Origin of the sequence: Dyadobacter sp. 676 (assembly GCF_040448675.1) — a bacterium.
Classification (GTDB): Bacteria; Bacteroidota; Bacteroidia; order Cytophagales; family Spirosomataceae; genus Dyadobacter.
This window is the reverse complement of sequence record NZ_CP159289.1, coordinates 1,784,701-1,842,371: the sequence shown is the minus strand read 5'-3', so window position 1 is coordinate 1,842,371 and position 57,671 is coordinate 1,784,701. Positions and strand designations below refer to the sequence as shown.

General features: G+C 50.3%; 47 protein-coding genes and 5 pseudogenes (2 of these 52 only partly in view). 32 read left to right on the top strand and 20 right to left on the bottom strand.

All coding sequences use genetic code 11. The features are described from left to right. The 4 genes and pseudogenes from ABV298_RS08350 to fmt all read right to left on the bottom strand — a co-directional run. Positions 1 to 350: the 5' end (the start) of an alpha/beta hydrolase-fold protein gene (locus ABV298_RS08350; protein ID WP_353721691.1), read on the bottom strand. It extends 742 nt beyond the left edge of the window; 350 of the gene's 1,092 nt are visible here — the first part of the coding sequence; the start codon lies at positions 348 to 350; its stop codon lies beyond the left edge, outside the window. Positions 351 to 489: 139 nt separating this feature from the next. Further along, positions 490 to 906 carry a dihydrofolate reductase gene (locus ABV298_RS08345; RefSeq protein ID WP_353721690.1) on the bottom strand — a complete coding sequence of 139 codons (417 nt, stop codon included), beginning with the start codon at positions 904 to 906 and terminating at the stop codon, positions 490 to 492. A gap of 463 nt (positions 907 to 1,369) precedes the next feature. Further along, positions 1,370 to 1,624, bottom strand: coding sequence for a transposase (locus tag ABV298_RS08340; RefSeq protein WP_353721689.1), 255 nt, complete (start codon positions 1,622 to 1,624; stop codon positions 1,370 to 1,372). 58 nt (positions 1,625 to 1,682) lie between these two features. Continuing rightward, positions 1,683 to 2,571 (bottom strand): annotated as a pseudogene (fmt, locus tag ABV298_RS08335) (methionyl-tRNA formyltransferase). A gap of 256 nt (positions 2,572 to 2,827) precedes the next feature. Between fmt and greA the strand changes: the two are divergent. From greA to ABV298_RS08310, 5 genes and pseudogenes are all read left to right on the top strand, one after another. Next, complete coding sequence (gene greA, locus ABV298_RS08330) at positions 2,828 to 3,313, top strand: transcription elongation factor GreA (protein WP_353721688.1); 486 nt, start codon at positions 2,828 to 2,830, stop codon at positions 3,311 to 3,313. A 15-nt stretch (positions 3,314 to 3,328) separates the two neighbouring features. Continuing rightward, entirely contained in the window at positions 3,329 to 3,784 is a 456-nt protein-coding gene (locus tag ABV298_RS08325) for a hypothetical protein (RefSeq protein ID WP_353721687.1), read from the top strand. A 35-nt stretch (positions 3,785 to 3,819) separates the two neighbouring features. After that, on the top strand, positions 3,820 to 4,890 hold the full coding sequence (locus ABV298_RS08320) for a M42 family metallopeptidase (RefSeq protein ID WP_353721686.1): 1,071 nt from the start codon (positions 3,820 to 3,822) through the stop codon (positions 4,888 to 4,890). A gap of 162 nt (positions 4,891 to 5,052) precedes the next feature. Next, positions 5,053 to 6,106, top strand: a pseudogene (locus ABV298_RS08315) (PA0069 family radical SAM protein). Positions 6,107 to 6,196: 90 nt separating this feature from the next. Continuing rightward, positions 6,197 to 7,459, top strand: a complete 1,263-nt coding sequence (locus ABV298_RS08310) for a DUF1343 domain-containing protein (RefSeq protein ID WP_353721685.1) — start codon at positions 6,197 to 6,199, stop codon at positions 7,457 to 7,459. A 418-nt stretch (positions 7,460 to 7,877) separates the two neighbouring features. Here ABV298_RS08310 and ABV298_RS08305 read toward each other — a convergent pair whose 3' ends face one another. From ABV298_RS08305 to ABV298_RS08285, 5 genes are all read right to left on the bottom strand, one after another. Further along, the gene (locus ABV298_RS08305; RefSeq protein ID WP_353721684.1) at positions 7,878 to 8,051 is read right to left on the bottom strand and encodes a LytTR family DNA-binding domain-containing protein; all 174 of its coding nucleotides are present in this window, start codon (positions 8,049 to 8,051) and stop codon (positions 7,878 to 7,880) included. Between the two features lie 4 nt (positions 8,052 to 8,055). Beyond that, positions 8,056 to 8,613 (bottom strand): response regulator, encoded by a 558-nt coding sequence (locus ABV298_RS08300; protein WP_353721683.1) that lies wholly within the window; start codon positions 8,611 to 8,613, stop codon positions 8,056 to 8,058. A 329-nt stretch (positions 8,614 to 8,942) separates the two neighbouring features. Then, entirely contained in the window at positions 8,943 to 9,245 is a 303-nt protein-coding gene (locus tag ABV298_RS08295) for a hypothetical protein (RefSeq protein WP_353721682.1), read from the bottom strand. A gap of 4 nt (positions 9,246 to 9,249) precedes the next feature. Next, complete coding sequence (gene eat, locus ABV298_RS08290) at positions 9,250 to 10,281, bottom strand: ethanolamine permease (RefSeq protein WP_353721681.1); 1,032 nt, start codon at positions 10,279 to 10,281, stop codon at positions 9,250 to 9,252. 108 nt (positions 10,282 to 10,389) lie between these two features. Continuing rightward, the gene (locus ABV298_RS08285; RefSeq protein WP_353721680.1) at positions 10,390 to 11,172 is read right to left on the bottom strand and encodes a phosphatidylinositol-specific phospholipase C/glycerophosphodiester phosphodiesterase family protein; all 783 of its coding nucleotides are present in this window, start codon (positions 11,170 to 11,172) and stop codon (positions 10,390 to 10,392) included. Between the two features lie 198 nt (positions 11,173 to 11,370). On the opposite strand from ABV298_RS08285, the gene ABV298_RS08280 reads away from it, so the two are divergent. Next, on the top strand, positions 11,371 to 13,062 hold the full coding sequence (locus ABV298_RS08280) for an amino acid permease (RefSeq protein ID WP_353721679.1): 1,692 nt from the start codon (positions 11,371 to 11,373) through the stop codon (positions 13,060 to 13,062). A 45-nt stretch (positions 13,063 to 13,107) separates the two neighbouring features. Here the strand turns inward: ABV298_RS08280 and ABV298_RS08275 are convergent, their stop codons facing one another. The 3 genes from ABV298_RS08275 to hxpB form a co-directional block, all read right to left on the bottom strand. Continuing rightward, positions 13,108 to 13,536, bottom strand: a complete 429-nt coding sequence (locus ABV298_RS08275) for a hypothetical protein (RefSeq protein WP_353721678.1) — start codon at positions 13,534 to 13,536, stop codon at positions 13,108 to 13,110. An 88-nt stretch (positions 13,537 to 13,624) separates the two neighbouring features. Next, positions 13,625 to 14,965 carry an ATP-binding protein gene (locus tag ABV298_RS08270; protein WP_353721677.1) on the bottom strand — a complete coding sequence of 447 codons (1,341 nt, stop codon included), beginning with the start codon at positions 14,963 to 14,965 and terminating at the stop codon, positions 13,625 to 13,627. Positions 14,966 to 14,991: 26 nt separating this feature from the next. After that, entirely contained in the window at positions 14,992 to 15,666 is a 675-nt protein-coding gene (gene hxpB / locus ABV298_RS08265) for a hexitol phosphatase HxpB (RefSeq protein WP_353721676.1), read from the bottom strand. A 33-nt stretch (positions 15,667 to 15,699) separates the two neighbouring features. Between hxpB and ABV298_RS08260 the strand changes: the two genes are divergently transcribed. The 7 genes from ABV298_RS08260 (at position 15,700) to ABV298_RS08230 (ending at position 22,227) form a co-directional block, all read left to right on the top strand. After that, positions 15,700 to 15,822 (top strand): hypothetical protein, encoded by a 123-nt coding sequence (locus ABV298_RS08260; RefSeq protein WP_353721675.1) that lies wholly within the window; start codon positions 15,700 to 15,702, stop codon positions 15,820 to 15,822. Between the two features lie 58 nt (positions 15,823 to 15,880). After that, positions 15,881 to 16,678 carry a hydroxyethylthiazole kinase gene (gene thiM, locus ABV298_RS08255; RefSeq protein WP_353721674.1) on the top strand — a complete coding sequence of 266 codons (798 nt, stop codon included), beginning with the start codon at positions 15,881 to 15,883 and terminating at the stop codon, positions 16,676 to 16,678. A 194-nt stretch (positions 16,679 to 16,872) separates the two neighbouring features. After that, positions 16,873 to 17,532 carry a thiamine phosphate synthase gene (thiE, locus tag ABV298_RS08250; protein ID WP_353721673.1) on the top strand — a complete coding sequence of 220 codons (660 nt, stop codon included), beginning with the start codon at positions 16,873 to 16,875 and terminating at the stop codon, positions 17,530 to 17,532. A gap of 54 nt (positions 17,533 to 17,586) precedes the next feature. Beyond that, positions 17,587 to 18,408, top strand: coding sequence for a bifunctional hydroxymethylpyrimidine kinase/phosphomethylpyrimidine kinase (thiD, locus tag ABV298_RS08245; protein WP_353721672.1), 822 nt, complete (start codon positions 17,587 to 17,589; stop codon positions 18,406 to 18,408). After that, the gene (gene tenA, locus ABV298_RS08240) at positions 18,405 to 19,055 is read left to right on the top strand and encodes a thiaminase II (protein ID WP_353721671.1); all 651 of its coding nucleotides are present in this window, start codon (positions 18,405 to 18,407) and stop codon (positions 19,053 to 19,055) included. Before thiD ends, tenA begins: the two co-directional genes overlap by 4 nt. Before the next feature lie 153 nt (positions 19,056 to 19,208). After that, on the top strand, positions 19,209 to 21,524 hold the full coding sequence (locus ABV298_RS08235; RefSeq protein ID WP_353721670.1) for a carboxypeptidase-like regulatory domain-containing protein: 2,316 nt from the start codon (positions 19,209 to 19,211) through the stop codon (positions 21,522 to 21,524). A 202-nt stretch (positions 21,525 to 21,726) separates the two neighbouring features. Then, complete coding sequence (locus ABV298_RS08230) at positions 21,727 to 22,227, top strand: pyridoxamine 5'-phosphate oxidase family protein (RefSeq protein WP_353721669.1); 501 nt, start codon at positions 21,727 to 21,729, stop codon at positions 22,225 to 22,227. 73 nt (positions 22,228 to 22,300) lie between these two features. On the opposite strand, the gene ABV298_RS08225 is transcribed toward ABV298_RS08230, so the two are convergent. Further along, positions 22,301 to 22,843, bottom strand: a complete 543-nt coding sequence (locus ABV298_RS08225) for a ferritin-like domain-containing protein (RefSeq protein ID WP_353721668.1) — start codon at positions 22,841 to 22,843, stop codon at positions 22,301 to 22,303. Between the two features lie 220 nt (positions 22,844 to 23,063). On the opposite strand from ABV298_RS08225, the gene ABV298_RS08220 reads away from it, so the two are divergent. Further along, positions 23,064 to 23,981 carry an LEA type 2 family protein gene (locus ABV298_RS08220; RefSeq protein ID WP_353721667.1) on the top strand — a complete coding sequence of 306 codons (918 nt, stop codon included), beginning with the start codon at positions 23,064 to 23,066 and terminating at the stop codon, positions 23,979 to 23,981. A gap of 43 nt (positions 23,982 to 24,024) precedes the next feature. On the opposite strand, the gene ABV298_RS08215 is transcribed toward ABV298_RS08220, so the two are convergent. Next, entirely contained in the window at positions 24,025 to 25,971 is a 1,947-nt protein-coding gene (locus ABV298_RS08215) for a beta-L-arabinofuranosidase domain-containing protein (protein WP_353721666.1), read from the bottom strand. A gap of 104 nt (positions 25,972 to 26,075) precedes the next feature. Beyond that, positions 26,076 to 27,446 carry a sigma-54 dependent transcriptional regulator gene (locus ABV298_RS08210; RefSeq protein WP_353721665.1) on the bottom strand — a complete coding sequence of 457 codons (1,371 nt, stop codon included), beginning with the start codon at positions 27,444 to 27,446 and terminating at the stop codon, positions 26,076 to 26,078. Positions 27,447 to 27,817: 371 nt separating this feature from the next. Here ABV298_RS08210 and ABV298_RS08205 point away from each other — a divergent pair, with 371 nt between their 5' ends. The 11 genes and pseudogenes from ABV298_RS08205 (at position 27,818) to ABV298_RS08155 (ending at position 46,185) form a co-directional block, all read left to right on the top strand. Then, positions 27,818 to 29,065, top strand: a complete 1,248-nt coding sequence (locus ABV298_RS08205) for an efflux RND transporter periplasmic adaptor subunit (protein WP_353723155.1) — start codon at positions 27,818 to 27,820, stop codon at positions 29,063 to 29,065. Positions 29,066 to 29,265: 200 nt separating this feature from the next. Further along, positions 29,266 to 29,943 carry an ABC transporter ATP-binding protein gene (locus ABV298_RS08200; RefSeq protein ID WP_353721664.1) on the top strand — a complete coding sequence of 226 codons (678 nt, stop codon included), beginning with the start codon at positions 29,266 to 29,268 and terminating at the stop codon, positions 29,941 to 29,943. Between the two features lie 136 nt (positions 29,944 to 30,079). Continuing rightward, the gene (locus ABV298_RS08195; protein ID WP_353721663.1) at positions 30,080 to 30,694 is read left to right on the top strand and encodes a hypothetical protein; all 615 of its coding nucleotides are present in this window, start codon (positions 30,080 to 30,082) and stop codon (positions 30,692 to 30,694) included. A gap of 12 nt (positions 30,695 to 30,706) precedes the next feature. Continuing rightward, positions 30,707 to 33,139 (top strand): ABC transporter permease, encoded by a 2,433-nt coding sequence (locus tag ABV298_RS08190; protein ID WP_353721662.1) that lies wholly within the window; start codon positions 30,707 to 30,709, stop codon positions 33,137 to 33,139. An 86-nt stretch (positions 33,140 to 33,225) separates the two neighbouring features. After that, positions 33,226 to 35,587, top strand: a pseudogene (locus tag ABV298_RS08185) (ABC transporter permease). 50 nt (positions 35,588 to 35,637) lie between these two features. Beyond that, positions 35,638 to 38,022 (top strand): ABC transporter permease, encoded by a 2,385-nt coding sequence (locus tag ABV298_RS08180; RefSeq protein WP_353721661.1) that lies wholly within the window; start codon positions 35,638 to 35,640, stop codon positions 38,020 to 38,022. 88 nt (positions 38,023 to 38,110) lie between these two features. Then, entirely contained in the window at positions 38,111 to 40,423 is a 2,313-nt protein-coding gene (locus ABV298_RS08175) for an ABC transporter permease (protein ID WP_353721660.1), read from the top strand. A gap of 49 nt (positions 40,424 to 40,472) precedes the next feature. After that, complete coding sequence (locus tag ABV298_RS08170) at positions 40,473 to 40,700, top strand: DUF433 domain-containing protein (protein ID WP_353721659.1); 228 nt, start codon at positions 40,473 to 40,475, stop codon at positions 40,698 to 40,700. Beyond that, positions 40,697 to 41,017, top strand: coding sequence for a DUF5615 family PIN-like protein (locus ABV298_RS08165; RefSeq protein WP_353721658.1), 321 nt, complete (start codon positions 40,697 to 40,699; stop codon positions 41,015 to 41,017). The genes ABV298_RS08170 and ABV298_RS08165 overlap by 4 nt, the downstream gene beginning before the upstream one ends. Before the next feature lie 194 nt (positions 41,018 to 41,211). Next, entirely contained in the window at positions 41,212 to 43,668 is a 2,457-nt protein-coding gene (locus ABV298_RS08160) for an ABC transporter permease (protein ID WP_353721657.1), read from the top strand. A 102-nt stretch (positions 43,669 to 43,770) separates the two neighbouring features. Further along, positions 43,771 to 46,185 carry an ABC transporter permease gene (locus tag ABV298_RS08155; protein WP_353721656.1) on the top strand — a complete coding sequence of 805 codons (2,415 nt, stop codon included), beginning with the start codon at positions 43,771 to 43,773 and terminating at the stop codon, positions 46,183 to 46,185. A 2-nt stretch (positions 46,186 to 46,187) separates the two neighbouring features. Here the strand turns inward: ABV298_RS08155 and ABV298_RS08150 are convergent, their stop codons facing one another. Next, positions 46,188 to 46,589, bottom strand: a complete 402-nt coding sequence (locus ABV298_RS08150; protein ID WP_353721655.1) for a type II toxin-antitoxin system VapC family toxin — start codon at positions 46,587 to 46,589, stop codon at positions 46,188 to 46,190. Next, complete coding sequence (locus ABV298_RS08145; RefSeq protein WP_353721654.1) at positions 46,589 to 46,804, bottom strand: hypothetical protein; 216 nt, start codon at positions 46,802 to 46,804, stop codon at positions 46,589 to 46,591. Before ABV298_RS08145 ends, ABV298_RS08150 begins: the two co-directional genes overlap by 1 nt. 44 nt (positions 46,805 to 46,848) lie before the next feature. Here ABV298_RS08145 and ABV298_RS08140 point away from each other — a divergent pair. The 5 genes and pseudogenes from ABV298_RS08140 to ABV298_RS08120 all read left to right on the top strand — a co-directional run. Next, a pseudogene (locus ABV298_RS08140) lies at positions 46,849 to 47,529 on the top strand (ABC transporter permease); the annotation flags it as partial. Between the two features lie 298 nt (positions 47,530 to 47,827). Then, positions 47,828 to 48,025: pseudogene (locus ABV298_RS08135) on the top strand (FtsX-like permease family protein); the annotation flags it as partial. A 198-nt stretch (positions 48,026 to 48,223) separates the two neighbouring features. Continuing rightward, complete coding sequence (locus tag ABV298_RS08130; RefSeq protein WP_353723154.1) at positions 48,224 to 49,264, top strand: FtsX-like permease family protein; 1,041 nt, start codon at positions 48,224 to 48,226, stop codon at positions 49,262 to 49,264. 75 nt (positions 49,265 to 49,339) lie between these two features. After that, positions 49,340 to 51,715 carry an ABC transporter permease gene (locus ABV298_RS08125; protein WP_353721653.1) on the top strand — a complete coding sequence of 792 codons (2,376 nt, stop codon included), beginning with the start codon at positions 49,340 to 49,342 and terminating at the stop codon, positions 51,713 to 51,715. 145 nt (positions 51,716 to 51,860) lie between these two features. Further along, positions 51,861 to 52,232: a hypothetical protein gene (locus ABV298_RS08120; protein ID WP_353721652.1), complete on the top strand. Its 372-nt coding sequence runs from the start codon at positions 51,861 to 51,863 to the stop codon at positions 52,230 to 52,232. A gap of 37 nt (positions 52,233 to 52,269) precedes the next feature. Here ABV298_RS08120 and ABV298_RS08115 read toward each other — a convergent pair whose 3' ends face one another. After that, a complete protein-coding gene (locus tag ABV298_RS08115) occupies positions 52,270 to 52,767 on the bottom strand; it encodes a hypothetical protein (RefSeq protein WP_353721651.1) in 498 nt (165 codons plus the stop codon). 10 nt (positions 52,768 to 52,777) lie between these two features. After that, on the bottom strand, positions 52,778 to 53,353 hold the full coding sequence (locus ABV298_RS08110) for an RNA polymerase sigma factor (RefSeq protein WP_353721650.1): 576 nt from the start codon (positions 53,351 to 53,353) through the stop codon (positions 52,778 to 52,780). 135 nt (positions 53,354 to 53,488) lie between these two features. On the opposite strand from ABV298_RS08110, the gene ABV298_RS08105 reads away from it, so the two are divergent. Together ABV298_RS08105 and ABV298_RS08100 are read left to right on the top strand one after the other, a co-directional pair. Further along, entirely contained in the window at positions 53,489 to 53,830 is a 342-nt protein-coding gene (locus ABV298_RS08105; protein WP_353721649.1) for a DUF6249 domain-containing protein, read from the top strand. Between the two features lie 256 nt (positions 53,831 to 54,086). Continuing rightward, entirely contained in the window at positions 54,087 to 56,531 is a 2,445-nt protein-coding gene (locus ABV298_RS08100; RefSeq protein ID WP_353721648.1) for an outer membrane beta-barrel family protein, read from the top strand. Positions 56,532 to 56,563: 32 nt separating this feature from the next. Here the strand turns inward: ABV298_RS08100 and ABV298_RS08095 are convergent, their stop codons facing one another. After that, a protein-coding gene (locus tag ABV298_RS08095) for an ATP-binding protein (RefSeq protein WP_353721647.1) crosses the window boundary here: on the bottom strand, positions 56,564 to 57,671 show its 3' portion. The gene runs 101 nt beyond the window's last position; the window shows 1,108 of its 1,209 coding nt (coding positions 102-1,209); its start codon lies off the right edge, out of view — the gene reads right to left on this strand; it ends in the stop codon at positions 56,564 to 56,566.

Genomic DNA, 57,671 nt, shown 5'->3' with positions numbered 1-57,671 from the left:
TCGACGATGGGAGACACGTCGGCTTTTGTGGAAACGTCCGTTTGCCAACGAATTACGCTGTCTTTAATGAGCGTTTCGCCTGCTTCGACGATGCGGTTGCCATAAGGCCGGCCGGCACGGTCGAGTTCCACCTGGTCCCAGCCGCCACGTGTGTATTTATATTCGATCGGATTCGGTAATTCCAGGTCTTCGGGAAATTGGTAACGGTAATTACCCGGGCTCACCATTGTCATGCGGTATTCTTCCAGGTCGGGTAGCCACTTGCAAAAATTGCCGGTGAGATAGACGGGGCGGTTATCGAATGGAACTGTGCTTAATTCAATGGTAAGGGTGTCAACTTCTACTTGCATTCTACTCTTGTACTTTCATTGAGTCACTATGGGTTACGAGGATACAAAAGTACTTATTTGTCAGCTTTTTTTAATATAATTTATGAATTCAAATGGAAAAATATGCCGCTCGTCCGGCCCGTGGTAAACCCGCTCGGTTTCAGTCCAGGCTCCGGGGGGTTTCGATTTCAAAGAATGTGTCGCCATCCATTTCGGTATGAACCAGGGTCAGGTAAATGTGCGTTGCAACGGCTTGTGACTGGTTATAGATATCTCCCCCGCCAACAATGCTAACTTCTTCGCCGTCAATTTCTCCGGCCACTCTCAGGGCCTCTTCGAGCGAATTCGCCACAATTACACCTTCGAATGCGAAATCCGCGTTCCTGGTAACCACAATGGAAGTCCGGCCCGGTAGCGGTTTTCCGATCGACTCGAACGTTTTTCGGCCCATGATCATGGGATGGCCGAGAGTGAGTCGTTTAAATCGTTTCAGGTCGTCGGGCAGTCGCCAGAGGAGTTGATTGTCCTTGCCGATTGCCCCGTTTTCGGCGGCTGCCACAATGATCGAAATGTTCATGGGATGATTTATGTTTATGCAAAGATGGCGGAAATGTGGTTTTAGTCTGTCTGTAGTAGGGCGTTTTGTTGCATTCACATCAAAACAATGCCGTCAACCATGTGATATGGGTAGCAAAACGGAGACCGACGTTGCGGGAATGCCCGTGGGCATGTAGCGACAATGCATTGGCCTTAGCATTGTTGTTGCATTCCTGGCGGGATTTCCGGAATGATATACTCTCCTTCGTGCCATTAATGTTCCATCGCTAACGCAACTTTTACTCCGGCAATTTGAAAATGTGCTTTCGTCATATTGCACTTCAAATTTTTCCAAAAACAGACGATATTCTTCCCGGAACGTTGATTTGCGATGATGCTCCTTTTGCCTTTGGATGTAACGGACGACATCCGGCACCTGAGATTTGGAATACGAAAACGCACCATAACCTGCCTGCCATTCAAACCGACCGTTACAAAACCGGTTAACATTGATCCATTGCGATGTCTGCCTTGACATCCCGCATCAAATCGGCAATCGACTGTGTAGTACGAAATCCGACCAGCATATGCACATGATCGCTCATGCCGTTGATCGCGATCATTTTATGTTGCCGGGCTTCAACGATACCCGTCATGTATTTATACAAGGAGGCTTTCCAGTCGCCACCGATCAGCGCCTGTCGGTGTTTAGGCGCAAATATGGAGTGCAAATGAACCTGTGAGTAGGTGTTAGCCATGGATAGTGTGTGTAATAGTGTGTAAGAATGCGCAGATAAAACACAGAGGTTTTACAATTTATACCCCCCTCAAAAAATCCCCGACGCCCATTCGCTTCTTCCCTTCGATTTGTAGGTCGTCTACGGCCAGCCAGCCTTCGCCGGTGCGGAAATAGAGGTAGGATTTGTTGTCGGTGCTGTATTCACCCGGCTGCGCGTCGCTGGTGAAATCAACGGGTCTTGTTTTGAAAATCTTGCATGAAAGTCCATTCAATGTAGTCCAGGCAGCAGGATAGGGCGAAAGCCCGCGCACGAAATTGTGAATCTCGGTCGCGGATTTGTTCCAGTGGATCTCACAGGTCTCGCGAAAGATTTTGGGCGCGGTTTTGATGTTATCAGGTTCTCCTTGCGGCTCCTGGGGATAGTTACCCTGCGCAATCGCTTCGACGGTTTTCACGACCAGTTTCGCTCCCTTGTGCATAAGGCGTTCGTACAATGTGCCCGCGTTGTCTTCGGGAAAAATGGGTTCTTTGTCCTGAAAAATAATTTTTCCGGTATCGATGTCCTTCTCTATAAAGAAAGTGGTAACGCCGGTCTCCGTTTCGCCGTTGATGACGGCCCAGTTGATCGGAGCAGCACCCCTGTATTGGGGAAGGAGCGAGCTATGGAGGTTAAATGTTCCTTTTAGCCGGCATACTCCAGACCACCTCGGGCAGCATCCGGAATGCGACCACCACCTGCAAATCGGCATTATAGGACCTCAGCTCTTCGAGAAACGCCGGATTCTTCAATTTTTCCGGTTGCAAAACAGGTATTCCATTCGATTCTGCGTATATTTTAACCGGCGACGCGGTTTGTTTCCGGCCCCGGCCCGCCGGCTTGTCGGGAACTGTTACGACAGCCACAACATTAGATTTGTTCTCGACGAGGCTTTGTAAACTCGGGACTGCAAATTCGGGCGTCCCCATAAAAATAATTCTCAGCGGATTTGACATATCAGATGGTGCTTTTGGATAAAAATGGTGCTACCATTCACAAATATTGTTATTTTTGTCGTTCCTAACAGAAAATTATGGTGAACACAAAATCATATATCAACCGAAAAGAAAAGGTCTTCTAGCCTTCTACGAGAGTGTCGTTAACTCTGTAGAGCGGTCTTTGAGCCGTTCTTTTTTTTTATGTAGAATTTCAAAAATTAAAAGACTTATAAACTAAATAAAGGTCATGGCTAAAATTTCATACTACACGGAAGAAGGACTAAACAAGCTGAGGAACGAGCTGAATGAGATGAAAACCAAAGGCCGCACGGAGATTGCACGACAAATTGCAGAAGCGCGGGATAAAGGTGACTTAAGTGAAAATGCGGAATACGACGCGGCTAAGGACGCCCAGGGTATGCATGAAATGAAAATCGCCAAGCTGGAAGAAATCCTGTCCAATGCACGCGTGATCGACGAGTCGTCGATGGATACTTCCCAGGTTTCGGTCCTATCGAAGGTTAAGATCAAAAACCGTAAGAATGGAATGGAAGTTACCTATACATTGGTTTCGGAAGAAGAGGCCGACCTGAAAGCAGGTAAAATTTCGGTAGGATCGCCGATCGGCAAGGGACTGCTGGGTAAAAAAGTGGGAGAAACCACGGAAATAAAGGTCCCTGCGGGTTTGATGGAGTTTGAAGTGCTCGATATCAGCCGTTTCACCGGGGAGTAACCTTTTACGGATATAATGGATTGGGTTGCGGAACTGGCTGTTTCGCAACCCAACTTTTTTGTGGAGATTTGTAATGACCGCCGGCCATCTGCTGCTGTCGAGCATCCTGTAAAATCCTACCCAACGCCGCAAAACGTCGCACATACTATGCGCATCAAAGGCTTCCTGCTTAACATCCCGTCTCTCTGGGTCGATGGAATGGCGCTTTTCCCGTTCATTCTGTCGAAGCGTAAGGTCCCGTCGCGCTATTTTCTCAATCATGAACGCATTCATTTGAGACAACAGCTTGAACTCGGGCTGGTTATCTTTTATGTATGGTATTTCATCGAATATTTAATCCGATTTGTCCAATACAGGAACCATTATTTAGCCTATCTTCATATTTCGTTTGAAAAGGAAGCTTACGCCCACGAGCGCGATCTTCGTTACTTGCGGAAGCGACGTTTCTGTGCGTGGTGGAAGTACCTTTGAGCAATGCATTTTTAGTGGTTATTTAAATTAAAAGTATGTCAGATCAGAGCACAGAGTTTCTTTATAAGTACCTGAATAATGCGTCCCCGACCGGCTTCGAATCGACCGGCCAGCAGATATGGCTCGACTATATCAAGCCATATATTGAAGAACAGATTATCGACGTGTACGGGACGGCCGTCGGCGTTATAGGGCCAGGGCAGGATTACAAAGTGGTGATCGAGGCACATTCCGATGAAATTTCGTGGTTTGTGAACTATATTTCGGAGGATGGCTACATTCATGTGCGCCGTAACGGCGGTTCCGATGCGGCCATCGCGCCTTCCATGCGGGTGAACCTGCATACGGCCAAGGGCGTGGTAAAAGGCGTTTTCGGCTGGCCGGCGATCCACGTACGCGACGTCGCCAAAGACCAGGTACCCAAGGTGCACGAGCTGTTCATCGATGTGGGCGCTTCCAAAAAGGATGAGGTGCATGAAATGGGTATCCACGTCGGAACGGTGGTAACCTTCGCGGACGGCCTGGATGAGCTCAATGGCAAATACTGGCTCGGCCGCGCGCTCGACAACCGCATGGGCGGATATATGATCGCGGAGGTGGCGCGTATGCTGCACGAGAATAATGTGAAGCTGCCGTTTACATTGTATGTGGTGAATGCGGTGCAGGAGGAAATCGGGCTCCGCGGGGCGGAAATGATTTCGCGCCGCCTGAAACCGGATCTGGCCATTTGCACGGACGTAACCCACGACACCCAGTCGCCGATGTACAACAAGAAAGAGCAGGGCGATCTGAAATGCGGAAGCGGGCCAGTGATTTGCTACGGACCGGCGGTACAAAACAATGTGCGCGACCTGCTGATCCGCGTAGCCGAGGAGAAAAACATCCCGTTCCAGCGCCAGGCGGTAAGCCGCTCGACGGGTACCGATACGGATTCGTTTGCTTATTCGGCGGAAGGTATCGCGTCCGCATTGATCTCATTACCATTGAAATACATGCATACCACCGTGGAAATGGTTTCCAAAGAGGATGTGCAGAATGTGATACAACTGATGTACGACGTGCTGCTTTCGCTGAAAGGCGGGGAGGATTTTCGGTACATTAAGTAATTGTCGCGCTGAGCGCTTTGTCACCGTGAGCACAGTCAAAGTGAATACGTTATCGCAAGTATGCTTAGATTGCGCTCGGGATGACTTACCGCTCAGCCTGACATCACGCCACACACACTTTCGTTAGCATACTTCATAACTTCATCAACTTGCTGAAAAACAATGGATAACAGGGCGCGCGGGCGCGGGGCTGCTATCAACACGCCCAACAAATTTTTCAAACTCGAGACCGAGTATACCTCCGAGGACTGGCAGCAGTGGGAAGACCAGGAGGTGAATCCCAAAACGCAATTCATAGAAGAGGAATCCAAAACCCTCATGAGCGTTTCGGACAGTCCCGACTTACCTAATTTTCATTCCATCAATCCTTACCGCGGCTGTGAACATGGCTGCATTTACTGCTATGCCCGCAATTCGCATGAGTATTGGGGGGTTCTCGGCGGGACTGGATTTCGAGACGAAGATTATTGTCAAAAAGAATGCCCCGCAGTTGCTGGAAAAACTCTTCAATTCCAAAAAATGGGTCCCGCATCAGATTCATATTTCGGGAAATACGGATTGTTACCAGCCGGGAGAGAAGAAATACCGGCTCACGCGGCAATTGCTCGAAATATGTTTGCGCTACCGCAACCCGGTGAGCATTCTTACCAAAAATGCATTGATCCTTCGCGACCTCGATGTGCTGGAAAAAATGGCGAAACTGAATCTGGTGCATGCGGCGCTGTCGATCACGTCACTCAATGAAGAGCTCCGAAGTGCTTTGGAACCCCGGACGGTTACCGGCAAAAGACGTTTACAAGTATTGAAAACACTGAGCGAGGCAGGCGTGCCCACGGGCGTCATGACGGCCCCCATTATTCCGGGGTTGAACGACCAGGAAATTCCGTCGCTCATTCAGGCAATTGCCGAAAACGGCGCATTATGGTCGCATTACACGGTCGTGCGGCTGAATGGCGCGATTGCCACCCTGTTTGAAGAGTGGATCCACCACCATTTCCCGGATCGCGCGGCCAAGGTTTTGAACCAGATCAAAGAATGCCACGGTGGCGTGGTGAACGATTCGCGTTTCGGGATACGGATGGTGGGAGAGGGGAACTTCGCGGAGCATATCCGGCAATTGCACGACCATTCCTGCCGCAAATACCTCGCAGGCCGAGAGCTACCGCTTTTGGATACGTCACAGTTTATGCGGGCAGGGCAGATGCGTTTGTTTTAATAGCCAGCCACGAAGGCACACGAAATTCGTGTATAATTTGTGCCTTCATGGTATAAAAATCCTATTTTAGTCGGTCCTAAATCTGAACCTATGAAAACCCTGGCACTTGCATTAAGCCTCACAACGGCGCTCGGACTGAATAGCAACTGCGTCAATTTCTCATCCCAGAAAAGCCCGGCCATGGCCGATTCGCTTTCTGCGGCCCCTGAAGACTTGACGAAAGCCAAAGGCCCGACCACCGGCGCCGACCAGACCTCGCAATATATCGACTACCTGAAAGGTAAAAAGATCGGTATCGTCGTTAACCAAACGTCCATTATCGGCACGAAACCGATTGTCGATAGCCTGGTCGCATTAGGCGTGAACATCGTCACCATCTTCGGTCCGGAGCACGGTTTCCGTGGCACGGCGAGCAATGGCGACAAGGTGAACGACAGCGTTGACCCGAAAACCGGAATTCCAGCCATTTCACTCTACGGGAAACTTAAAAAGCCGACGAAAGAACAAATGGCGGCCATCGACCTGATGGTTTTCGATATCCAGGACGTGGGCGCGCGCTTCTATACGTACATCAACACGCTCGGACATGTGATGGAGGCCTGTGCCGAGACCAATAAGGAAATGCTCATTCTCGACAGGCCCAATCCGAACGGGTTCCTCGTCGACGGCCCGGTGCTCGAAGATCACCTGCATTCCGGCATCGGGATGTACAAAATCCCCATCTCCCATGGCCTTACAATAGCCGAATTCGCTCGGATGATCAATGGTGAAGGCTGGTTGCCCAACAAAATGCAGTGCAAGTTGAAGGTCATCAAGGTGGCCGATTACAATCATAATATGCCGTATGTACTGCCGGTTATGCCTTCTCCCAATCTCAACACGCAGCAGGCGGTTATGTTGTATCCGCATATTTGTATGTTCGAAGGGACGATTTTGAGCCAGGGGCGCGGCACTTACATGCCTTTTACAGTACTGGGGGCACCTCTGCTGAAAGGGAAATACGATTTTTCATTTACCCCTCACAGCATCAAAGGCATGAGCGAAACGCCGCTTCACCAGGACAAGGAATGCTATGGTCTCGACTTGCGCAAGTACGACATGAAAGACATTCAAAAGTCGGGAAAACTGAACCTGAAATGGCTTATAGAGCTGTATAACGCCTATCCCGACAAAGAGAAGTTTTTCGATATGAGCCAGAGCAAACAAATGGGCAACTTCGACAAGCTGGCGGGTACGGAAAACCTTAAAAAGCAAATCATCGCGGGCGTCCCGGAGGATGAAATCCGCAAAAGCTGGGAGCCGGCCCTGGGGCAATTCAAGGAAATGCGGAAGAAGTACCTGCTTTATCCCTAGGGGTTGTTCCCCCGCGTAAACAAAACATCCCAGGGATAATTCCCGGGGATGTTCAATTATTCTCAACGATATTTAATTAAAAACTGGTAGGCGATTTAGTTTAGGTTTAATAGGCAAGTATTATGTCTGTTTGAGCATAAACGTCTGGCATTATGCCAAATGCTCAATCGACAGTAACTACGTTTTTTGTGGTAAAACAGATGCCTGGGCCTCGGAAAATTTTTAAAATTTATGAAGCCCAAGCTTTCTGTCGGGGTAAAATATATATATATATGTATTAATAGAAGAGGGTGTTTACGTGCTATAAAATTACTTCGTACGTAAATCCTCCCCAAATGAAAGGGGTGAAGTGCACCTTTCTTGGGGTGAAGCAAGGGAAACTGTAAGTAACCGTTTTTCCTGTGGCAGGTCCGGGTTATCAGGAGAAAGTTTTGATACGACTGAGCAGTTCCGTACGGTTGTCGTTTGTAATGGGTATTTCGATGTCGTTGATCATCACATGCACGTAATCAATGGCCGTAATGGCATTGAGATTGATAATAAACGATTTATGTACCCGGAAAAAGTAGTTGCCCGGCAGTTGCTGAAGCATGTTTTTAAGCGTTTCGCGGATCGTATATTTCTTTTTTGGTGGTATGCAGTTCGAGATAGTTGTCGTCGCTCCGGATGTATAAAATGTCGGTCAGCAGGATTTTGGTGAACATATGCTTTTCCTTGATAAACAGCGCATCCTTGATCACCGTCGTATCCTCTTTTTCCTCCGAAGTAGTTTCACCCGCAAGTGCCGCCAGGCGATAGTTTTTTAGCGCGAGCTTTACCGCCGTGTAAACGGTAATTTTTTGAAAAGGCTTTTGCAAAAACGCATGCGGGGCAGCTTGCAAGGCTGCATTCACCACTGCAATGTCCTCATGGGCCGACAGGAAGAGAAAAGGGATCCGGAAGTTTTCACGTATGTAATCAGCCAGGTCGATGCCGGTCTGGTAGCCGTTGAGGTTGATGTCCAGCACGGCCAGATGGAAAACTTTGCTCTGGAGAATTTCTATGGCAGTCGTGTAGTCAGTCGCAATATCGTTCGCCTCGTAGCCAAAGCCATTCAACAAAAATTGGAGATGTTTTGCAATGATAAAGTCGTCCTCAACGATTAGAATATTCATTTTCGGTATAAAGTAGTTGGCCTTTTTGCCCGCCCTGAATGTGGACCTAAAATGGTTTACGCCTCACAGCAATTCCGGCACCTGACGCGAATAGTATACAAATAATAAGGATAATATACGAATTAATTGAATATCCGGATTTACAGATTCTATCGAATTATTTATGTTTTGGAGGCTGTTGAAGTAACCTGGGAATAAAATAAGGAGAAAATATACTCTCGCACAACACATTAGGTATGCGTAGCATTAATTTTACCCTGGAATCTGCCGTTGGGTAAACGGCTTGCCCGGAAATTCATTTCGCGTTTGGCCGGCCTTTCGGAGATAAACTAAACCTGGTGCTGCTCTTCCGGCCGCTGCAACGTTTCCACACTTTTATGGCGGCCGGTAAGGCCGAAAATCAGTGCGACGAACCCTAAACCGGTAAAGAACCAAAGGCTGAGCGTGAAGTTGTAGTAAATGATCGCGACAAGGCAAAGAACCGAAAGTACCAGCGCAATAGCCGGAAAATAAGGGAATGCGGGAACGGTGAACGGCCGTTCGAGCTGCGGCGCTTTGCTCCTTAATGCGAACAGTGCGATCATACTGATAATATACATCACCACGGCACCCAGCGCGGCAAGGATAATCACCTGGTCAGTGGTGCCGAGCGATAATGCGAGGCAGCCCGCGATCCCCCCCGGCGACGAGCGCCCAATGGGGAGTTTGAAACCGTGCATTCACATTTCCCAGAAAAGCAGGGAGATACCCCTCGCGTGCGAGGGCGAAGATTTGCCTCGAGTAACCGATTACAGTTCCATGGAATGAAGCGATAAGCCCGAAAAGGCCCAGACTGGCGAATAATTGGGTAAGCCCGCTATCACGGCCGAGCACAATGCCGAGCGCTGCGGGTAACGGGTAATCGATGTCGGCCAGCTGTTGCCAGGGCGCAATGCCGCCGGTAAAGACCATTACGGCCAGCGCCAGTACCACCAATGTAAGGATGCCATAGATATAGCCACGTGAAATGGTCTTTTTCGGATCTTCCACTTCTTCCGCCACCATTGCAACCCCTTCTATGGCGAGGTAAAACCAGATAGCGAAAGGCAAGGCGGCGAAAATTCCGGCCCATCCGAATGGCATGGGCTCCGCGACAAACGTCCGGTAGGAGAAACGGGGAGCCACGATACCGATGTAGATCAATAGCTCCGCCACCGCCAGCAGTGTGACGATCAGCGAAAAAGTAGCCGACTCTTTAATCCCCAGCAGATTAATCACGATAAAAATGGCGTAACAGGCAAAAGCCACTTCCAGTACCTGCAAATCCGGATACAAAAAATGGGTATAACTGCCCAGTGCAAAAGCGATGGCGGGAGGTGTCACCAAAAACTCCACCAGCGTCGCGTAACCGGCAATGAGCCCTCCCCAGGAGCCAAATGCGCGATATGCATAGGAAAAAGGGCCTCCCGCTTGCGGAATGGAGGTCGTGAGTTCGGTGAAACTGAATATGAACGTTACGTACATGACCGTCACCACCAAAGTAGCGATCAGGAAGCCGATGGTCCCCGAAACACCCCAGCCGTAGTTCCAGCCAAAATATTCACCTGAAATTACCAGCCCGACGGCGATGGCCCAAAGATGGATCGGTTTGAGGACTTTTTTGAGCGTAGCGGTTTTTTCGGCGGACATGGACGGCAGTTTTGGCTAATTGGTGGCAGTACAATATAGTCTATAACTGTTTCAAAGCCATTTGATACTACCGAAAAATTATCACAGGCCATATTTTATTTTGCGAAACTACCTTGGTGCAGTACGAAGATAGTCGCCAAGCTCGCGCACTTTGTCGGTATTGATGTAATCGACGCCCAGGGCCATCATGGTTTTCCACGCGTTGATATTGTCGGGCGTGGCCCAGATGCGTACCTTTTTACCAAGATCATGCACGTCGTTGATCATTTTCTGAATTTTTTTCCTGTCCTTTTCCAGCAATGGTCCTTCGCCATTCCATTTGGAATATTTCTGGAACGCCTGGCTGATAAGCCCGATATGCGCCATTTGCGCGGGTGTGTAAACGTTTTCGGGCCGGCCGTCGAAATAGATAAAATCCGGGTACCGCTCGAACTGCGAAGCGTCGGGCACATCGCCGCTCACTACTACTTTAACACTGCCCGTCGGGGCGAAAAGCTTCCGGTGCGGTTCCAGTACCCTCATCAGCGCCGCCAGCGTAGGCTCACCTTCGGTTTTAAGATCGACGAGGAGTTGCAGGGGGACATTGTCCTGTGGGTAAATGTGGCCGCCGTTCTGTTCGGCCTTTTGCAGGATCGGAAGCAGGTATAAGGTCGTAAAAGTGCGTTGGGGCTTGATATCTTTAAGGTTATGGGCAACGAAGAGGGTGTCGTTGACCAGGAAAATATCGGCCTCGATTGAGCCGAACTGCTGTTCATAAGCATCATCGAACGGCCTTGCCCTTTCATAATCGTTATGGGAATGCGCCTGGGCGGTGGAATACGATTTAACGCTTTGGGCAATACTTTGAACCGACAGGACGGTGCTGATGAAGTAAATAGCGATTTTTTTCATGGACAGATTGGTGGAACGATATGACGGGGATTAGTTCGATAACGCAATCGTTAATCGTTTGATTTCGTTATCGAAGAATTTTCTACGGATTTTTTGGGACAAAAGGAACAAATTTTCGGGCGATGCCGGGATGATTTTAGAATATCATTATTTTTAGCCCGACTTATTACAAACTGATACCTGATAAAATACGCCTGCATGAGCCAGAACTCTCCGCTTTTCCGAAAAAAATCCGTCGACCAGATTCTGAAAGATGCCCATTCGGGAAGCGGGGGGGAGCTTGCCAAAGTACTGGGCGTACGCGACCTGGTTTCCCTGGGAATTGCGGCCATTGTCGGCGCGGGGATATTCAGCACGATCGGTCTGGCAAGCTACAACGGCGGGCCGGCGGTTTCGCTGCTCTTTGTGTTCACCGCCGTGGCCTGCGTGTTTACGGCGCTTTCCTACGCGCAGTTCGCGAGCACGGTGCCGGTGTCCGGGAGCGCCTACACGTATGCGTACGTAGCATTCGGAGAGCTGTTCGCATGGATTATTGGCTGGGCGCTCATCCTCGAATACGCCGTTTCAAATATGGTTGTAGCGATTTCATGGTCGGAATATTTTGTGAGTATGCTGAAAGGCTTCGGCATCGAGTTGCCCGGCTGGCTGACGATCAACGGAGAATCGGCAAGAGAGGCTTTTATGAAACTACAAAGTTCGGGTGCGGCGGAGCTTTCGGATTATGAAAGATTTGCGGCTTCGGCTTATGCTTCCGCGCCAACGCTGGGCGATCTGCATATTCTGCTGAACCTGCCGGCGGGGCTGATTACCCTGCTCATTACGGCGCTGGTTTATATCGGCATCCGCGAGTCGCGGACCGCCAGCAATATTATGGTGGTGTTGAAGGTAGGTGTCGTTTTGCTGGTGATCCTGGCTGGCGCATTCTATGTGAAGCCGGAAAACTGGTCACCATTCGCACCTAATGGCGTAAAGGGTGTTCTAAGCGGGGTGGCGGCGGTTTTTTTCGCGTTTATCGGCTTCGATTCTATTTCCACAACTGCGGAAGAATGCCGGAATCCCCAGCAGGACATGCCCAAAGCGATGATCTACTGTCTTGTGATCTGTACCATATTATATGTGCTGATCACGCTCGTGCTCACCGGGATGGTCAATTACACCGAGCTGAAAGTAAGCGACCCGCTGGCGTTTGTATTCCAAAAAAACGGTCTGGATTTTATGGCGGGCGTCATTTCCGTGAGTTCCGTCATTGCGATTACCAGCGCATTGCTGGTTTATCAGCTGGGGCAGCCGAGGATCTGGATGACGATGAGCCGTGACGGCCTCCTCTGGAAACGTTTCGCGAAAATTCACCCCAAATATCAGACGCCTTCATTCGCCACGATCGTCACCGGCCTGGTAGTCGGTATTCCGGCATTGTTTTTCAAAATGGATTTCTTCGTGGATCTGACGAGCGTCGGGACGTTCTTCGCATTCATCTTAGTGTGCGGAGGGGTGCTTTACCTGGACCACAAAGGTATTTCTGCCCGTTCGAAATTTCGTGTTCCTTATATCAACGGGAAATTCCTGGTCGGAGGGTTGTTTTGCCTCGCCATTATCGGCCTGCTCACGTACGGCAAAGATGTGATTGTTGAATGGCGGATGCTCAGCTTCGCAGAGATCATGGAGCATAAGCTGCTGACGATCATATTCTGGATTACCTGGTGTACGCTGTCGATTTTAAGCTACCAGCACAATTTCTCCGCGCTGCCCGTAGCCGGTATCCTCACGAACCTGTATCTCATGACCGAGCTGGGCGCTTCCAACTGGCTGATTTTCGTGATATGGCTCGCAATTGGGCTGGTGATCTATTTCAGCTACGGATACAGGCAAAGCAAACTGGCAAAAAAATAGGGAAGCTGTTTCCGGCCTCCCTCTCTGCATTGCTCAGCAATCAGGCTATTTTTTCTCTATTTTCAGTTGTATCGAATACTTTTCCTTGGTCCTTGTAGAGTCCTGAAACTTAGGGTAAGGGTTGACGGCGCTGAGAACGAGCCTGTATTTTTCGCCGGCAAATGTCTTTTCCAATGTATCCGAACCCGTGCCAGCGTCGCATTCGCCGAGGCACATTTTGACGTGTTCTTTAATGCCTCCCTCGGTGGTAACACCCGAAAGCAGCAGGTCCACCACCGCCCGACCGCCCCAAATACACATCACGCCGTCGGGACAACGGCTGTCTTCCACATCAAAAAACGTCAGCGTAGCCTTCGGAACGTCATTCAATGTGACCGTTTCCTTGTATTTGATACCTTCCTCTCTCTTGTCTATTCCGGCGTTTTTGCAGGCTATTGCCATTGAGGCAATGAGCACGAATACATACTTTTTCATCAGCTATTAATTTAGGTTTGTGGAAAGACAACAGCCGGACAGGGATGGTTGCAACGGGGCTGTCGATAGTTGGTGGTGTACCGCCGGCCTAAAATACCAGCGTAAAAACCGTTCCCTTGCCTACCTGCGATTCGACGTTCAATTGTCCGTTATGTTGCTGTAAAATTTGCCGGGAAAGACTTAGCCCGATGCCGGAACCCGTTTTTTTAGTCGTGTAGAAGGGAATGAAGATGTTTTCCAGGGCCTCCGGCTCGATGCCGTCGCCGTTATCCGCTACTTCTATCATTACCGTGCCGTCCACCTGATAAGCCGAAAGCGTGATAAGGCGATCGGTTTGATTGGAGAACGCCTCGGAGGCATTTTTAATGAGGTTGATCAATACCTGCTGAATCTGGCTGGCGTCCGCCTTTACGGTCAGCGATTCGGGTTTGACGGTCAGCTTCCAGAGCACGCCGGATTGGGTCAGGTCGGCTTGAAGCAATTGTAATACTTCCTGCAAAAGCTCCGCCACACTCAGGCTGGCAAAAACCGGTTTGGGTAATGTGGTGAAATCGCGGTAGGCATTAACGAACTGCATCATGCCTTTGCTGCGTTTTTCGAGGGTCGACAATGCTTCTTTCAAATCGTTTACCGCCTCCTGATCGTTCGTCGAGCGTTCGATGTCTTCGTTGACGATCAGGCGCATGGTGCCCACGAGCGAAACAATGGGCGTCATGGAGTTCATGATCTCGTGGCGCAGCACGCGGGTAAGGTTTTGCCACGATTCGATCTCCTGCTGCTGCAACTCGGTCTGGATGTTTTGCAACACCACAATTTTAACCCACATCCCGCGCAGCTGTATAGCCGCTGCCTGTAACGCCAGGGGCTGGTCGTTAGGTGTCCGATAGAGGTCCCGTACGCCCGTGTCGAGGTCCGAGAGGAGCTCATAGAGGCGTGGGTGTTTCTCTTTAAGTTCGATGAGCTGGTGCAGCCGGTAAATCCCCAGCATGCGTAATGCCGCATTGTTGATCAGATTTACCTGTCCATTGGCGTCGAAGGTAATAAGCCCCGTTCCGATGTGCTGGACAATGGTATTGAGGTATTGTAAATTGGCTTCCTTTTCGGCCCGTGCCTGCCGGAACGCGAGCAAAACTTCGTTGAACTGCTGATTAAGCTCCTTGAATGTCCTGCCCATCTTGTTGTCAGAACGGAAATTGATCGTGAAATCCGAATACCGCACCGATTCCAGGAAGTAGGTCAGCTTGCGGTTGACGTTCGTGACATACTGGTACAGCAGCGACCCCTGAATGAATATGAAAATGGTGCCGAGGACGTACACCAGCGTGTGGTTCGTGTGCTTGGACGCCAGCCACGCGAGGGCGATAACGCTCAGGACAATCACTGCTATCCTGATCATAATCATGATACTGAAATGCCGGAGTCCGATCATGCGGGTTCAGCGAATAGGGTCGAGGTTTAGTTTTCGATCACACTTTGCGGCACACCCGACATTTCGCTGAGAATGTACTTTTCGAGCGAAGGAATCTTGTAATGCGCCATATCAAACTTCTTGTCTTCAAAAACCTCCGCCGCAGGCACCGAAACAGTGATCATACCCGCCGCGTGCGCAGCGCGCAGGCCTGCGTGGGAGTCTTCAAAAGCAATACATTCCTCTGGTGAAACGCCCAGTTTTTTGGCGGTACTAAGGTACACAGCCGGGTGCGGCTTAGTGTGTTCTTCCAGTTCGCCGGAATGCCAGGTGTCAAAATAGTCAATAATTTCCAGTCTTTTCAATACGCCTTCAATGAGTTCCATGTGCGAAGCCGAGGCGACGGCCAGTTTGAGCCCCTGTTTTTTGAGTTCTTTTACCAACGTAATGGCCCCGGGCATTGCTTCGGCGCCGGAAAGGATATCGCGATGCGCCTTTTCAAGTATTTCGGATTCAAGCTCCTCGAACGAAGGCGTGTTCCATGGCTGGATTTTATGGCAAAAGTCGAGAAAAAGCTTGATAGACAGTCCGGTAGTTTGCAAACGAAGTGCTTCTGTAAGTTCAAAATTGACTTTCCGCATGACGGAACGTGCCGCCTCGGTCCACATCGGTTCGGAGTCGATGAGCAAGCCGTCCATGTCGAAAATTGCTGCTTTGATCATAATCAGGGAGTGTATGGATAAATGCCGCTTCGGGTGGAAACGATTTTTGATAACCACCCAAAACTACTACATTCGTCGCTGATGAAGAAGGGGAATGGAGAAAAGGAGGATGGTGGAAAGGGAGAAGCGGAGGAAGGAGGAAAGGGAAACATGTAATATAATGCTCCTCTTCCTCTGTTTCCCCTTCTCCCTTTCCTCCCTTAAAAAAACAACTATGGCAATTCAACTCGAAGCAAATTTGCAGAACCTGCGAAGTATGGCTCCGCTGGTGCATAATATTACCAATTTTGTGGTGATGAATTTTACGGCCAATGCATTGCTGGCGGTGGGGGCGTCGCCGGTGATGGCCCACGCGGCCGAAGAGGTGGAAGATATGGTTGCGATAGCGGGTTCGCTCGTAGTGAATATCGGCACGCTCTCGCCTCCCTGGGTGCAGGGCATGAAACTGGCCATGAAAAAGGCCGCCGAATTGGGAAAACCGATTATTCTCGATCCGGTAGGGGCCGGCGCAACGCCATACCGCAACAAAGTGCTGAGAGGCCTTCTCGAAACCGCCCCGCCGACCATCATCCGAGGCAATGGCTCCGAGATACTCGCACTGGCGGGTGCCGGTATTCAAACCAAAGGCGTGGACAGCACGGCCGAATCGACGGACAGCATCGGTGCCGCCCATGCAATGAGCGCACGCTTTGGTTCGGTCGTGAGCGTAAGCGGAGCGGTGGATGTGATCGTACATGGCAACCGTACCGGCTGGATTTCCAATGGCGTACCGTTAATGACCAAGGTGACCGGCATGGGCTGCTCGGCATCCGCCATTGCTGGCGCATTCGCCTCGGTCTGTGGCGATCCGTTCGAGGCTGCGGTTTCGGCGGCTGCTACCATGGGCGTTTGCGGGGAACTGGCCTATCGCGACGCGAAATCGCCCGGTTCGTTCCAAATCGCGTTTCTGGATAAACTGGCGGAGGTAAGTCCGGCGCATTTAGCCGAATTGAGCAGAGTTAAACTTGCATAACAGCCAATCGCGCAGCTATGCAATATTGACAGCGACAGATTGTAACCGTATGTTTGGAAAAACCGTCAGGGATGTAATAAGGGAGCAAATTGTGATTGTTGTTACATGCCTGAGGGCATTTAGAAGTTTGGATGCGATTTAATGGCTGTTAATATTGCATTTGACGGCATTATAAGCGATTAACACTTTTTGAAATGAATATTAATGCAAACCTCGAACTATATCTTGTAACTGACGAAGCCGCCTGTCTCGGGCGGGACTTTTACTGGGTCGTGGAAGAGGCCGTGAAAGGCGGCGTTACCATGGTGCAGCTGCGGGAAAAGTCCCTTTCTACGCGCGCATTCATCGACCGAGCGATGCGTTTAAAGCACCTTTTGGAAACCTATAATGTCCCGTTGATCATTAACGACCGTGTGGATGTAGCGTTGGCGGTGGATGCCGATGGCGTACATATCGGCCAGAGCGATATGCCTTTTCAAACGGCGCACCGGCTGTTGGGAGAAGGCAAAATTATCGGCCTGTCGGCGGAGAAGCAGTCGGATGTGACGGAAGCAGGGCATTGGAACCTGTCGTACCTCGCGGTGAGCCCGCTTTTCACAACGCCCACCAAAACCGACACCGAAAAACCATGGGGAATCGAAGGGCTGCAATGGGCGAGGCGGGAGAGCCGGCATCCGCTGGTGGCGATCGGCGGGCTGCATACGGGCAATGCGCGAGAGGCTATCTCGAACGGTGCCAACGGCATCGCGGTGGTCTCGGCCATTTGCAGCGCACCATCGCCACGCGAGGCCGCAAGAGTGCTCAAAAAAATCATCCAGGATACCATCCTCTGGCCAACCTCCAACCACACCTGACTAGACCTGACTACACTTGACCACACCTGACCACACTCGTCCAACCACATCCATATGAACCGTTACCCGACTGTACTCACCATTGCCGGATCCGATAGCGGAGGTGGCGCAGGCATCCAGGCCGACCTCAAGACCATCGCGGCATTGGGCGCCTACGGAACTTCGGCCATTACCGCGCTTACCGCACAGAATACCCAGGGCGTGCGGGCTATTCATCCGGTTCCGCCGGCCTTCTTAAAGGAGCAGTTGGAGGCTGTCTTTGAAGATATTACCATCGATGCCGTCAAAATCGGGATGGTAAATACGGTGGAAGTGGCCCTTGTTATAGCACAAATGCTCGACCGTTTCAAGCCTGGTTTTGTGGTTTTTGATCCGGTTATGGTGTCCACCAGCGGTTCCAGACTGATCCGGGAGGAAACCGTTGATGTGCTTTGGAAAGAACTTTTTCCACGCGTAGATCTCATCACACCTAATCTCGACGAAGGGGAAATCCTGATCGGCGGTCAGGTCCGGACCGCTGCCACCATGAAAGGGGCTGCTACTCAAATGGTGGAAAAGGGCTGCAAAGCGGTGCTGCTGAAAGGGGGCCACCTCGTTGCACCGACGATCTACGATGTGCTGGTGCAGAAAGCACAGGACCCTTTGATCCTCGAATCGGATTACATTGACAGCCGGAACGTGCACGGTACGGGTTGCACATTGTCGTCGGCTATCGCAACCTATGTAGCCAGGGGCAATTCCCTCACCGAGTCGATTATTTTCGCGAAAGAATATATCGCGGGGGCTATCAGGGAGGGGAAGGATGTGGTTACCGGTCATGGTCCGGGTCCGTTGAACCACACATTTTCACCAATTTCCATGCAGATTTTATCATGAAGTTCACCGACCTGCTCTGGGCAGAAGCATTGCCGATATTCGAAGAAATACAGCGACATCCGTTCAATCAGGAGCTGAAAGAAGGTACATTACCGCTCGAAACGTTCAAATTTTACATTTACCAGGACTCGCTCTACCTCGCTGACTTTGCCCGTGCATTGGCCGTCGCCGGTACGAAAGCCGGCAACAGCAACGAATTGCTCGATTTTCTTCAATTCGCTCAAAACGCTATTCTGGTAGAGCGGGCATTGCATTTGGGTTATTTCAAAGAATACGCTATCGATTATCGATCAGGCAAAGCGCCGGGTTGTTTTGCCTACACCAACTACCTCATGGCCGTCAGCGCATTCGAATCCTACGAAGTGGCGGTCGCTGCATTGCTGCCTTGCTTCTGGATTTACAAGCGGATCGGCGATTACATTTATGCGAACCAAAACGCGCCGAACCCTTACCAAAACTGGATCAATGCATATGCCGGTGAAGACTTTGCGCAATCGGTACAAAAGGCATTGGACATTTGCGACCTGTTAGCGGAGAACGCTTCGGAAGCAACGAGGAAGAAAATGACCGAGGCGTATGTTACTGCTTCAAGACTGGAATATGTGTTTTGGGACAGCGCTTATCGGTTGGAAAAGTGGGTGGTTTGATGGCCGTGTTAGTATATGGCCTCCTTTGGGAAAATGGCGATAAGGCATGCCTGGGGCAAGCTCGCTCTTCCGTTCACATGACTGCTGAAAATTTTTCAACAAATTTTTAGGGGCACGTCTGGCTGAGTTGTCAGAATTACAAAACAACCAGCCATGAAAAAGTTTATCTTGACCTTACTGGCCGGGGCCACAAGCGCCCTGGCCTTTGCCCAGCCCGCACAAACTGTCAAAGGGCGCGTCGTCGATACCGAATCCCAGCAGCCCGTGATCGGGGCGAACGTGATCATTACCTCCGTTACGCCCATTATCGGCGGCGTGACCGACACCGAAGGGAATTTCCGCATTGAAAAAGTACCCGTAGGCCGCCATTCGTTTAAAATTACGAGCATTGGTTACGACGACGCTTTCTTGCAGGAAATCAACGTAGGCTCCGGTAAGGAAGTTGAGCTGAATATCAGGCTCACGGAATCGTTCCGCTCGTTGAACGAAGTGGTTGTGAAAGCGCAGAAAGAGAATGGCGCGCCGCTGAACGACATGGTGAGCGTAAGCGGCCGCTCGTTTACCGTGGATCAGACGAAGCGCTTTGCCGCGTCGGTTAACGATCCGGCGCGGATGGCGATGTCGTTTGCCGGTGTGGCGGCAACGGATGACGGGAGTAATCAGCTTATTATCAGGGGGAACAGTCCCAAAGGCATGCTCTGGCGCATGGAAGGGGTGGAAATTCCCAATCCCAACCATTTCGCGCAGGAAGGCGCGAGCGGCGGCGGTATCAGTGCATTGAGCGCCAACGTATTGGGTAACTCCGATTTTCTGACCGGCGCCTTCCCCGCCGAGTACGGCAATGCAACTTCCGGTGTTTTTGATCTCAAACTCAGAAAAGGCAACAATGAAAAACGTGAATATGCGATGCAGGCCGGTATTCTCGGGCTCGATTTCGCCGCGGAAGGGCCCATCGGTCCCAAAGGGGGTGCTTCGTACCTGGCCAATTACCGCTATTCTACGCTTTCTGTTCTCAACAAGGTTGGCGTTAATCTTAATGGGGATGCTTCGATCGATTTTCAGGATGGTGCTTTTAAGGTATATATTCCTTACGACGACAAGGTGGTGGTAAGCGTGTGGGGAATGGGTGGGCTCAGTACGTCGAAGGTGGATGATGAGGATATCAGGGAAACATTCAAGTCGAACCGTGGGATAATAGGGGTGAATTACCTTCGCTACATCAATAACAAGTCGTATATGGAACATATCGTTTCCTACTCGGCGACCAGCCAGACAGGTGATTTTTACGACAAAAATATCGATGCGACCTACCAGCAAAAGTTTGTAAATCAGGCATTGAGGCTTTCCTCTTTATATAATTACAAACTTAATGCACGGAACACCGTCCGCCTGGGTGTGATCATCAACCACCTGGATTTCGACTTGTTCGACAAGGATAATGAGGATGGCCCTTACGAAATCAATGTGAACCGGAACGGTAACACGCAGTTGTTTCAGGCCTATGCGCAATGGAAGTCGCGTTTAACGCCTACCGTTACCCTGAACGCCGGCTTGCACGGAATGTTGCTGGCTTTGAACAACCGTTCGTCGGTAGAGCCGAGACTGGGATTGAGATGGGCTGTGGCACCGCGTTCGACAGTGAGTTTCGGGGCCGGTTTACATAGCAAAACGGAGTCTATTTCAACTTATTTCGCACAGGTAAAAGTGTCGGACGACAAGACGGACCTGTTAAATAAAAGCCTCAAACTGACTAAATCGGCACATTTGGTGGCGGGATATGAGTTCCGGCCGTCGGCGAGCTGGCGCATCCTGGCGGAAACTTACTATCAGCATCACTACAACATCCCGATCGGCCCGGCGAACACGACGACGCCTTATCTGCTCCACAATTCACAACTGAACGAGATCAGCGGTTTTGTGAGCGATTCGCTGACGAGCGACGGAAAAGGCCGGAGCTACGGACTGGAACTGACCGTTGAGAAATCGCTCACCGCGGGCATTTATCTGATGAGTACAACTTCCTTGTACCAATCGAAATACACTGGTCGCGACGGAATCGAGCGCGACAGCCGATTCAATGGCAAATACGTACAAAACTTTCTCGCAGGAAAAGAATGGCGCGTAGGCAAGAACAAAACCAACATTTTCGCCGCCAATATCAAGCTTCTGGCTGCCGGCGGTAACCGCACTACGCCCGTCGACCTGAAAAAATCAAGGGAGAAGGGTCGCACCGAACGCGATTGGTCGCGCTCCTATTCGGAACAGCTTCCCGCCTATTTCCGCACGGATCTTCGGGTGAGTTATACCAAAAACAAAAAGCGCACGACATCCACCATTTCGCTCGACCTGCAAAACGCAACCAACCGGCTGAATGCATTGGAAAGCTATTACAACAAGAGGGAGGACCGGGTGAAGGTGGTTACACAGACGGGCCTTCTGCCTGTACTCAATTATCGTCTTGAATTTTAGGGAAGATTGCGGGACATATTTTCCGGTCGATAGTCGCGACGCCGGAACGGGAACCGGCAACGAGCCCGGCTTTGATGAAGGCGTCGGAGACCGTACGATAAAACCAGATCCCCGGCTAAACGGGCCTGCGTTCAAATCTTGGAACGGTTGTTTTACGGATGCCGGTTCAAATGAAAATTCAACGGATCTAAAAACAATCGTTATGGAAAAGGATTTTGAAGATAAAGAGGCTATTAAAAAATTAAAGTCGCTCGCCGGGGACATCCGGTTTTGTATGTACACGACGTACGAAAACGGCCGGATCGAGTCGCGACCGATGACGACGCTCGATATCGATGCCGAGGGGAATATCTGGTTCTTTACCAGCCGGCATACGGGGCTTGTGAAGGATATGAGGCATGGCGATCCGGTCACATTGATTTATTCAGACCCGAAAAACAATACCTACCTGAGCATTTCCGGTACGGCATCGATCGTAGAAAGCGAGCGCCGGAAGGAAGAATTGTGGGGCCTGATGTCGAAAGCCTGGTTTCCGGGCGGGAAAGACGACCCCGATCTGGCGGTTTTGAGGGTTACCACACAGGAAGCGGCCTATTGGGATAGTACTTCATCCAGGATGGTCGTATTCTTTTCGATGCTCAAAGCGGTTATTACGGGCGGTACACCCGACGGGGGCGATCATGGCAAGCTGAATCTGGTGTAGATGTATAAATTGAATGCAAAAGAGGCGGCCGGGTTTCCGATCGCCTCTCCGCTTTTATAAAAGGCAGAAGCATTTACTCCACACTTGCTTCCTCATTCACGTAGGCCTCTGCCAGTTCCGTCAGCTTGTGGTCGGTTTCCCCTTCCTGGTCAAGCGTTTGTTGCAGCATGTCGGCTACTTCGCTATGGCCAAGTGTGCGCGCAATATTGCGCAGCGTGCCGTACGAAGCGATTTCGTAATGCTCTACCTTCTGGGCGGCCATAATCAGCCCGCAGTCGCGCACCATCGTACCTTTGTCGGTGCTGTTGATGATTTCGTTGGCTTCTTCGATCAGCCCTTCCATGGCCGCGCATTTTTTAGCCTGCGCTTTTTCACCGATTCTCTCAAACACCTGTTCCAGTACTTTGGCGTGTTCTTCGGTTTCGGTAGTATGCTGTTCGAATGCCGCTTTCAGTTCTTCGGAAGTCGCGTTTTTCGCCAGTTTAGTCAATGCTTTCGCAAGGTTTTTCTCTGCCCAATACATGTCTTTGAGGCCGTCCACAAACAATTCCTTCAATTTTTCGCTGTCCGTTTCGGTGATTTGCTTACTGGCTGTTTTACCTTTTGTCGCTTTCATGATAATGTAGTTTTAATGGTCGTGGTTTTTATTGAAATGGATGGCAACCGCCATTTAATTGCCGTGCGCTGTTTAAAAATCCATACCAAGGGCGAAATCGCGCCCGCCGGAAACGTTTGGGTGACGCTTGAAGATATTCCTACACATATACGTGTGGCGAAGGTGCGAAACGGGCAGGAATGCTTTTTGAAACGGAGGCCGCATCATCAAAACAGACACCATGAAAAAGCGAAAACCATTCCGATCGGTTATTATTATTCTCGTGCTGGCTGGCGTAGCCTTTGCGATCTGGTATTTCTTCCAAAAAAGCGGCCCTGACCCTGTTTCCGGGTTAAAACCCCGTGTGGAAATGAGCGTTGGGCGTATCAGCGATATTACCGACAGTACCCTTAAAATGGAGCTTAAAACGGTCGTTTATAACCCGTTGCCGGTGGGTATGCATTTGAAAGGAATTAATTACGAGGTTAAAATGAATGGCAAGTCGATCGTCGAGGACCGTTACGGCAAGCCGCTTGAAGTCGCGGCGGCCGATAGTTCCCTGCTGACGTTGCCCGCCAAAGTAAAAATCCGTAATCTGCGTGTGGAGGGTGACGAAGAAGCTTCCCGGGGTAACGACAGCGCCGATTACCATTTTCAGACCGTGCTGCATTTCGAAAGGCCGTTTCTCGGGAAAGATTCGCTTGTACTCGATATCGACAAGCGGCTGCCGCTTTATCGCCTGCCGAAAATCAAGATGGCCGGCTATGATTTCAAAAAGCTGGGTTTGAAAGAATCGGATATCGTCGTTAAAGTGGAGGTGGCGAATATGAACCCGTTTTCGCTGGAATTTCAAAACCCGGTTTATGCGATGGATCTCGGGAAACAAAAACGCTTCGCGGAAGGGGCTGTGAAAGGTATTACCAAGGTAAAGTCGAAAAGCCGGGATATTTATGAAATTCCGCTGGAAGTCAGCCTGGGAAAAGTGATCAAGGCAGGTGCGCAGATCATCGGTAAGGGTAAAGAACTTCCGTTCACATTCTATTTTAAAAGCAAAATCAAATCCGAAAGCGAAGTTTTGAACAACAGCGACATTAACCTGGTAATGGACGGTGAACTTAAAGACGTGGAATCGTTCCAGAAGAACATGCAAAGAAAATAGGCCAAGCGGCAATCCCGGTACGCGGGCATCGCCGCTTAATGCATTACTGCTTGTCGAACCAGACCGTCATTTCATTCGCCCCGCGGTTTGCCCAGGCATAGTAGGGGATCAATGTGATATTTTGCTCCGTTGATTTCAGTACATTTATGCCGCCGAGCATTTCTTTCCGGTACTCGGGTGTAAATTCCTGTGTACCGGATATTTTTATCGAAAGGGCCTTACCGCCGTTGTCGTGGCCTTCCGCGCAGTAAAGTACCGGCCCGCGCTCGATCGCGACCTTGCCCTGGTTACTTTTCAGCTGCCCGCTGGCTATCACCTTTCGCACCGGCATGTCGAGCGACAGTTCGATTATATCGCCTTTTTTCCACAGGCGGTCGAGTTTCAGATAACCCTGTTCAACGACCGCTTCCGCTTTCCTGCCATTGATCATCAGATCCACCGGTTTGGCCAGTTTGTTTTCATAGGCGTACAGGTCCCCGGGGATAGCCTGGCCGGTCGCCCAGCCGGGAATGCGAATATGCAGCGGGAACGCGGCACTTTTTTCGGGATCGACCTGAATGCGGACGATTCCTTGCCATGGGTATTGCGTCTGCTGGGTGATGTGTACTTGCGTGGAGGGAAGCGCAATATTTGCTTTCGTATCTCCAAAAAGGTTGATAACTAATGTATTGCCCCGGGTTGCGTACATGTAAGCGGGCATGGATGGCAGAAAGCGCGAGACATTCGTCGGGCAGCAGGCGGTACCGAACCATTCGTGCCGTACCGCGCCCGAACCTTTGTTGAAGTCGTTAACCCCATTGGACGACATCGGGTTGACGTAGAAGAAGGTGTTCCCTTTTACGCCCATTCCGCCCAGGAAGCCGTTGTAAAGCACGCGTTCGAATACATCCATGTATTTGGCTTCGCCGCTGAGCAGGTACATTTTGTGGTTCCACAGCATGTTCGCAATGGCGGCGCAAGTTTCGGCATAAGCATTGTCGTTGGGAAGAACATAAGCTTTATCGAATGCCTCGCCGTCTTCACGGGCGCCCATTCCGCCGGTTATGTACTGCTTTTTGTAAGTAGCGTCATTCCAAATGGCATGGATGGCGGCTTGGTTTCCGGGATTGGGACGGAGTGCCAGCAGGTCGGCCACGCCCGTATACAGGTACTGCGCGCGTACCGCGTGCCCGACGGCCTCGCGCTGGCGTACGAATGGCACCTGATCCTGGAAGTAAGCCGGACCGAGCTTGTGCTCGTCGAGGAAAAGTGCGCGCTTGTCGGAACGGCCGCGCATATCGATGAAGAACCCGGCGAGGTCGAGGTATTCCTTTTTGCCGGTCACCCGGTAAAGGCGGATCAGCGCGAGTTCGGTTTCTTCATGGCCCGGCACTACCACCATTTGCCCTGGTTTCGGGCCTATTGTTTTTACCAGATGATCGGCATTCCGGATAGCCACATTCAGCAATGTTTTCTTGCCCGTTGCTTCATAATGCGCTACGGCCGCTTCATATAAATGCCCCGCATTATAAAGTTCATGGCTCCCGTTCTCAAACGAATAGCGGTAAGGACCGGCAATCCAGTCGAAGGAGCCGGTGGTGTCCTTATTGATGGTACGGATAGTATAAAGATAGCCGTCCGGCTCCTGGGCGGCCATGAAAAGCGTGATCAGACTGTCGAGATAACGGTCCAGCTGCGGGTCGTAACGGTTCGCGAGTACGTACGAGGCACCTTCGACAACTTTGAATACATCCGAATCGTCGAAACGCGCACCTTTGAATGTGCCTTTTTTCAGTCCGCCGGCGATGGCGAAATTATCCAACCGGCCCGACTCCTCACATTGGTGCAAAGCATGCGGGACTGTCACTGCCCGCGCGAGTTCCACACGGTCGTGCCAGAAACCCTGCGTAGTTTTGACGTTTTTGAGTGGTACCGGCCTGATGTCGCCGTTCTGAGCAAATGCGGATTGAAAGAAAAGAACAAGAATGAATAGGGGCAGCAATCTGGTCATCGGAAGTACAAAATTGGAATGCAATTGAGCTGAATGATTTGACTTGAACTCAAAAAACATGCCAAGTCCGTACTTCCGCAGGGCTTGAAGCGGCTCTACCCTGGCTACAAACCGTATTTCTCCATACGTCTGTAAAGCGCCGCACGGCTGAGTCCCAGCTCACGGGCGGCGTCGGTGATGTTTCCGTTGAAGCGTTTCAATGCCTTGATGATCATATTTTTTTCCATGTCTTCGAGGTCGAAACCGGTGGCGGTAGCCGGCTGCCCGGCCGAACTTTTGAGGAAAAGGTCGTCAGGTTGCAAGGTTTTTTCCTGAGAAAGGATTACCGCCCGTTCTACGGCATGCTGTAATTCGCGGATGTTGCCCGGCCAGTTGTACTGCTGCATTTTTTTTACCAGCGCATTGCTGATATCGTTGACGGGCCGGTTGTATTTCCTGGCGTATTGTTTGAGATAATAATCGGCGAGCGCGCTGATATCCTCGGGCCTGTCGCGTAGGGGGGGCAGTTCGAGCTCGATGGTGTTGATCCGGTAAAGCAAATCCTGCCGGAATGTTTTTTCGGTAACCATCTTCTCGATATTCATATTCGTCGCACAGATCAGCCGGACGTCGAGGGCAATAGGCTTGTTGGAGCCGACGCGCGTCACTTTGCGTTCCTGGATTACTGTGAGCAATTTGGCCTGCAAGGATAACGTGAGGTTGCCGATCTCGTCGAGGAAAATGGTACCGCCTTTCGCTTCTTCGAACCGGCCGGCACGGTCTTCTTTGGCGTCGGTAAATGCGCCTTTCACGTGTCCAAACAGCTCGCTTTCGAAAAGCGTTTCGCTGATTGCCCCCAGGTCGACGGCCACGAAAGGTTTGTCTGCTCGCCTGGAATGCTGATGCACATACTTCGCGAGTTGCGTTTTGCCTGTGCCGTTCTCGCCCAGAATGAGCACATTGGCATCGGTGGAGGCCACGCGTTCGGCGGTGAGAAGCACTTGCCGCATGCTGTCGCTCGTTGCCACAATGGTGTCGACGGCCGCCTTGTTATTCTTCTTGTTATCGTCCTTCGCTTTTTCCTCCGGTACGGGCACCACTTTGTCCTTGCCTCCTTCGAGTGCCGTACCGATCGTCGCGAGCAATTTGTCGTTTTCCCAGGGTTTCAGGACAAAATCGATGGCTCCGGCCTTGATGGCCCTGATCGCCATTTCGATATCGCCATAAGCCGTGATCATGATCACTTTCGCGGCGGGGTTAATGTCCAGGATACGATCGAGCCAGTGGAAACCCTCACGGCCGCTGTTCACGTCGCGGGTGAAGTTCATGTCGAGCAGGATCAGGTTGTAATCGCCGTTGGTGACGAGAAATGGCAGTTTTTGCGGATTCTTTTCAATGTCGACGGTCTTGGCGTGGCGTTTCAGTAAAAGTTTGGCGGCACTGAGTACGTCAACATCGTCGTCGATAATCAGGATCTTGGCTTCTGAGAGTAGCATGGCTGTTTTCTTGTGGTGCGCAGGCGGGTTAACACTGCCGGATACGGACTAAACGGAATTGTTTGTCAAGATAAGGAGGCAATTTCAAATATTATTTCCTACAAAGCTAAAATGTCACTATTTTACCTAAAAAGAGGAGGAAAAGACGCTTGTCCGCGCCCGAACAAAGTTGTCCGATAACGGACATCATGAGGCTTGTTTGGAATATAAATATTATTGATATTCAAACGGTTAAAGGGTATTGCCTGCTTTGGCATAGTGATTGGATTGTAAAAGCCGAATACAAACGCGAACTCAATCACTAACATATAATGGAAGTTAAGACACCTAACTCGACGAGCACTGGCAACGGTTTTTCCGGAGGATCATCCATGGACAGAGTCAAACCCAAGAAATTCTGGAATACCAAACGCATCAGCATCATCGGCGGTAGCGTTTTGCTGGCAACGTTCCTGATCTATCAGTTCTTTTTCGCAGATAAAAGAAGCAAGCTGAATGTAGAGCAGGACAAACTGACAGTTTCGACCGTCAAGCAAGGCAAATTTGATGAATTTATCGTCGTAACCGGGGTTGTCCAACCACTCAAGACTATCCAGCTAGATGCGATCGTGGGTGGTTATGTAACTGAAAAACTGATCGAAGGCGGTAACATGGTGAAACAGGGCGACATTCTGCTTCGCCTGGAAAACCAGAGCCTGAAACTGAGCTTCCTCCAATCGGAAACGGAGGCCAGCCGCCTGGTAAACGATCTTCAAAATACCCGGCAGAACTTGAAAGTGGCGCGGTTTACACTTCAAAAGACATTGAGCGACCTCGATTTTCAGCTCGATCAGGCCAAAGACGCACACGAACGGAATGTGAAACTGTACAAAGACAAGGTTATTCCGGAAGCCGATTACCTGAAAACCAAACGTGACTACGAAAAGCTGGTAAGGCAGCGCGAGATCGAGATCGAATCGCAGAAATACCAGGAAGAGAACGCGAGGATGCAGATTTCACAACTGGAAGGAACACTGGCCAATACCCAGAAAAACGTGAGCCTGTGGCGGCAGACGCTGGATAACCTCGTGGTAAAAGCGCCGGTATCGGGTCTGTTGTCGTCCATGAATGTGGAGGTGGGCTCGAATATCAACCAGGGGCAGAATATCGGTCAGATCGACGACCTGAACGGTTTCAAAATGCGTGTGAGCGTGGATGAACATTACATTTCGAGAATTTTCGTAGGGTTACAGGGCTCGATGGAGTTCAATGGGAAGGATTACGGTTTGAAAATCATCAAAATCTATCCAGAAGTACTGAGCGGCCGGTTCGAAGTAGATATGCAGTTCGATAAAGGGGCACCGGAGCTGATCAAGCGCGGTCAATCGGCGCCGATCCGCCTGCAACTCGGCCAGCCTTCGCAGGCTACGCTGCTGCCATCGGGAGGTTTCTTCTCGGAAACAGGCGGAAACTGGGTGTATGTGGTTAGTGAAGACGGAAAACGCGCCGTGAAGCGTAACATCACGCTCGGTCGCAAAAATCCCGAATATTTCGAGGTCCTCGAAGGCCTGAAACCAGGTGAAAAGGTCATCACCAGCTCGTACGAGAACTTTGGAGATAATGAGGTTCTGGAGTTTTAGACGACTTGGGCCGTCGGCTTTCGGCTGTCGGCTTTTACAACGATGACTTAATACTGAACTTGTCATAAAACCGGGCCTCAGGCCTAAATTCAAAGAATTACCATAACCAAGGCCGAAAGCCGAAGTTAAATTAAATCCCTACAATTTATCATAAACCACGCAGACAGCCGAGTGCCGAAGCCGAAAGCCAGAAAAACCAAATGATCAAGATTAGCAACATGCACAAGGTATTTTCTACCGAAGAAGTAGAAACCACAGCCCTGAACGGTATCGACCTGGAAATCAAGGATGGCGAGTTCGTCGCTATCATGGGACCTTCCGGTTGCGGAAAATCGACCTTGTTGAATATCCTCGGGTTGCTCGACAACCCCAGTGAAGGCTCGTACGAGTTTTACGGAACAGAGGTTGCCAAAATGTCGGAACGCCAGCGTGCGCAGATCCGCAAGGGTAACATCGGTTTCGTGTTCCAGAGCTTCAACCTGATCGACGAGTTGACGGTCTATGAAAACGTGGAACTGCCTTTGCTGTACCTGAAAACCCCTCCGGCAGAACGGAAAGAAAAAGTGGAAGCGGCCTTGACCCGCATGAACATGATGCACCGCCGCAACCACTTCCCGCAGCAGCTTTCGGGGGGACAGCAACAACGTACGGCCATCGCGCGTGCCGTGGTCGCGAATCCTAAGACAATCCTGGCCGATGAGCCTACCGGTAACCTCGACTCGAAAAACGGGGAAGAAGTAATGAACCTGCTCAGCCAGCTGAATGCGGGCGGCACGACCATCCTGATGGTAACGCACTCACCTTACGATGCCGGTTTTGCCCATCGCATCGTGAACCTCTTCGACGGTAAGATTGTGACTGAGAAAATACATGTTTAGAAATTCTCCGGCTATTGGCGTGGCTTTATAGCGGGAACTTTTGATGCGGGGCCAAGCACCCCTGGAATGCAATGCGGGGGGCCTCCGGGGCAAGCCCGGTATCGAAGCCAGTTTATACAATATGCCAAATCTAACCATGAAGAAAATCCTAACCATCCTTTTGGCCGGCGTAAGCACGCTGGCCATCGCCCAGAAAAGATCTTATCTCAGCCGCAGTATCGACGACGACGGGAAAAAATTATCCATCAAAATCTCCGGGACGCTCGACGGCCGGGAAGTGAACATCGACAAGTCTTTTGATGTCGAAGGTATGAGCAAGGAAGAACGCGAAGCGTTACGCGAGTGCGTATTGTCGTCCATTGCCGAGGGAAATCTGGATTTGCCGGCTCCCAAAGGAATCGGTAGTGAATCGGCTGTGGCGGTTTTGCCCAAACCACCGGTGCCTCCTGCTCCTCCCTCGTCGGAACCGATGGCATTCTCGTCGAATGAAGTGAATGCCGAAATAGTGTCGTCGGGCAAAGGTTTTATCCGGGAGCCGGCATCAAACGCTCCGAAAGGTTTTTCCAAACACGTCCGCTACAACTCCGAGACCGGTGAAATGTTTATCAAATACCGGTTTGTGAAAAACGGGGACGAGTACATCTATGAAAAGACGGTGAACGCCGCCGATAAATCGGAGAAAGAGCGGCAGCGGATCGTCGAAAATTTCGAAAGCGAGATGGGCTTGCCGGGGAACGGCATGGAAATATAAATGCTTGGAATAATGCTGAAAAATTATCTCAAAATTGCCTGGCGGAACCTGCGTAAACACAAGTTTTACTCGGGTCTGAACATATTCGGTTTGTCGTTCGGGCTGGCAAGTTGCCTGCTCATTACGCTTTACGTGATCGACGAACTGGGGTATGACCGTTCATTCGCAAATGCAGACCGTATTTACCGGGTCAATGCAGATATCCGTTTCGGCGGTGCCGACATGTCGCTTGCAGTGGCGCCAGATCCGCTTGCATTTACATTAAAGAAGGACTACCCGCAGGTTGAGCAGGTGGTGCGTTTGCGTGAAAACGGCAGCCAGCTGGTGAGACGCACCAATGCTACCGAAAACCTCAAAGAAGAGCATGTGTTCTTTGCCGACTCTACCTTTTTCAAAGTGTTTTCGGTGCCCTTGCTGTCGGGCAATCCCGAGAAGGCACTGACCGAACCGCATGCGGTGGTCATCTCGGAAACCGATGCAAAGAAATATTTCGGAAAGGAAAACCCTATCGGAAAAGGATTGTTGATCGACGGTAAAGAAACGTATACCGTTACCGGTGTCATGAAAGATTTGCCAAAGCGCTCGCACATGCGTGATCTCAACATGTTGCTTTCTATGAGCACCTATGAAGCCAGCCGGCAGAACGACTGGGGAAGTCATAATTTTAATACCTATTTATTGCTCCGGAAAGGGATCGATCCTGCGCAGTTCGAGAGAAATTTCGAAACGGTCCTTCAAAAATATACTTCCAAATGGCTGCAAGGGTTTCTGGGCGCGTCGCTCGAAGATCTACGGAAATCGGGCAGTTATCTGAAATATACGTTGTTGCCTCTCACCGACATTCACCTGCATTCCGACCGTACGGCGGAGATCAATGCAAATGGCAATATCCAGTACGTTTATATTTTTGCCGTCGTAGCCGTTTTTCTGCTGGCGATTGCGTGTGTGAATTTCATGAACCTCGCCACGGCGCGTTCCGCTAACCGCGCGAAGGAAGTAGGCGTTCGCAAGGCATTAGGCTCGGAGCGCTCATCGCTGGTAAGCCAGTTTCTGACGGAGTCGGTGATGCTGAGTTTCTTCTCGCTGGCACTCGGAATGCTCATCGCTTATCTTGCATTGCCGCTGTTCAACAATCTGGCGAGCAAGCAGATCGGGTTTCCGATAACGAACCCGTGGTTTTGGCTGATATTAGTGCTGACCGGCACCGTAGTAGGTGTTTTGGCCGGAAGCTATCCCGCATTTTTTCTGTCGGCATTCAAACCGTTGAAGGTCTTGAAAAACACCATCGAGCAGGAAGGCAGGGGCAGCGGATATCTGCGCAATGCCCTGGTTGTGTTCCAGTTTGTGATTTCTGTAATGCTGATCGTCGGTACCGGCGTTATTTATCGCCAGCTTAACTACATCCAAACCAAGAAACTCGGCTTCAACAAGGATCAAATGCTGATCGTAAACGACGCTTATGCGTTGGATAATCAGGTGAAGGCGTTCAAAGAACAGGTTTTAATGCTTCCGAACGTGGAAAGTGCCACAGTGACGAGCTTCCTGCCTACACCGTCTTCGCGTACCGACCACACTTTTTTCCCGGTCGGTCAAATGCAGCAGGATAAAGGCATTAATATGCAGAAGTGGGCAGTCGATTATGATTTTGTGAAAACAATGGGCCTGCAGATGGCCAGCGGCCGCGCTTTTGCAAAAGAGTTTCCGTCCGATTCTGCGGGAATTGTGATCAATGAAGCCGCAGCAAAAGTGCTGGGTTATGCGAATCCCGTAGGAAAGAAAATATTCGGTTATGAGGACGCCGAATTGACAAAGCGGGTCGATTACACGATTATCGGAGTCGTAAAAAACTTTCATTTCGAGTCGCTGCGAAAAAACATCGGCGCTCTGAGTCTGATCCTTTACAAAAGCTCCGGCTCCGTTGTATTCCGCATGAAAGGCGGCGACGCTCCCCGCACAGTGAAGCAGGTAGAGGCGCTTTGGAAGAAAATGGCACCCGGCCAGCCTTTCAATTACCGGTTCATGGATGAAGATTTCGACAATGTTTATCGTAGCGAACAGCGTGTAGGTCAAATATTTATCACATTCGCCACCATCTCGGTCATCATTGGCTGTCTGGGCCTGTTCGGGTTGTCGGCCTTTACGGCAGAGCGGCGCACAAAGGAAATCGGTGTCCGCAAAGTGCTGGGCGCGAGTGTTGTCAACATTGTTGCGCTGTTGTCCAAAGAGTTTATAAAGCTGATCGTCATTGCCATTGTTATCGGCAGCCCCATAGCATGGTTCGGTATGAACCTCTGGCTGAACGATTTTGCCTACCATGTTGATCTTGCCTGGTGGATGTTCGCCGCCGCGGGAGTGCTGGCGATTGTTATTGCATTGGTCACGGTAAGTTTTCAGAGTATCAAGGCCGCGCTGACGAACCCTGTGAAGTCGTTGAAATCGGAGTGAGGTAGTCGTTATCCGATATTTAAATAGAAATCATATATACGCCACTCGCTGCCCGCTCTTGCAGGAAGCCGTTAATCCTATTTCCTATGCTTAGAAATTATCTGAAAATTGCCTGGCGGAATTTGTTGAAAAACAAGACGTTTAGTTCCGTCAATATCCTGGGGCTGGCCCTGGGGATGGCTTGCAGCCTGCTGATCATGCTTTGGGTGCAGGACGAGATCAAGATGGATCGGTTCCATGAGAACGATGCGCGACTCTACTCGGTGATGGAGAACCAGCATTATTCGGGCGCGATCAATACCTACGCGGCGACACCGGGGATTCTGGCGGAGAATATCGTGAAGGATATTCCCGAGATCGAAAAAGCCAGTCAGATACTCTGGGAAATGCAGCCGGTTTTGAGGGCTGGAAATGTATTTGACAATGAAAAGGGACGGTATGTGCAGGGAGATTTCCTGAACATGTTCTCTTTTAAACTCAAACAGGGCGACGCCCGGACGGCCCTGAAACGCCCGGATGGCATCGTGATTTCGCAAAAGCTAGCCGATAAATACTTCAAAGGTCAGGATCCGGTAGGAAAAGCGATGCGTGTCGATAATAAGGACGATGTGGTGGTTACGGGGGTACTGGAAGAAATCCCGCGGTATTCGTCCATGAAATTCGACTTTCTGATGAGTTATGACCGGTGGCTCAAAGGTGCGGAATGGGCTAAGGAATGGGGTAATAACGGTCCGCGCTGTGTTGTGCTGCTGACGAAGAACGCCGACATAAATAAGGTCAATGCGAAGATCAAGGGTTATATCAAAACGAAAAACAAGGACAGCAATGTAGACTTGTTCCTGATCAATTACGGAGAATCATACCTTTATTCGAACTGGGAAGCCGGCAAGCAAAATGGCGGGCGCATCGAGTATGTGAGGATGTTTACGATCGTGGCGATATTTATTTTGATAATCGCCTGCATCAACTTCATGAACCTGGCCACCGCCCGCTCGGTGAAACGCGCCAAAGAAGTTGGTCTGCGCAAGGTGGTCGGGGCTTATAAAACAAGCCTGGTCGGCCAGTTTATGGGGGGAGTCGATCCTTATCACCTTGCTTTCACTGGTGGTCGCGATCGCGATCGTGGTGGTATTACTGCCGGGATTCAATGCGCTTACTGAAAAGCAGCTCGCCCTGGATTTTCTCGATCCCTCGTTCCTCGGATTGCTGCTTGTGCTGACGGTGATCACCGGTCTGGTGGCGGGAAGTTACCCGGCGTTGTTCATGTCTTCGCTTAACCCCGTAACAATCCTTAAAGGCGCATTGAAATTCAAGCCCAGCGCGACGTATTTCCGTCAGGGACTGGTAGTGTTCCAGTTCGGGTTATCGATCCTGCTCATTCTCTCCATGATTGTCATTTACAGGCAAATCGACTATATCCAGCACAAGAACCTCGGTTTCAACCAGGAGAACCTGCTTTACATTCCGGATATCGAAAATTCGATGGGGAGCAATTTCGATGCATTCAAGCAGGCGCTCGAAGCCGAGCCGGGCATCAAATCGGTGGCGCGGTCGCAAGCGAGCCCGCTCGCGTACGGCAGTTCCACGATGGGTGTGAGCTGGCCAGGGAAAGACACCACAAAGCAACTCCTGTTTAATGTGAATCCGGTTGGTTTCGATTTTGTCAAAACCATGGGTATTAAACTGATCGACGGCCGGGATTTCAGCCCTTCGTTCGGTACGGACACAACCAATTACCTGGTCAATGAAGCAGCAGCAAAGAAGATCGGGTACCGCGATCCGGTGGGCAAGGAACTGACCATGTGGGGCAAGAAAGGCAAGATTATCGGTTTGATGAAAGACTTTCACATCGGTTCGTTACATGTGGCGATCGAACCGCTGATCGTAAGCCTGCAACCGAAAAAAGAAGCCTGGGGAGTGGGTATGATCCGAACCGAGCCAGGTAAAACCAGGCAGGCTATCGAAAGTCTCGAGAAGGTCTTCCGTCGCTACAATTCCGGTGTGCCTTTCAAATACCATTTTGCGGACGAGGAATTTGGCAATCTCTACAAGGCCGAAACGGTCGTCAGCAAGCTCTCCAACTACTTCGCGTTCCTGGCGATCTTCATTTCCTGCCTGGGACTGTTCGGTTTGGCCGCATTCACTGCCGAGCAGCGGACGAAGGAGATCGGTGTACGTAAAGTGCTGGGCGCGAGTGTTTCTAACCTGGTGGGGATGCTGTCGGCGGATTTCCTGAAACTGGTAGGCATTTCCGCTGTCATCGCATTCCCTGTCGCCTGGTATTTCCTGAACGGCTGGCTGGAAAAATATGCTTTCCGGATCAAAATGGAATGGTGGTATTTCGCTGTCGCCGGTGTGGCGGCATTGATAATCGCCTTGTTTACGGTAAGTTTTCAGGCCATTAAGGCGGCGCTGATGAATCCCGTCAAGTCACTGAAATCAGAATAAATCATTCAAAATAACAGCGGTTCATTCGGGCCGTTTTTACTTTTTAAGCCATGATCAGGAACTACTTTAGAATCGCTATCCGAAATCTCACCAGAAACAAGGTTTTCTCGCTGATCAACATCGCCGGGTTGTCCCTGGGGCTTACCTGCTGCATGCTTATCGTACTTTACACCAAAGACGAAGTGAGCTTCGACCGCTTTCATAAAAACAAGGATCATCTTTACCGGATAATGGTAACGAGTCAGGATGACCGCGAGACGCGCACGTTCGGCAGCACGAATGCAATCCACGGGCCCACTTTCAAGCAGGACATTCCGGAAATCAGGGAAATTGTGAGGGCTCAGAGCAGCTCGTTTATTGTCAGGAAAGGGAATAATGTATTGCAGGAGAACGTGTTGTTTGCGGACGAACCCTTTTTCTCTGTTTTTTCGATGCCTTTGCTTTCAGGCGACCCCAAAACGGTACTGTCGGATATACATTCGATCGTTTTGAGCGAAGACCTGGCTGAAAAATACTTCGGTACGAAAAATGCGATGGGCCAAACCCTGAACCTGAAAATAGGGGATGAGTACGAACCATTTGTGGTATCCGGCGTGGCCAAACGCTGCCCGCAAAACTCATCGATCCAGTTCGACGCCGTGCTGCCGTTCAAATACCAGGAGGCAAAGGGCTGGACAGACACCGAATGGCTGGGTTTTTACATGAACACCTTTATGCTGCTACACGAAAAGGCCGATTACCATGCGGTAGTGGCGAAAATGAACCGTGTGTCGGAGAGCAAGGCGATGGCGGAAATGGCTAAGAACAGGGACATGAAATTGCACGTCGTATTCGACCTGATGCCCTTCCTGGACATGCATTTACAAAGCGAAAGCGGCGATATGCGCAATGGCCTGGATCATGGCAGCAGTCCTATCTACTCCTACATTCTCTCCGGGATTGCCATTTTTATTCTTCTGATCGCCTGCATCAACTTTGTAAACCTGACCGTTGCGCGTTCGCTGAACCGCGCGAAGGAAATCGGTGTGCGGAAAGTGGTCGGAGGGCTTCGCAAACAGCTGATATACCAGTTTATGGGCGAATCGTTCTTGTTGTCGTTCATCGCATTTGCGCTGGCGGTCGCTTTGACGCAGATCGTGTTGCCGGTATTTAACGAATTGGCCAACAAGCAACTATCGCTTTCCTACCTGATGGATACAACGCTGGTATCGGGCTATATTGCCTTGTTCGTGGTTACAGGGCTTGTTGCCGGTATGTATCCCGCATTGGTGCTTTCCGGTTTCAGTCCGGTTGCCACGCTGTACAACCGTACGAAACTGACGCAAAAGAATTACATCACGAAGGGGCTGGTCGTTTTTCAGTTTGCCTTATCGGTTTGCCTTGTCATAGGCACCATTGTGATTTACTCTCAATTTCAATACCTCACCAATAAGGACCTTGGGTACAACGACGAGAACCTGGTGAGTTTCAGTCTGGGACGTGGCGGGCCGGGAAAGGAGGTTATGGAAGTGATGCAAAACGAGCTCAGAAATACCGCCGGAGTGGCTTCCGTGGCTGCATTTAATGGCAGTTACAACGGCACCGGCGCGAAAATCGATGGGCGTGCCATCGGTTTTGGGTATATCGGTGTGGACGACCATTTTCTGAACACATTGCAGATTCCGGTGCTCAAAGGCCGCAATTTTTCAAAAGCGTTTTCTACCGATCCCGAGGATGCGATCATCGTGAACGAGGCATTTGTAAAAGAAGCCGGTTTGAAGAACCCGGTCGGGCAGGAGGTAGATTTCGAGTGGAAGCAAAAGAAAATGAAGATCATCGGTGTAATCCGTGATTATCATTACGCGTCTTTGAAGGACACCATCAAGCCGTTGGTGCTTACGCAGGACCCCCGTTACCGGTTAGGTACAATTTTTGCGAAACTGGATTCTGGCGACATTCCCGCCACGATGAAGGCCATCGAGAAGATTTTCAGGCAGCATATCAAAAATCTTCCTTTTGAATACCAGTTTGAGGACGAGGCTAATTTACGGCGTTACGAATCGGAGGCCAAATGGAAACAGATGATCACGTTCGCCGCAGTACTCTCGATTTTCGTGTCGTGTATCGGGTTGTTTGGCCTGGCTACGTTCAACGCCGAAATGCGGGTGAAAGAAATCGGTATCCGGAAGGTGCTCGGCGCTTCGGTGACAAGCATTACCGCGCTGCTCTCGGCGGATTTTGTGAAACTGGTGGCCATCTCGATCATCATCGCAATGCCGATCGCCTATTATGGCGCAAATACCTGGTTGCAGGATTTTCCTTATCGTATTTCCATGTCATGGGCGTATTTCGCCTGGGCGGCGGTATTAGCTATTATGATTGCAATTCTGACGGTCAGCTATCAAAGTATCAGGGCGGCGACCCTGGACCCCGTGAAATCTTTAAGAACGGAATAAAGAATCCAATCGGACATCATGCTAAAAGAACTATTTCAAAATCGCTTTCCGCACGCTCTGGAAGAACAGGCTTTTTACGGCAATCAATTTGCTTGGGCTTTCGCTGGGATTGGCCAGTGCGGGTGTTTTGATCCTTTTTATCCAGCGGGGCATCACATTCGATACTTTTCATAGGGACAACGACCGCATCTATTTTGTGCAGACAGCCGACGCGGAAGACCGCTATAACCAGACGGTTTATCCTATTCTCGGACAAATGGTCAAAACGTATCCGGAGATTGAAACCGGGACCCACGTGCAGGGGTGGAACAATGTGTGGCTGAATTATAAGGGCAAGGATCTGCAAAAAAATACAAAATATGTCGACAGCACGTTTTTTGATGTTTTTTCCTTCAAACTGAAATACGGCAATGCGGCAACAGCCCTGAAAAGGAAGCAGTCGATCGTACTGGACGAAAAGGTGGCGGAGGCCTTGTTTGGCGAACGGAACCCGGTCGGCGAGAATGTGGTTGTGGAGGATTCTCTGTCATTTACCGTTACCGGCGTGCTCGAACCGGTTCCCGCAAATTCCTCCATACAGTTCGAGGTATTGCTGCCCGTTTCCAATCTCGAAGGGAATCCGGATTTTGCTTCCGGCGCCGATTGGTATAACACTTTTGCTTCCGTGTACTTGAAATTGCGCAAGGGCGCCGATCCAGGTAAACTGGAAGCCAAATTTCCCGCATTTGCCAAAACCCATTTCACTGCCGAAGGCCAAAAGCGGCAGATCCGCATTGCACCGTTGGAAGACTACGTCCATTACGAAAACCCCAACTTCCGCTGGATGATCTACGGCGCGGTAACCATTGCCCTGTTCATAGTACTGATCATTAGTATCAACATGGTGAACCTGAACACGGCTATGTCGTTCACACGCGCGAAGGAAGTAGCGGTGCGCAAGGTAACCGGGTCGACGTTGCGGCAGATTTTGGCGCAGTTCTGGACGGAGTCGGCACTTGTACTAATGGCTTCGCTGGCGATTGCCATCGTGTTTGGCGTGTTGTATCTGGTACCGCAATTCAACGAGTTTCGGGAGGGGAGAATGCAGCTGGTGGTAAACTGGCAGCAGGACTCGGCCACTTTCCTCACATTGATAGGAATAATCGGCATCATCACGTTCGTGGCGGGTACGGTTCCGGCCGCTTACCTGAACAGGCTGGACCTGCGGGACACATTAAAAGGAAAATTATCCGGAAAACCCGCTTCCAGAAACTGGACGCAGGGAACATTGATCGTCGTGCAGCTCGTGATCGCCGTTATCCTGGTGGTGGGGGCCATTGCGGTTCGCTGGCAGATCGATTATATGCGGCGGGCCGACACGGGGTTTCGGGGAGAGAACATCGTGGTGGTGTCGTCTGACCTCCAATACAAAGACCGGAATGCGGCCACGGCGCAATTTGTTCCGATTTTGAACGGGTTGAAGCAGAATTCCAGGATCGAAAGCGTTGCCACCTCCAGTATTGTTCCGACACGTTACTGGAGTAATTACAATATTTATACGCCCGAAGGAACGGAACCAAAGGACGTCCGCCTGCGCCACGTCGGAACGAGTACCGGTTATGCCCGTACGTACGGTATCCGGATGATCGAGGGAAGGGATTTTTCAGAAGATCTGGATGGAAAGGGCGAGCACCATCCGGTGGTTATCAACGAGGCGGCGCGGAAAGCTTTCGGATGGACATCGGCCGTAGGGAAACGGCTCCGGCAAGGTAATAATTCGGACGTTTACACGGTGGTGGGCGTGATGAAAGACTTCCATTACGGTCCCCTGAAAGAGCGGATTGAGCCGTTGCTGCACTGGTACGACGGCCCTCCGGGCCTGAGGAGTTACCTCACCCTGAAATTCGCGGACATTAAACAGGCCAGGGAAGTTTTGAGTGACCTGGAAAGGGATATGAAGAAAATACCTTCCAAACGTCCGTTTCAATATTTCTATATGCAGGAAGAATTGAGCAAGCAATATAATGACCTCGATGGTATCTGGAAGATGGTCAACTTTGTGACCTTGCTGGCCATCGTGATAGCGTTCGCGGGCATATTCGGCCTGATTTCGCTGGCGGCGAGCAAACGGACGAAGGAAATCGGTATACGGAAAGTCCTCGGCGCCAATGTGCGGGGCATCGCCGTTCTCCTTTCGCGGGATTTCGTGATATTGCTGGTGATCGCCCTCCTGATCGGCTTGCCGCTGGCGTACAGCTTTGTCATCAAATATCTGGCCAGTTTCGAATACCACGTCCATCTGCCCTGGTACGTTTTCGGACTGGTAGCACTGGGCGCTCTTGCACTGACAATCGCGACGGTAGGCTTTCAGGGAATCAAAGCCGCGCTGGCCGATCCGGTTAAGAGTTTGCGGAGTGAGTAGACAGGCACCTGATTGAGGGATATTCCGTAACTTTAAGAAAAAATGGCTTATGGAATGGAATAGAATCACTTTTGACCCTAATGTTATGGGAGGGAAGCCTTGCATCAGAGGAATGCGAGTGACCGTAGGAACGATTGTAGGACTGATTGCATCGGGCAGGAGTTTTAACGAAGTGCAGAAATTTTATCCGTACCTCGAAGCGGAAGATATCAGTGAGGCACTGGCATACGCAGCGTGGCGCGCAGATGAAATAGAAATTCCGTTCGAAGCCGCGTGAAAGTACTCATCGATATGAATCTGTCGCCGGTTTGGGTGCAGTACTTTGCTGAAAATGCAATCGTATCGAAGCACTGGTCCGAAATAGGGAAAGCTACCGATCCGGATAGAATAATTTTCGAATACGCGAAACGGAATGACTTCGTGGTCTTCACCCACGACCTTGATTTCGGCGCGATTCTGGCAGCGACGAATGCGAAAGCTCCCAGTGTTTTTCAGATTCGAAGTCAGAACATATTACCCGAAGCTATCGGACCAACTGTATTGAAATGTTTCCATGATTACAGTAGCTTTTTGATGTCTGATAACCTTATTTGATCAAAAATCGAAGATCAGGTTGCTGCTTCTAAACTAATTTCGCTTTACAATAATGAACAAGAGTGTCCGGTTTCGGACACTCTTGTTGCGTTATATTCAATTTAATGTTCTGATTATTAGTATTTTTAAGGCAAATTAAAGGCTTGGTATAATTATTCATTCTACAATGCCGGAATGCAATCCCTTACCCGGCCATGATCCAAAACTATCTGAAAATTGCTTGGAGGAACGTCTTGAAAAACAAGATGTTCTCTGTTATTAACGTCTTCGGCCTGTCGGTCGGGATGGCCTGTTGCATGCTTCTGCTGCTTTACATTCTGAGCGAGGTTTCGTTCGACAAACATCAGGAGCACGTTAATGATCTCTATCTGGTGCGTTCTGAGAACGTTCAGCCGAATGGAGAGAAAATGGATAACCCCCGCGCGCCGGCGCCTTACGCCCACGCGTTGAAGGCGGAATACCCCGAAGTTGTGCAGGTAACCCGCCTCTGGCAAAATTTTCTGGAAGACAAGGCATTGCTGACGGTCGAGCAACCCGGCAAAGACCCGCTGTCGTTCTATGAAACCAAGGGGACGCACGTCGATTCGACATTCTTCGATGTTTTTACTTACCAATTTCTGGAAGGCGACCAACGGACTGCGCTTAACGATCCGCATTCCATCGTACTTTCGAACGTGCTGGCACATAAACTTTTCGGAAATACGCCCGCGCTGAACCGTACCGTGAAGGTCGGCGGAAAGACCGGTCATAACGAGAATTTCAAGGTAACGGGCGTTTTCCGCGATGAAAGCGCACGTTCACATATCGACGCCCATTACTTCGTGACATTCCAGGTAGGCTGGATAGGCGATTACCTACGGCAGCCTGACCTCAACTTTACCAACAATAACATGTTTTACCATTACCTGCGCCTCAGGCCGGGTACCGATGCGGCGGCATTCGAAGCGAAATTGCCGGCTTTCATCGAAAAATATGCGCGTAAAGACCTTAAAATCGCCGGATATGACAAGAAACTGGCATTGCTTCCCGTTCGGGATATTCACCTTTTTAGCCAGATCGACCGCATCGTCAGCTCGACAACCAGCCCGACCTACCTTTATGTGCTGGGGTGTATCGCTGTATTTACTTTACTGATCGCCTGCATCAATTTCATGAACCTGGCCACTGCACGCTCCGCGAAGCGGGCGGCTGAGGTAGGCATGCGCAAGGTGATGGGCGCCGGCAAGGGCAGTCTGGTAGGTCAGTTCCTTGGCGAATCCATGGTGCTTACGCTGCTCGGACTGGCGATCGCTGTAACGCTTGTGGTCCTGCTATTGCCATTCTTCAATCAGCTTGCCGACAAATCGCTTGATGTACACGATCTTTTGCAACCGAAGATAGTCGGCGGATTTGTGCTGCTGGCGTTGGTTACCGGTTTGCTTGCGGGAAGTTACCCGGCATTTTACCTGTCGGTATTCAATCCGCTGGATGTAATCAAAGGCCGGTTTGTCAATTCGGTATCGGCCACAACGCTCCGCCGTGGGCTGGTGGTGTTCCAGTTTGTGATTTCGATTGGTTTGGTAGTCGCTACCATTGTGATTCAGGGGCAGATACGTTTTATGAAGAATCAGCCGCTCGGCTTTACAAAAGACCAGCAGATCGTGATCCCGTTCCGAAGCCAGGAGGCGCGACAGGCCTATACGGCATTGAAAAACGAACTTTTACAGGATAGCCGGATATCGGCTGCATCGGGCACAGCCTATTACCCCGGCATTCTCAATCCCAGCGATATGTCGGTTTATTTACCAGGGCAGACCGTAAATGACGATAATCTTATCAAAACCAACTGGGTGGCGCCGGATTTTATGGAAACGATGGGTTTCAAACCGGTTGCGGGCCGCATGTTCTCAAAGGAATTTCCGGCTGATACGAATTATAAAATTGTCGTTAACGAGGCTACGCTACGCAAATTTGACGTTCCTTTGAACAAGGCGGTAGGGCAGAAGTTCCTCTTCAATAACGGCGGCGATACGCCAGGCTCGGTGGAGGTGGTAGGCGTCGTGAAGGACTTTCATTTTCAGGATTTGCATAAGGTCATAGAACCATATGCCTTTTTTCTGAATATGAACCCCAGCTACAACTACCTGATCGCACATATCAACGGAAAAGATGCAGCTGCCGTGCTGCCATTTATAGAAGGTAAATGGAAGTCGCTTGTACCTGACGAACCGTTTGCGTACTCATTTCTCGATGAGGATTTCCAGAAGAATTATGCCGCCGATGCACGCACTTCAAGGCTCGTCAACGCATTCACTGTCATTTCTATCCTGATTTCCTGCCTCGGGCTGTTTGGGTTAGCGGCATTTGCGGCCCAGCAGCGTATCAAGGAAATAGGCGTACGAAAAGTACTCGGGGCCTCCGTGACGAGTATTGTAGGGCTGTTGTCCGGCGATTTTGTGAAACTGGTTGTTATTTCTATCATCATTGCAACGCCGCTCACCTGGTACCTCATGAACCGCTGGCTCGCCGATTTTGCATACAAGATCAGCTTGCAATGGTGGATGTTTGCCGGGGCAGGCGCATTGGCGGTGATCATTGCGTTGCTAACGGTGAGTACACAAGCTATCAAAGCGGCCATTACAAATCCTGTGAAATCATTGAAAACGGAATGACGGAGGAAGGAGGAACGGAAGGGTGGAGGAAAGGAGTTTCCTGTTCTCCTTTTTCCCTTTCCTCTTCCTCTCTTTTCCGCTTGTCCTTAAAAATACCTTCTTATGTTTAAGAATTATATCAAAATCGCGCTGCGTAACCTTTGGAAGAGCAAGGGTTACGCGTTTATCAATGTCGTGGGTCTGTCGGTGGCGTTCTGCGTCAGCGTTTTTCTTTTTTTGACAGCCTATTTCGCGCTTTCCTACGATAATTTTCATGCGGACAAGGAAAGGATATATGAACTGTACTTTTTCGCGAACGACCCGGAGCGTGTCGATCGTACGGCATCGATGCCGTTTCCGATTACGCCGGCGTTGAAGGAGGATTATCCGGAAATTGAATCCATTGCCCGGATTATCAACGGCTCGAATGTGGTGGAGTACAAAGGGAAATACCTCGACAAGAATATCAAATTCACCGAACCCGATTTCTTTCAAATCTTCTCCTTCCCTTTTGTCAAGGGAGGGCCGCAGACCGCCTTGCAGGACCTAAGCAGCATCGTCATCACCGAGAATATGGCCAAGGCGGTTTTCGGGGATGAGGATCCAATGGGCAAGCGTATCAATATCGGCCTGGAAGGGAATAAAAAGCAATATGTAGTGACAGGCGTTCTGGCCGATTTTCCTGAAAATTCCACCCTGCAATTCGACGGTTTTTTGCGGAGCGAGAATGTTGGTGGTTACCAGGAACAAAAGGACCAGTGGGATGCATTTTCACATAGCGTTTTTGTGAAGTTGAAGCCGGGGATCGACAAACTCGCATTCGAAAAGAAACTCAGGTCTTTCACTGCCAAGTATTTCGCCGAGACATTTACCCAATTGAAAAAGAAAGGCGCAACGCCCGACGACAGGGGAGATGTGTACGCCCTGCGTCTTCAAAGGCTTGAAGACTGCCATTTTAACCGCGAGATTTCCGGAGGCAAGGAGGGTTCGCTGATTTATGCATTGATGGGCATTGGGCTGTTTATCCTGCTGATCGCCTGCATCAATTTCATAAACCTGAACGTCGCGCGCTCGTTTATCCGTGCGCGGGAAGTGGGTGTGCGGAAGTCGCTCGGTGCGCTGAAAAAGCAGCTTTTCTTTCAGATCTGGGGCGAAGCGGCTGTGGTGTGTTTCCTTGGTTTTTTGACAGGCGTAGTACTGGCAGTATTATCGCTGCCGGCATTTAATGCGGCTTTCAGGTCCAAGCTGACCCTGGAATACATTTTGGAGCCGGACAAAATCGCGCTGCTCGTCGGGCTGTTCCTGTTCGTGACATTAGTGGCGGGTGGTTATCCGGCGTTGCAAATGTCAAGGTTCAACGCGGTGGAAGTTCTGAAGGGAAAAGTATCGCTTAAAAAGCCCGGTTTACTGCGGAATTCGCTGATCATTGCCCAGTTCGCATTGTCGAGCCTGCTTATTTGTTGTACTATCATCGCCATGCAGCAGGTTGATCACCTTCGTAACCAGCCGCTGGGCTTTCAGAAGGAGCAGGTAATCAGCATTCCGGTGGGAAGCAAGGTCAACGGGCAAACCGCCCTGCGCAGGATGCGGAACCGCCTGGCCAACGATCCGAATATCGTAAGCATCACCGGCTCCGGCGTCAACATGGGCCTAGGGCTCGACAGAAGTACTTCACGAAGCGTAATCGGGTTCACTTTCAAAGACCGCGAGGTAACCACCGACTGGCTGCATATCAGTTATGACTACCTCAAAACTTTAAATATCAAACTCCTGGCAGGGAGGGAATTCGACCCGGCTTATCCGACTGATTCCATGGGGCGGGTCATTATCACCGAAAGCATGGCCAAAGCCATCGGCGAAAAGGACCCCGTCGGCAAGTTCTTTCAGACCGACACGGCCGGCGTCAAGCACCAGATTATCGGCGTCGTTCCCGATTTTAACCTGTACTCTTCCAAATCCGAGAAAAAACCGATCACAATGTATCTTTCCCATTCCGATGGAATCGGTTACATTTTTGTACGTGTGACGCCCCAGAGCCTGGTGACGTCGATGGAGAAACTGAAAGCCGTTTGGAAGGAAATAACACCCGAATCGGAGTTTAAGGGTTCGTTCATCGATGAAAATACCAATGCGTGGTATAAGGAAGAGGAAAGGTTGTCGCAGATATTCAGCCTGGCGTCGGGCGTGGCGGTGATTTTGTCGTGTCTCGGGCTATTCGCCGTCGCATTGATCGTCATGGAGCAGCGCACGAAGGAAATCGGCGTGCGTAAGGTGCTGGGTGCAAGCATCCCGAATCTGGTGTTTGTGCTTTCGAAAGACTTTGTAAAATTGGTCCTCATCGCTATCCTGATCGCCACCCCGGCCGCCTGGTATTTTATGCAACTATGGCTGGACAATTATCCTTACCGCATTGAAATCAGTCCGCTGGTATTCGTGGCGGTCGGTTTCGCCGCCGGGCTTGTGGCAGTGGTTACCGTCAGCTTCCAGAGCGTCAAAGCGGCATTAATGAACCCGGTGAAGTCGTTGAGGAGCGAGTAGGGTCAATTTAATATAATCGAGACAGAGGATTGGTACCGGAGGAACTTTTCATCGGAAGAAACGATCGGAATTTGCTCGCGAAAAGCAATAGCGAGTAACATCCTGTCGAAGGGGTCCCGGTGGTCGTCGTAAAGTGGAATTGATTGATATGCAAAGGTATGGTCGAGTTCGAGCGGAAGCAATTCAAATCCGTCTTTCAGGATTTGTCTGGTAACTTTTTCGATACTCACTTTAAATTGTGGAAGCTTGCCAAGTTTAAGTTTAATGGATATTTCCAATAAGCTTATCGGGCTGATAAATATGGCATTGTTAGCATCTTCCAGAAGATTGCGGACTGTTGGTTTGAGACCGGCATGGTCTTCCAGCGACCAAATGGCGATTTGGGTATCTAGCAGGTATCTCATCAAAGCATATCGTCAGCGAGGTCGTCCAATGGAGCATTAAAATCATCAGGAGTACCAACTTTCCCTTTCAGGCCGCCCAGGCGGCGCTTTGGGTGATTCGGTTCGTCCATTTCTTCCAGGAACGTCACGACAATCTTTGATTTCTTTCGAATTACGGGAATTTCGTCTAATGTGATTTTCCCGTTCTCATAAATTCCGCTAACAGAAGTCAACATAAGGAAATCTATTAATTGTATTCAAAAATAGAAAATAAGGTGCCATGATCAAAAACTATCTAACGACCTCATTCAGAAACCTTCGGCGCAACTGGAATTTTACATTGATCAACATTACAGGGCTTACGCTGAGCCTGGCGTGTTGCCTGCTGATCTTTTTTACAGTCCGGTATGAGCTCAGTTTCGACCGCCATCACAAGAACGCCGATCGCCTGTACCGCTTGCTGAATCACAGCGTGGAGGATGGGGAGAAGGGATTTGGTGCGGGAATTCCGCTTCCTGCGCTCGCCGCATTACGTAACGATTTTCCGGAAATCAGGGATCAGGTCACATGTACCTATGGTTTGCGCGAGACGCTGATCACCGTCACGCAAGGCTCGGAGAAGAAAAAATTCTCTGACCCCGGTTACAATGTGGCCTTTATCGGCCCGGAATATTTCCGGATGTTCGACTATAAATGGCTGAAAGGTGCGCCCGGGCAGGCGCTGAAAAATCCGGGCTCGGTCGTACTGACGCAAACACAGGCCCGGAGATATTTCGGAGATACCGACCCGATGGGGAAGCGTATCCGGGTAAGAAATCAGATGGATTTCGTCGTAACCGGGGTTGTGGCCGATCCGCCCGTCACAACGAACCTGCCGTTTACGACGATGCTGTCGTTCGCGTCGTTGAAGGACTTTGGCGCATTCACGAATTGGGACGACTGGGTTTCGACCTACGGTGGTGGCCAGGTGTATCTGATGCTGCCCGAAAATGTGAGCGAAGCACAGTTTGAGCAACAGCTATTGGCATTCAATACCAAATACAGAAAACCCAAGGACGCCGAAAAGGTAAAATTCGTACTACAACCCGTCAAAGACATTCATTTTGCTACGAAAACAGGTAATTATGCCAACCGTTCGATCAGTAAAGGGATGATCTGGGCCATGTCGCTTGTCGGCATTTTTATTCTGATTACGGCTTGCGTGAACTTCGTGAACCTCGCTACCGCGCAGGCGGCTCCGCCGCTCGCGCGAAGTAGGCGTGCGGAAAGTGCTGGGCAGCACCAGAGGGCAGCTGTTGCGGCAATATTTCTCGGAAACCGGAATCATCACGGTATTCTCGGTGATCCTGGCGCTTGTTCTGGCGCAAATACTGCTTCCGTATGTCGGCAATATCCTGAATGTAAAGTCCGAGAATGTAGTGTTCTTTCGGGATCGCGACGTGTTGTTGTGTTGCCTCGTGCTAACGGTTATTACGACTTTCCTTGCGGGATTTTATCCGGCGCTGGTTGTTTCTGGGTACCAGCCTATACTTGCTTTGAAAGGCAAGATGCAGAGCGCGGGCAGCGGCCAGTCCAGCCTGCGGAAAAGCCTGATCGTACTTCAATTCTCTATTTCCCAGGTAATCCTGATCGGTACGCTGATTGCTTACACCCAGATGAAATATTTCAGTTCGATGGATTTGGGCTTTCAGAAGGATGAGATCGTAAATATTGCCATTCCTAATCAGGAGAAGGGGGTTCTGGAAAAATTGCGGTCCGATATCCAGGCGATTCCCGGCGTCAAAGCGATTACTTACAGCGCCTTTACCCCGATGTCGAGAAGCAACTGGCAGACTGCTTTTAAATATGAGAACGATGCGGAGTTTCTTGATTTTGAGGTAGTGATGCGTCCGGCCGATACGGCTTACTTCAATACTTATGGTTTGAAAATGGCGGCCGGCAGAATGTATCTGCCCTCGGACACGATCCGGGAATACGTGGTAAATGAAGCTTTTGCCCAAAAAATGGGTTTCAAAAACCTTCAGGACATCATCGGAAAGCGGCTTACCATCGGGGGCAGCGATTTTAAGCTACCCGTCGTAGGGGTTGTGAAAAATTTCAATACTTACACCCTGCATCAGGAAATTATCCCCTGCGTAATGACGACCATGCGGGATAACTACCAGACTTTGAGCGTAAAACTGGATAAGAATGCGGGGATCGAGCAGATCAACCGCATTGAAAAAGCATGGTCCGCCCTCTTCCCGGACTATTTGTTCAAATACACTTTCTTTGACCAGACGATCGACAGTTTCTATGAGAAAGAAGCCAAGTTTCTCTCACTCTTTAAAATCCTGAGCTTCATCGCGATATTTATCGGATGCCTTGGCCTGTATGGTGTGGTTGCGTTCATGGCCGAATCGCGTACCAAGGAAATGGGCATCCGCAAGGCGATCGGAGCATCGGCAATGAATATCTTCGGACTGTTTTCGATCGATTTTATCAAGCTGGTGGTGATTGCGCTGGTAATCGCGTCGCCGATTGCCTGGTACTTCATGAATGAATGGTTACAGGATTTCAGCTATAAAGTGCAAATCAGTTGGTGGCTCTTTATGGTAGCCGGTATCGCGGCGGTGCTGATCGCCCTGGTAACGATCAGCTTCCAGAGTATAAGGGCGGCCCTTACCAATCCCGTAAAAGCATTGAGGAGCGAATGAAACCGTGCAACCGGCGATAGTTTTTTTTCATCTTTCCCCAAATGACTTTTTAAACGCTTCTTATATCAACCGGCCATGATCAAGAACTATCTGGTAATCGCGCTCCGAAACCTTCTTAAAAACAAAGTTTATTCGCTGATCAACATCGTCGGGCTTGCAGTAGGCATTGCCGTAACGATGCTGATCGGCTTGTGGGTTTGGGATGAACTTTCCTATAACAAATACCACAAAAACTACGATCGCATCGTGCAGGCGTGGATCAGCCAGACCTTCAATGGCGAAACCGGTACCGGCACGGCGGTTTCCATTCCTTCGGTAACGGAAATGGCGACGAAGTATCCGGCGGATTTCCGGCATACCGCGCTGGCTTCCTGGAATTTCGGGCATTTGCTGGCTAATGGCGATAAGAAGATCAATAAAACGGGTATGTGGGCGCAGCCTTCGCTTCCCGAAATGCTGGGCCTGAAAATGATCCGAGGCGATTATAATGCACTGAAAAACCCGGGATCGGTGGTGATATGCGAATCGCTCGCCAAAGCACTTTTCGGTGATGCTGACCCGTTGAACAAAGCGCTCAAACTCGATATCAAGAAAGATGTGAAGGTGACGGGCGTTTATGAGGATATTCCTTTTAATTCGAATTTCAATGAATTGTACCTGATCCTGCCATGGAACGACTACCTGCAAGCAGAGGGCTGGGTGAAGGAAGCACAAACACAATGGGGTAACCACTCTTTCCAATGGTTCGCGCAGGTGGCCGATCACGCGGATATCGCCACGGTTTCTCGTAAAATCCGGGATGTGGAAATGCCGCACGCATTCTCAAAAACCGATAAGCCGCAATATTTGCTGCATCCGATGAGCCGCTGGCACCTGTATTCCGATTTCAAGGACGGCCGGAATGTAGGCGGGCGTATTCAGTTCGTATGGCTTTTTGGCATAATCGGCGCTTTTGTGCTGCTTCTGGCTTGCATTAATTTCATGAACCTGAGCACGGCCAGGTCGGAGAAACGGGCCAAGGAGGTGGGTATCCGCAAGTCGATCGGGTCGCTCAAAAGCCAGTTGATAGCCCAATTTTTGAGCGAATCGTTCCTGGTTGTCATGTTTGCGCTGGTACTGGCGATCCTGATCGTACTCGTCTCGTTACCGGCATTCAACGGCCTGGCGGGCAAGCAAGTGAAGTTTCCGTTCTTTTACTGGCAGTTCTGGCTGGTTTTGATCGCCTTCGCATTGTTTACAGGCCTGGTAGCCGGAAGTTACCCGGCGTTTTACCTCTCGTCGTTCAACCCGCTCTCCGTTCTGAAAGGCACATTCCGGGTTGGCAAATATTCGGCTGTTCCACGGAAGGTGATGGTCGTCTTGCAATTCACTGTTTCAATTACGCTTATTATCGGGACAATCATCGTATTTCAGCAAATCCAGCATGCCAAAGACCGGCCTGTTGGTTACGACCGTCAGGGACTTTTGCAGATTAATATCTCGCCCAATCTATGGGGCAAATATTATCCTTTGCGAGATGATTTGCTCAAAACGGGCGCTGTTTACGAAATGAGCGAGTCGTCGAGCCCTACTACGGGCATCTACTCCAATCAGATCGGCTTTGAATGGGAAGGACTGGAGCCTGGCTCGGTACCATTATTCGGGACGATCGCCTGTACGCATGATTTTGGTAAAACCATTGGCTGGAAAATCGTCGACGGTCGCGATTTTTCGAGGGAGTTCTCCACCGACACCGCCGCATTCATCCTCAACGAATCGGCCGTCAAGCTTACCGGTCTTAAAAATATCATTGGCAAAACGATCCGCTACAACGGCAAGCCGCGGCAGGTGGTCGGTGTCATCAAAGACATGGTCATGCAATCGCCTTACGAGCCGGCCGTGCCGACTATTTTTATGCTGAACTACGAATGGGCCAGCCTGATCAACGTCAAACTTACGCCGGGCGCGCCCGTAGAGAAGGCTTTGAAGAAAGTAGAGGCGGTTTTCCGTAAACACGATCCGGATTCGCCGTTCGAATTCAAGTTTGCAGACGACGAATATGACGCCAAATTCAGGTCTGAGGAGCAGATCGGGAAGCTGGCGCGGGTATTTGCGGTGCTGGCGGTGTTTATTTCCTGCCTGGGGCTGTTTGGACTGGCCGCTTATACCGCCGAGCAGCGTACGAAGGAGATCGGTATCCGTAAAGCATTGGGCGCGAGCGTGGCGCAGATGTGGGCGATGCTCTCCAAAGAATTTGTATATCTGGTGATTATCTCATGCGTCATCGCTTCACCCATTGCGCTCTATTTCCTGAGCGACTGGCTGGATAAATACGAGTATCATATTCAATTAAGTTGGGTCGTGTTCGTCGTTGCGGCACTGCTCGCGGTAGCCATCACGCTGCTTACAGTCAGCTTCCAGGCGATCAAGGCAGCTTTGATGAATCCGGTTAAATCGCTGCGGAGTGAATGATGTTTTCGGCAAGCCATTCGTCGATCAAAACCAGCCTATCATCTACCAGCAGTGACATTTCGTAGATTGCGTTTCCAGTGGGTTAAACTTGGGGTCAAAATGTGCCTCTAAAAGACATAAACAAACAATTTAACCACTGGAAACCATGAAAAAGATCATTTTCGCTATCGCTGCAATAGTTACTTTCACTGCTGGAAATACTTTTGCCCAACGATATAGCCAACCTGCCAAAGTCGTGATCGACGCCCGCGCCGATAACGTCCGTGAGGAGTTCAAGATCAACAAGCTGGACGAGATCGTGAAGCTGAGCCGCAAGCAGGAGAACCAGATCAAAAAGATCGAGAACAAATATGACCGCCTGATCGGCAGAAGTCAAAGATACCACACCTACCAGGGCATGAAACGACTGGAAGAAGAAAAGCAAAAAGAAATCCTGGCTGTGCTGACACCCGCACAACGCCAGCGTCTGTTCGCTTATCAGCACCACTTCGACAACCGTTACAACCGCCGGGGATAACCGATTAAAAAAATAGCCATGAGCGAACGGCCAGGTCTCAGGATCTGGCCGTTTTACCTGCGGATATCCATTTGCCTCGCAGATAATAATCAAGCAACATAAGGCACGAAAGCCCGATGACCGTAAGCATCACAGGCTGCGGAATTGTATCAAACTTCTGGTCGAAAACCTGGCTAGACATCAGTCGCGCATTCAATTTGCTGAAAAATGCGTATTGCGGCTCATTGCCAGGCAAGAAAAAGCACGCTACGATCAATGCCGCCCAGCAGGCGGCAATCCAGTACCACGACCGGCGCGAAATGACCGGTTCCCGAGCGACGACTTTCCTGCCGGCTTCTATTTTCGCCATAACCGCATTAGTGAATGCCCCGGGTGCCACGTCAAGCGTATTTTGCCGCATTAAGGCACGAAATGCCGCTTCCTCGTGCACGCGCTGCATAACCGCCTGCGTGAACGCGTCCGAAGGCGCGTCGGTGGCGGCCTCCCGGATCAGTTTTTTGAAATGCGCTTCCTGTTTGTCGTCCATCGGCTCCATAATTCCCGCATTATAACAAAAATTGCAATTCTTTGCCCAGCACCTTCCTGGCCCGGAACAGCTTTACTTTCACGTTACTGTTCGAAAGCCCGGTGATCTGTTCGATTTCTTCGATGGGGCTTTCATTGAGGTAATACAAAGTGACGATTAATGCCTCCATTTTGGGCAGGCGGTTGATCGCGTCCTTTACAAATTGCTCTCGCTCACGCGCCTGCAACGCTTCCAACGGCGGTGGGCTGTGTTCATAATGGTAGTTTTCTTCAAATTCGTCGTCGATGCTTCGCAATGCGAGCCGGGGTTGCTGTAATTTCGAAACGGCCGTTCGATAAACAATGGTGTAAAGCCAGGTTGAGAACTTGGATTTCCCTTCGAAGCTGCCGATCTGCATATAAGCTTTCACAAAACTTTCCTGCGCCACATCCTCGGCGTCCTGCGCATTCGAGAGGATCTTCATGGCAATCGTGAATGCCATGTTTTTGTACTTCTCGACCAGATAGGTATATGAGGCAAGGTTGCCTTGCTTTACGTTTTCGATATGGACCCGGTCGTCGTGGTTCTTCATGCATTCGATGGCTATTCTGCTCATTAGACTGCATTGCCGCGAAGCCGGTTACAATATCGGAGCTGTATTTTTTTTGAAGAAAAATTTCGATAAGCTGTAACCACCGAAGCTCCGGCGCTGTCCAATGGGTAACATTCGAAATTTAACCATCTTTTAGTCATGAATGGCGTACTTGTTTCTGTTGCCGCTTTTCTGGGCATATTCGGGATTGTCTATGTGTTCCTGATGACGCGCCATCGCGAACGTATAGCGCTGATCGAGAAGGGGGCCGACGCGTCCATCTTTTCGGATAAGAACCAATCGTATTATCCAACATTGAAATTCGGTATGCTTTTCGTAGGCATTGCGCTTGGTATCCTCACGGGTAACTGGCTGGATAAATCCTACGATTTCAGCAAAGGGGTGGCCTATCTGGCGATGGTTTTCCTCTTCGGCGGTGTTAGTCTTATCCTTAATTTCCTTATTGAAAGGTATCTGAACAAATCCCGGCAGGCCGACTAGCTTTCAGACATTGCCGGTCAACCGAGTTGTTTCACCGTTCATCATTTTATATGGAAAATCAGGCCTAGTACCTTGCATCACAAAGTACCTTCTTATACATTTGTAATGTCGATTGATTTGCTATTCTGCATTGGTATGTCGATACCCATTTAGTACAGTTTGCCGATATACCAATCCAGAGCCTTAAAAGAGCCTAAATCTCTTGCCGGAATTCCTATGCCTTTTCGAAAATCTATTAGCCATGAAATTTTTTCCTATGAAAACATTATTCCAACTACTCATGTCCATTCTGATTCCGGCACTGATTTGCTGCCAGGATTCGTTCGCACAGGTAGCTCCTTTGGGAGGAAGCATCAAAGGTGTCGTTGCCGATTCCGCAACCGGCAAAGTGCTCGATTTTGTTACTGTCAATCTCATGAAGGATAAAAACACGGCGGTGAAAGTCGATTTCTCAAAGGCCGACGGGTCATTTACTTTTCAGAACCTGAAACCAATGAAATATGCATTGGTACTGGTTGGGGTAGGTTACAAGAACAAGATTGTCGATGTCGATTTGACGGATAGTACCCGCCAGCACATCGATTTGGGAAACATTACAATCAGCCAGCAGGCGGTAGGGCTCAAAGAAGTGACGGTTACGGCCCTGAAACCGATTGTAAAGCAAGAGGTCGACCGGATCAGTTACGATCTCGAAGCCGATCCCGAGAGTAAGGTCTACAGCGTGCTCGAAATGATGCGGAAAGTGCCCTACCTGTCGCTGGATGCCGAGGACAACATTTCACTCAAAGGCAATACCGATTTCAAGATCCTGATCAACGGCAAGCCTTCAAGTATGGTGGAGCGGAGCTATAAGGATGTGCTGCGTAGCATGCCGGCGTCGTCGATCGTGCGCATAGAAGTGATCACCACGCCGCCCGCGAAATACGATGCGGAAGGGCTGGCGGGGATTATCAACATCATTACCAATAAAAAAATAGACAACGGGTACAATGGCACGCTCAATATCAGCGAACGCTTCCCAACGGGCGGACCGGGAGTCGGTGGCTCGCTCTCGGCCCAGCTCGGGAAGATCGGAATGTCGCTGAATGCGGGTGTGAATCAATACAAAACCCCATCGACCCAGTCGCTCACAAACCGTGTGACCAAGGGGACCAACCCCACGGAACTCGACCAGCGCGGCTGGAACGAGGTCAACAACAAGAATGGCTATGTGGGCTACGAGATCACCTACGAAATCGATACGCTCAACCTGCTGAGTGCCCAATTGAACGTCAATGGGGGCCGGAACCGGGAGAACGGCTACCAGGCGTCGCTTTTAAATGCCGGTGACGAAATCCTCGAACGTTATAATGTCACCAACAGGAATTCTGACAGGGGCGCGGGCCGTGACGCGGCGGTCAACTATCAAAAAGGTTTTAAATCCGATAAAAACCGCTTGCTGACCTTTTCTTACCGCTACTATGGCTACGATAACAAGCAGACCGGTAACATACATATCTCCGACCGTATCAACTACGATCGTCCCGACTACCGGCAGATCAACGACCAGAGTTTTTCAGAGCAGACTTTCCAGGTGGACCTGGTGTACCCTGTTAAAAAACTGAATATTGAAGCAGGTGTCAAAGGCATCATGCGCGATAACAAGAGCGATTTCCAGTACGCGGTTTTCAATGCGGAAACCAATTCGTACGACCCGGATGCCGCTATGAGCAATAAATACAACAATACCCAGAAGGTATTCGGCGCTTACAATACCTACCAATACAATTTCAAGAACTGGGGCGTTAAGGCCGGCGCACGCATTGAACAGACGATTATCGACGCCGATTTCATCTCCACCGATTCGAAAGTGACGCAGAATTATTTTAACCTGATCCCCTCCGTGTCGGTCAACCGGAAGTTAAAAAACAATGCGGGGATCAACTTCGGGTACAGCAAGCGGATTCAGCGGCCGGGTATCTGGCAACTCAATCCGTTTATCGACCGTTCCAACCCGAGCTTCGAGCGCACCGGTAACCCCGATCTGCGGCCCGCATTTGTGAACGATCTGCAATTGAGTTACAACAAGGCCAAAAAAGGGAATATCAATTTTGGCATAGGCTACACGCATTTTAAAGACCTTATTTTCCAGATCGCCGTTTTTAATCCCGAAACGCAGATCACGCGCAGGTCTTACGGCAATACCGGCCGCGCGCGGCTCATCAGCGGTAACCTGAATGCGAATTACCCCATCACCAAAAAATGGAATTTCAGCACCAACTTCCGTATTGCGCACGGCAAGGTAACGGGTATCGTGAACGGTGTGGAGATCACCAACAGCGGGGTAATGTACCAGCTCTCACTTTCTACCGGCTACAAGTTGCCGAAAGACTGGCGCGTGAATGCCAATCTCAACGCCAATGGCCCTGGCGTGAATTTGCAAGGTACGACGAATTCAATCCAAAGCACGTCGTTCAGCGTGAATAAGGATGTGGTGAAGGACAAGCTGTCGCTTTCAGCTGCCGTGAGTAATCCGTTTACCAAATTCAGGAGGTTTAACAACGAAACTTTCGGTCCGGATTTCGACCAGTTTACCGACCGCTGGAATTACTTCCGGTCGTTCAATTTCAGCCTGAACTACAAATTTGGGAAATTGAAAGACGGCATTAAAAAGAACAAAAGGGGCATTCGCAACGACGACGTCCAGAATAGCGGCAATTGACAAGGAGACGGGGCCTGCGGGCCCCGCCTCGTTCAGTCAGCCAGATATCGATGGGCCGGGACAACGATGGCTTTCATGCCTTCCCGCTCGAATTCGTCGGTTTGGTTGAACGTTACCAGCGTCCCCTCTTTCAACCCGAAATGGGCCAGGGCTTCGAAGAGCCCTTTGAGCTCGCGGTCCATATTGTCGTGGTTCAAATCATAGCAAACCTGCACCACGTGCCGCACAGCGCCTTTTTCCGATACGATGAAATCACATCCGCTTTTTTCCGAGAAATAATGGATTTCCTTATAATTTCTCCGCAAATGCAGGAAAACCAGGTTTTCGAACAGGCTGCCGAAATCATCCGTAAATGAACCGGAATTGGCATTCACCAACCCGGTGTCGATCGCATATACCTTACGCGGGTTGATGAGCTGCTTGCGCAGCGAATAGCTGAACTTCGGTACGAAATGGAACAGGTAGGTGTATTCCAAATACGAAAGGTAGTCCATCATCGTGCTGGTAGAACCTGCTTCAAACATCGTTTTCAGCCTGTTACCGGTTATAAGCCTGCCCACATTGGAAACGAGGTACAATGCAAGCCGCTGTAAAGTCCGTACGTCCCGCACGCCATAACGCACCACGATGTCGCGTATCAGGATGTCTTCGAACAAATGGTGCATGATCTCTTCGAGCCCCGATTTGACATATTCCGGAAAGCCGCCGGTTGCCATATAATCGCGGGCCGCATCGGCAGATGGCGCAGTCTTCCGGTAGGTGCAGAATTCGGAATAGGAAAACGGAAAAAGCTCCCGGGTGATTTGCCGGCCGGTAAGTTTCGTGCCGAGTTCGCGGCTTAGCAGGGAAGCATTAGAGCCGGTGATCACGATTTTACAGCCTTCATCGAGCTTCTGCCGGACGTACGTTTCCCACCGGTCGACGATCTGGATTTCGTCGAAGAAAAGCACATGCCGGTCCGTTTCGGTTACCAGGCTGTCCAGCCGGACGAAATCCGAAGGCTCAAAATCGTACAACCGGGTGTCCTCAAAGTTCAGGTAAAAAGCATCGGGATGTTTTTCGCGCAACAACTGATGTAAGAGCGTACTCTTGCCGCAACGCCGCACACCCGACACGATGAGTGCGTGCGAAGTAATGTCC

Bases quoted from the DNA above. Each gene is read 5' to 3' on its own strand.
- ABV298_RS08155 (WP_353721656.1), top strand. From the start codon at position 43,771: ATGTTTAAGAATTATATCAAAATCGCGCTGCGTAACCTTTGGAAGAGC.
- thiE (WP_353721673.1), top strand. From the start codon at position 16,873: ATGAATATTAATGCAAACCTCGAACTATATCTTGTAACTGACGAAGCC.
- hxpB (WP_353721676.1), bottom strand. From the start codon at position 15,666: ATGATCAAAGCAGCAATTTTCGACATGGACGGCTTGCTCATCGACTCC.
- ABV298_RS08205 (WP_353723155.1), top strand. From the start codon at position 27,818: ATGGACAGAGTCAAACCCAAGAAATTCTGGAATACCAAACGCATCAGC.
- ABV298_RS08190 (WP_353721662.1), top strand. From the start codon at position 30,707: ATGCTGAAAAATTATCTCAAAATTGCCTGGCGGAACCTGCGTAAACAC.
- ABV298_RS08310 (WP_353721685.1), top strand. From the start codon at position 6,197: ATGAAAACCCTGGCACTTGCATTAAGCCTCACAACGGCGCTCGGACTG.
- ABV298_RS08145 (WP_353721654.1), bottom strand. From the start codon at position 46,804: ATGTTGACTTCTGTTAGCGGAATTTATGAGAACGGGAAAATCACATTA.
- ABV298_RS08275 (WP_353721678.1), bottom strand. From the start codon at position 13,536: ATGAAAAAGTATGTATTCGTGCTCATTGCCTCAATGGCAATAGCCTGC.
- ABV298_RS08270 (WP_353721677.1), bottom strand. From the start codon at position 14,965: ATGATCGGACTCCGGCATTTCAGTATCATGATTATGATCAGGATAGCA.
- thiM (WP_353721674.1), top strand. From the start codon at position 15,881: ATGGCAATTCAACTCGAAGCAAATTTGCAGAACCTGCGAAGTATGGCT.
- ABV298_RS08320 (WP_353721686.1), top strand. From the start codon at position 3,820: ATGTCAGATCAGAGCACAGAGTTTCTTTATAAGTACCTGAATAATGCG.
- ABV298_RS08215 (WP_353721666.1), bottom strand. From the start codon at position 25,971: ATGACCAGATTGCTGCCCCTATTCATTCTTGTTCTTTTCTTTCAATCC.
- tenA (WP_353721671.1), top strand. From the start codon at position 18,405: ATGAAGTTCACCGACCTGCTCTGGGCAGAAGCATTGCCGATATTCGAA.
- ABV298_RS08340 (WP_353721689.1), bottom strand. From the start codon at position 1,624: ATGGCTAACACCTACTCACAGGTTCATTTGCACTCCATATTTGCGCCT.
- ABV298_RS08300 (WP_353721683.1), bottom strand. From the start codon at position 8,613: ATGAATATTCTAATCGTTGAGGACGACTTTATCATTGCAAAACATCTC.
- ABV298_RS08305 (WP_353721684.1), bottom strand. From the start codon at position 8,051: ATGCTTCAGCAACTGCCGGGCAACTACTTTTTCCGGGTACATAAATCG.
- ABV298_RS08345 (WP_353721690.1), bottom strand. From the start codon at position 906: ATGAACATTTCGATCATTGTGGCAGCCGCCGAAAACGGGGCAATCGGC.
- ABV298_RS08110 (WP_353721650.1), bottom strand. From the start codon at position 53,353: ATGAGCAGAATAGCCATCGAATGCATGAAGAACCACGACGACCGGGTC.
- ABV298_RS08125 (WP_353721653.1), top strand. From the start codon at position 49,340: ATGATCAAGAACTATCTGGTAATCGCGCTCCGAAACCTTCTTAAAAAC.
- greA (WP_353721688.1), top strand. From the start codon at position 2,828: ATGGCTAAAATTTCATACTACACGGAAGAAGGACTAAACAAGCTGAGG.
- ABV298_RS08230 (WP_353721669.1), top strand. From the start codon at position 21,727: ATGGAAAAGGATTTTGAAGATAAAGAGGCTATTAAAAAATTAAAGTCG.
- eat (WP_353721681.1), bottom strand. From the start codon at position 10,281: ATGTCCGCCGAAAAAACCGCTACGCTCAAAAAAGTCCTCAAACCGATC.
- ABV298_RS08105 (WP_353721649.1), top strand. From the start codon at position 53,489: ATGAATGGCGTACTTGTTTCTGTTGCCGCTTTTCTGGGCATATTCGGG.
- ABV298_RS08225 (WP_353721668.1), bottom strand. From the start codon at position 22,843: ATGAAAGCGACAAAAGGTAAAACAGCCAGTAAGCAAATCACCGAAACG.
- ABV298_RS08195 (WP_353721663.1), top strand. From the start codon at position 30,080: ATGAAGAAAATCCTAACCATCCTTTTGGCCGGCGTAAGCACGCTGGCC.
- thiD (WP_353721672.1), top strand. From the start codon at position 17,587: ATGAACCGTTACCCGACTGTACTCACCATTGCCGGATCCGATAGCGGA.
- ABV298_RS08120 (WP_353721652.1), top strand. From the start codon at position 51,861: ATGAAAAAGATCATTTTCGCTATCGCTGCAATAGTTACTTTCACTGCT.
- ABV298_RS08210 (WP_353721665.1), bottom strand. From the start codon at position 27,446: ATGCTACTCTCAGAAGCCAAGATCCTGATTATCGACGACGATGTTGAC.
- ABV298_RS08115 (WP_353721651.1), bottom strand. From the start codon at position 52,767: ATGGAGCCGATGGACGACAAACAGGAAGCGCATTTCAAAAAACTGATC.
- ABV298_RS08100 (WP_353721648.1), top strand. From the start codon at position 54,087: ATGAAAACATTATTCCAACTACTCATGTCCATTCTGATTCCGGCACTG.
- ABV298_RS08150 (WP_353721655.1), bottom strand. From the start codon at position 46,589: ATGAGATACCTGCTAGATACCCAAATCGCCATTTGGTCGCTGGAAGAC.
- ABV298_RS08235 (WP_353721670.1), top strand. From the start codon at position 19,209: ATGAAAAAGTTTATCTTGACCTTACTGGCCGGGGCCACAAGCGCCCTG.
- ABV298_RS08130 (WP_353723154.1), top strand. From the start codon at position 48,224: ATGAAATATTTCAGTTCGATGGATTTGGGCTTTCAGAAGGATGAGATC.
- ABV298_RS08170 (WP_353721659.1), top strand. From the start codon at position 40,473: ATGGAATGGAATAGAATCACTTTTGACCCTAATGTTATGGGAGGGAAG.
- ABV298_RS08280 (WP_353721679.1), top strand. From the start codon at position 11,371: ATGAGCCAGAACTCTCCGCTTTTCCGAAAAAAATCCGTCGACCAGATT.
- ABV298_RS08325 (WP_353721687.1), top strand. From the start codon at position 3,329: ATGGATTGGGTTGCGGAACTGGCTGTTTCGCAACCCAACTTTTTTGTG.
- ABV298_RS08220 (WP_353721667.1), top strand. From the start codon at position 23,064: ATGAAAAAGCGAAAACCATTCCGATCGGTTATTATTATTCTCGTGCTG.
- ABV298_RS08285 (WP_353721680.1), bottom strand. From the start codon at position 11,172: ATGAAAAAAATCGCTATTTACTTCATCAGCACCGTCCTGTCGGTTCAA.
- ABV298_RS08180 (WP_353721661.1), top strand. From the start codon at position 35,638: ATGATCAGGAACTACTTTAGAATCGCTATCCGAAATCTCACCAGAAAC.
- ABV298_RS08160 (WP_353721657.1), top strand. From the start codon at position 41,212: ATGATCCAAAACTATCTGAAAATTGCTTGGAGGAACGTCTTGAAAAAC.
- ABV298_RS08200 (WP_353721664.1), top strand. From the start codon at position 29,266: ATGATCAAGATTAGCAACATGCACAAGGTATTTTCTACCGAAGAAGTA.